Origin of the sequence: Streptomyces sp. WAC05374 (assembly GCF_004353505.1) — a bacterium.
In the GTDB taxonomy this organism is placed as follows: Bacteria; Actinomycetota; Actinomycetes; order Streptomycetales; family Streptomycetaceae; genus Streptomyces.
In genome coordinates, this window is the sequence record NZ_SMNQ01000007.1 from 282,643 (window position 1) to 325,860 (window position 43,218).

Sequence of the window (43,218 nt, forward strand, 5' to 3'; positions counted from 1 at the left end):
GCCGCCGCCCGCCGGGCGAGACGTGCAGGCGGGCCGGCAGCGGGGCGAGCGGGAGGCGCCGCCCCGGGTCGTAGGTGCGCAGCCGCAGCTCGACGGCGCCGTCCTCGCCGCGCCCCACCCGGGTGATCTCGTGCCGGAACCGGGCGGAGCCGAACGGGCACCCCGCCAGGTCCAGTTCCGTCAGGTCCAGGTCGTCGCGCCCCTGGGGGGTCCGCGGCAGGGTGCCGCCCCAGTAGGTGCGCCCGTCCCCGTCGGTGACCGTCCGGCGCGGGCCGGTACCGTGCCCCAGTCCCCGGGCGGCGAGCCGGGCCTCCTCGTACCGGCCCTCGCGCAGCAGCCCCACCACGACCCGCTCGTCCCGCCGCATCCGCCGGAAGGCGGTGGGCGACAGGCCCTCCAGGTAGGGCAGGACCTCCGCCGCGAACCGCTCGATCCACGCGACCTCCCGGTGGGGCAGGTCGCCGGCGTACAGGCGCAGGTCGTGGGAGAGGAACTTGTGGTCCTTCTCCTCGCGCACCGCGGCCGGCACTCCGTGCCCGGCCAGGAAGTCGTCGATCATCCGTGCGACGGTGATCCGGTCGCGGACGTTGGAGATCAGGTGCCGCCGGTTGGAGATGGTCGCCGCGCCGGAGGGGGCGTGGGGGGCGATGTACCAGCGGTAGACCGGTTCGGTGATGACGGTGAAGGCGCGGGCGAGGGTGTAGGCGCGGGCGGAGAAGAGCTGGTCCTCGTAGTGGACGTCCTCGGGGAAGCGGAGGGCGTGCCGGTCCAGGAACTCCTTGCGGTACATCTTGTTGGTCGACAGCGGCTCGAACAGCAGCCGCGGCTCGTCCTCGATGCCCCGGACCGTGCGGCGCCGGGCGAACAGGTGCGGCATCCACCCGGAGACGTCGCCGGTGTCGGTGCGCACCCGCTCGACGGCGCCCATCGTGAAGTCGGCGTCCGCCTCCGCGTGCGCGGCGAGCAGCAGTTCGACGGCGCGCGGCGGGAGTTCGTCGTCGCTGTCGAGGAACATCAGGTAGGGCGCGCGGGCGGTCTCCAGGGCGCGGTTGCGGGGTGCGCCGCAGCCGCCGCTGTTGCGCTCCAGCCGTACGACCCGGATGCGGTCGTCCCGCGCGGCCAGCTCCGCCGCGACCTTCGGGGTGGCGTCGGTGGAGTGGTCGTCGCTGATGACGATCTCGATGTCCCGGTGGGTCTGGGCGCGGACGGAGGCGACGGCGCGCGGCAGCCGCTCGGCGTCGTCGTGGACGATGACCGTGACGGTCACGTCGGGGAAGGCGGTCATCGGCGCGTGGCCTCCTCGGGCGTGGGGGCGGGGGTGCGCCGCTCCAGCGGCAGGACGGGCGGCAGGCTCTCCTCGCCCTCGCCGAGGAACACCCGGCGTACGACCCGCTCGGCGGCGCGCCCGTCGTCGTACTCGCAGAACCGCAGCCGGAAGTCGTGGCGCTGTTTCGCCGCCGCCTCGTCGCACCAGGTGCCGTCGCGCAGGATGCCGGTCAGCTCGTCCTGGCCTCGGGTGACGTGGCCGGGCGGTTCGGCGGTGATGTCGAAGTAGACGCCGCGCGTGGCGGTGTAGGTCTCCCAGTCGTCGGTGTGCAGGACGATGGGCCGGTCGAGGTTGGCGTAGTCGAACATGATCGACGAGTAGTCGGTGATGAGCGCGTCGGAGGCCAGGGCGAGTTCCTCGACCGGGTCATAACCGGTGACGTCCAGGACGCGTTCGTGGCGTACGGGCGCGGGCAGCCGGTCGTGGAAGTAGTGGCCGCGGACGAGCAGGACGGTGTCCTCGCCGAGGTCGTCGGCGAGCCTGGGCAGGTCGAGGCGGGGCGCCCAGCGGCTGCGGGCCTGGTAGTCGCGGTGGGTGGGGGCGTACAGCAGGGCGCGGTGGCCGGGCTCGATGCCGAGCCGGGCGCGGGCGGCGCGGACGTCGGCGGCGGTGGCGCGGTAGTGGATGTCGTTGCGGGGGTAGCCGTAGTCGAGCGACCGGTATCCGGCGGGGTAGGCGCGCTGCCAGGTCTCGGTGGAGTGGCTGTTGGCGGAGAGGCTGTAGTCCCAGCGGTCGACGCGTTCCAGCAGGGCTTCGAGGTTGAGGCCCTGGGCGGCGGCGGGGTGGTCGCGCTGGTCGACGCCCATGCGCTTGAGCGGGGTGCCGTGGTGCGTCTGGAGGTGGACGGTTCCGGGGCGCTTGACCACGCCGTTGGGGAAGTTGACGTTGTTGACCAGGTACTTGGCGCGGGCGAGGACGTCCCAGTAGCGGGGCGTGCCCGGCACCACGTGGTCGGTGCCGGGCGGCAGCAGCGGGACGCGGTCGGGTTCGGCGATCCAGACCTGGCGGATGTCGGGGGCGAGTTCGGCGAGTTCGGCGGCGATGGCGGCGGGGTTGCAGTGGACGCCGCGCCCCCAGTACGCGGAGAAGACGGCGAGGTCCTCGTCGATGCTCCGGCGCAGCCGTGCCCGGTAGCGGTGGCGGGCGCGGGCGGCGGACACCTTCTCGGCGCGGGCGGCGGCGCCGGCCCGGGCCGCGCGGCGCTTGTCGTTGGCGATGCGCAGCAGCCGGTAGGCGAGGTGGGCCCCGTGGCCGAGGAGGGCGTGGCGTACGCCGTCGAGGCCGCCGGGCCGCTGGTGGCCGTCGGGGCGGAAGCGGGCGGTGTGCCGGGCGGCGCGCCGGAAGTACTCGGTGAGCAGGGCGGGCGGGAGTTCGTCGCGGCGGGCGAGGGTGGCCAGGTAGTCGCCGACCATCCGGTCGTAGAGCCGGGAGCGCAGGGCGGTGGGCGCGGAGGCGGCGTGGGCGAGCTGGTGGAGGCGTTCGTACTGGCCGAAGGCGGCGAAGTGCTGCTCGGGTCCGGCGGTGCGCCGCTGGGTGGGGCGGTCCTTGTGGCGGATCAGGCCGGCGGTGGTGCAGGCGGTGATCCGCCGGGCGAGGAGGAGGACGGCGTACGAGAGGTACAGCTCGTCGTGTCCTTCGGTGCCGATCAGCTCGGGGTGTCCGGCCAGGAGCCGGGCGCTGATGAGGCGGTTGCCGAGGAGGGGCGCGGTGTCGAGCAGGGCGGGGCGGGCGGCGAGCGTGGTGGGGCCGTGGGCGGCCGCCTCGGCGAGGAGGTCGGTGGAGCCGCCGGGCACGGCGTCGTCCCACCAGAAGGCGTGGAGGTGGTCGCAGAGCAGGACGTCCGGGGCGGCCGGGAGGGTGGCGAGGCGGGTGGTGAGCCCGGCCGCCGCGCCGTCGGGGAGCCGGTCGGTGGCGGGGTGGAGGAACTGGAGGTACTCCCCGGTCGCGGCGTGGGCGGCGGCGGCCCGGGCGGTGGCGGCCGGGGCCCCGGGGGTGACGGGCACCACGGTGACGCGCGGGTCGCGCAGTTCGTGGCGGGTGGCGAGCGCCCGGGCGGGGCCGTCGGTGGCGGGGACGGTGACGACGATGTCGAGGTCGGGCGGGGTCTGGGCGGTGACGCTGTCCAGGCAGGTGCGCAGCCTGCCGTGCGGGGCGTGGCCGGAGACGATGACGCTGAGTGTGGGCATGGGCGTGCGGTCCTTGGGGGAGCGTGCGGGGCGGGTCAGTTCCGTTGGCCGAGGAAGACCGTCACCAGACCGATCACCACCAGCAGCGAGCCGGCCCAGGTCCACACCGAGGTCCGCTCGTGCAGCAGCGTGGAGCCGGCCAGCACGATCAGCAGATAGCCGAGGGCGTTGAAGGGGTACGCGATGGACAGCGGGACCCGGGCGAGGGTGGACATCCAGGCGACGGCGGAGATCGCGAAGACGGTGAGGCCCAGCACCACCCAGGGGGTGGTCGCGGCGCGGACGGCCAGGGAGCCGCCGGTCCTCTCGGCGGCGGTGGCGGCGGCCCGCATGCCGTGTTTCAGCATGATCTGGCCGGCCGCCGAGGAGAACACCGCGAACAGCAGCAGCGTCAGGCTGGGCAGGGTCAACGTCCGCCTCTTACACGCCGAGGCGGTGGGTGGGGGCGTCCACGGGGACGAACTGACGGTTGAGGATGTCCTGGACATCGATGTGCTCCCCCGCGATGATCGTGCGCGCCGCATGCGGGGTGAGCAGTGCGACGTACTGGTAGCCGAAGAGGGTGGGCCGCAGCCGGGTGAGCACCTTCGACACCCCGCCGAGCACCCGGGACACCGGTCCGCCGCCGAGCACGGACCAGAAGGGCGCGCCGGTGGCGCCGATGGACAGCACGTCGTACCCGGCGGCGCGCACGGTGCGGCGGAGGCTGGCGCGGCTGAAGAACCGCAGGTGCGTCTCGTCGAGGATGCCGCGCCGGTCGTAGTCGAAGATGCCGAGCGCGACGCGCAGCCGCGAGTACCAGTGGCCGAAGTTCGGCACGGACAGCAGGACGTGCCCGTCGGGGCGCAGGACGCGGCGCAGCTCGGCGAGGAGGCGTTCGGGGCGGGAGAGGTGCTCGATGACGTCGCCGGCGACGACGTAGTCGTATCCGTCGCCGATGCCCTCCGGCAGGCCCTCCTCCAGGTCGGCGAGGAAGAACCCGCCGGTGCACCTGGTGTGCACGCCCTCGACCTCGACGCGGTCGATCCCGGTGACGGTGTGGCCGAGGGCTTCGAGGCGTTCGGCGAACGCGCCGCCGGAGCAGCCGACGTCCAGGACGCGGCCGGGCGGCAGGTCGCGCATCCGGTCCAGGATGACGGCGTGCGAGGAGCCGTCGCCCTCCTTGAAGTCGTACTCGACGGGCTTGGGGATCCACCCGCAGGTGCCGAAGCCCTTCTTGGCCAGCCGGTATTCGAGGACGTCCTTGACCACGTCCTTGGCGTAGCGCATGCCGTTGACGTAGCAGATCTCGTCGCCGTAGTAGGTGGGGATGGGGATCTCGCGGATGCGCATCCCGGCGTCTGCCATCTGGACGATGATCTGGGTGTCGAAGTCGAAGGCGTCGGTGTTGCGCTCGATGGGCAGTCGGCGCAGGGCGTCCACCCTGTAGGCCCGGTAGCCGGAGTGGAACTCGGTCAGCCGGGAGCCGAGCAGCCTGTTCTCGAGCCGGGTCAGGATGCGGTTGCCGAGCCACTTGTAGAGGGGCATGCCGCCGCGGAGGGCGTCGCGGGGCCGCATCATCCGTGAGCCGAACACGGCGTCGCACTCGCCGCGTTCCAGGGGCTCGACCATCCGGGGCAGCAGCTCGGGGGCGTACTGGCCGTCGCCGTGCAGCAGGACGACGATGTCGAGCCCGCGTTCGGCGGCGAGCGCGTACCCGGCCTTCTGGTTGCCGCCGTAGCCGAGGTTCTTGGTGTGCCGCATGACGACGGTCGGCGGCATCCCGTCGAGCTGGGACCAGCGGCAGCCGGCGGTGAAGGTGGCGTCATGGCTGGCGTCGTCGAGGATGAGGATCTCGGCGATCCTCGGGCGGAAGTCGGCGGGGATGCGGTCGAGGGTCTTCTCCAGGGTCGTCTCGGCGTTGTACGCCACGACCAGGACGCCGATCCTGGGACCGGTCGTGCTGCTGCTTCGGCCTTCCGTCACGGGCTTCTCCACTTTCGCGGGTTCGGGGACAGGTCAGTCGCCGGCGGAGGCGGGCGCGGGGGCGGCGTCCCCGGCCGGCGCGGGCGCTCCGGGGGCGGGTACCGGCGCGCCGACCGCGGCGGGCGCCGGGGCGTGGGGCGCCGGCGGGGCGGGGCGGACCGGGGGGCGCGGCGTGGCCGGGGCGAGCGCCCGGTGGACGGCCGAGGCGATACAGAGGGCCAGCACCACCCAGCCCAGGGCGCCGAAGGCCATCTCCGTGTCCGTCCAGTGCACGGGCCGCTGGCCGGAGTAGACCGAGGCGGCGACGGCGCCGACGACCGTCCCGTACGCCAGGCCCTGCCACAGGCCGACGACGAACAGCCCGGCGGCCGGCCAGGCCAGGTACTGCACGCCCGAGGCCGTGCTGAGCAGCAGCAGCGACCCGAGCGTGACGGCGACCGCCCGCGGCGCGTCGGCCGGGCGCCGCCACACCAGCCACACGCCCACGGCCATGATCGCGGCGACGATCAGGAAGTGGCCGTCGCCGCGCAGCAGGGAGACGTACCGCTCCGGCACGTCCGCCCAGCGGGCGAAGCGGACGATGCCCCAGAAGCTGAAGTTGCCGCCCGCGTACTCGAGGACGTTCGCCTTCAGCCCGCCCGGTACGGTCGCGACGACCGGCCCCCACAGGGTGAGGAACAGCGCCGTGAACCCGGCGGTGAACCGCAGCAGTACGGGGCGGCCCCCGGCGCGCCAGGCGGTGGCGAAGAGCAGCGGCACGGCGACGACCGGGATGAGCTTGACGCTGAAGCAGAGCACCGCGGCGAGCCCCGCCGCCACCGGCCGCCCCCGGTCGACCAGCAGGTAGGCGGCGGCGAACGCGAACATGACGGCGACCGAGTCGGTGTTGCCGTGGTAGCCGGACGTGGCCACGAGCACCGGGCACAGCGCCGCGCCCACCGCGCACCACACCGCGGTGCCCAGCTTTGTGGCCCGGCGCCGCACGATCGCGAAGACCAGCAGCACGGTGACGAAGTCGGCGAGGCACGCCGGGAAGCGGATCAGGGGCCGCCAGGGCACGCCCTGCTGGGCCAGCCACTCCAGCCCCAGGAGCATCCAGCTCGCCAGCGGCGGGTGGTTGTAGACCGGCAGCCACGGCATCTGCTCGGCGTAGATCCGTACCGGGTCCGTCCGGGCGATGGCCCGGGCGAAGCCCCAGAAGAAGCGCACGTCGGCCGGCCCGCGGGTGTTCGCCGCGAGTGCCACCTTCGAGACGAACGCGACCGCCGCGACGGCGATGACGACGATCCGGGCTTTCCGCACATCCCATGACAGAGACGACATTCGGACGTTCATGGTTGTCGAACGTAGCAATACCGACCACACCACGCGAAGCACCTATTAACACACTTACTTCGCAATGCAGTTCATCACGTGGCTGCTCAGTGGGCGTTGTCGCGCCCGGACGGTTTCGCCGAATCACACGTATGGCCCACGGCGGCACGTAATTCGTGGCGCTCAACTCTCGTTCACAACCTGCACCTTGTCCCCGTCAGCCGAGGCAGACAGGCAGGCCAGTGAAGTGAAAGCACTCGTCCTCTCCGGGGGCGCCGGCACCCGGCTGCGCCCCATTACGCACACGTCCGCCAAACAGCTCGTCCCCGTGGCCAACAAACCGGTGCTCTTCTACGGGCTCGAATCCATCGCCGCCGCCGGAATCCGCGAGGTCGGCATCATCGTCGCCCCCGACACCGCCGAGGAGATCCGGGCGGCCGTCGGCGACGGCTCGCGCTTCGGCCTCGCGGTCACCTATCTCCCGCAGCACGCCCCGCTCGGCCTCGCCCACGCCGTGCTGATCGCCCGGGAATTCCTCGGTGACGACGACTTCGTCATGTACCTCGGGGACAATTTCATCGTCGGCGGGATCACCGACCTGGTGGAGGAATTCCGCGCCACCCGCCCCGCCGCGCAGATCCTGCTGACCAAGGTGCCCGACCCGCGCGCGTTCGGCGTCGCCGAGCTGGACGTCGACGGACGGGTGGCCCGGCTGGAGGAGAAGCCCGCGCACCCCCGCAGCGACCTGGCGCTCGTCGGGGTCTACCTCTTCAGCCGCGCCGTGCACGAGGCCGTGCGCTCCATCGAGCCGTCCGCACGCGGCGAGCTGGAGATCACCGACGCCATCCAGTGGCTCATCGACGAGCGGCGCACCGTCACGTCCACCGTGGTCTGCGGCTATTGGAAGGACACCGGCAACGTGGCGGACATGCTGGAGGTGAACCGGTCCGTCCTGGAGCTCCTCACCCCCCGCAACGAAGGCTCCGTCGACGACGCCACCGAGATCATCGGCCGCGTCCGCATCGGCGGCGGCGCGACCGTGCGCGGCTCCCGCATCGTGGGGCCGGTGATCATCGGGGCGGGCACGGTCGTCGAGAACTCCTACATCGGCCCGTCCACGTCCATCGCGGAGAACTGCCGGGTCACCGACAGCGAGATCGAGTACTCCATCGTGCTCAGCGGGTCGTCGCTGCACGGCGTGGGGCGCGTCGAGGCGTCCCTCATCGGCCGTAACGTCGAGATCACCCCCGCCCCGCCCATCCCGGCCGCCCACCGCCTGGTGCTCGGCGATCACAGCAAGGTGCAGATCTCGGCATGAACAGCGCCACCCGTGTCCTGGTGACCGGCGGAGCCGGCTTCATCGGCTCGCACTACGTCCGTACGCTGCTGGGGCCCTCCGGCCCCGGCGGCACGGCGGTCACCGTCCTCGACAAGCTCACCTACGCGGGCAACCCCGCGAACCTGGACCCGGTGCGCGACCACCCCGGCTTCGCCTCCGTGCGCGGCGACGTCTGCGACCCGGTCCTCGTCGACAAACTGGTCTCCGAGCACGACCAGATCGTCCACTTCGCCGCCGAGTCCCACGTCGACCGCTCGATCCTCGACGCCGACGCCTTCGTACGCACCAATGTGGCCGGCACCCGGACCCTGCTGGACGCGGCCCTGCGCCACCGTGTCTCCCCCTTCGTCCACATCTCCACGGACGAGGTGTACGGGTCGGTGGAGACGGGTGCGAGCACCGAGGACGACCCGCTGCGGCCCTCCTCCCCGTACGCCGCCTCCAAGGCGTCCGCCGACCTGATCGCGCTGTCCTACCACCGCACGCACGGCCTGGACGTGCGGGTGACGCGCTGCTCGAACAACTACGGGCACCACCACTTCCCGGAGAAGGTCGTCCCCCTGTTCATCACCCGGCTGCTGGACGGCGGCCGGGTGCCGCTGTACGGGGACGGCTCGCACGTCCGGGACTGGCTGCACATCGACGACCACGTGCGGGCGGTGGAACTCGTCCGGACACGGGGCCGGGCCGGCGAGGTCTACAACGTCGGCGGCGGTACGGAGCTGTCCAACCGCGAGCTGACGGACCTGCTCCTGCGGGCGTGCGGCGCGGACTGGTCGCGGGTGGACCACGTCGAGGACCGCAAGGGCCACGACCGGCGCTACGCCGTGGACTGGACGAAGATCCGCGAGGAGCTGGGCTACCGGCCGGGCAAGGACTTCGCGGCCGGCCTGGCCGAGACCGTCGCGTGGTACCGGCACAACCGCTCCTGGTGGGAGCCCCTGCTGGACCGGGCGGCGCTGTGAGCTGGGTGGTCACCGGCGCCGGCGGGATGCTGGGGCGGGACGTGCTGGCCCTCCTCGGGGACGGGGCGGTCGGCCTGACGCGGCGCGAGCTGGACGTGACGGACCGGGGGGCGGTCCTGGCCGCGCTGCGGGCGCTGCGCCCGTCCGCGGTCGTCAACTGCGCGGCCTGGACGGCGGTGGACGACGCCGAGTCCCGCGAGGCCGAGGCCCTGGCGGTGAACGGCACGGCGGTACGGCACCTCGCCGAGGCGTGCGCGCTGGTCGGCTCGGCCCTGGTGCACGTCTCCACCGACTACGTCTTCGACGGCCACGCGCGCGTGCCGTACGCCGAGGGGGCGGTGCCCGGCCCCCGCACGGCGTACGGGCGGACCAAGCTGGCGGGCGAGCGGGCCGTGCTGGAACTCCTGCCGGAACGCGGGTACGTGGTGCGGACGGCATGGCTGTACGGGGCCGGCGGCGGCAACTTCGTCCGGACGATGATCCGGCTGGCCGCGTCGCGGCCGTCCGTGGACGTCGTGGACGACCAGCGCGGCCAGCCCACCTGGAGCGCCGACGTGGCCCGCCTGCTGGTCGCGCTGGTGGGGGCGCCGCCGGGGGTGTACCACGCCACGAACGGCGGCGACGGCACCTGGTACGACCTCGCCCGCGAGACGTTCCGCCTGCTGGGCGCGGACCCCGGGCGCGTCCGGCCGGCCACGAGCGCCTCTTTCCCCCGCCCGGCGCCGCGCCCCGCGTACAGCGTGCTGGGTCACGCCCGCTGGCGGGAGGCGGGCCTGCCCCCGCCGCGCGACTGGCGGGAGGCCCTGGCGGAGGGCTTCCCCGCGGTGCGGCGCGCCGCCAGCGGCTGAACCGGCCGTTGCCTTCCCGGTCCGGGGGTACACGCGGGTGGCAGGTCCGGACGGAAGGAGAGACGATGGCCGACTCGTCGATGAGGGCCGTGGGCTGGGCGCGCTGCTTCCCCGTGTCGGGTGGTGTGCGGGCGGGGCGGCGCTGGGCGCGGGAGCACCTGGAGTCGCTCGGCTGGACGAAGGACGCTCCCGAGACGGTGGACGACGTCCTTCTCACGGTGTCGGAGCTGATCACCAACGCGCATGTCCACGCGCACAGTTCCGCGCAGCTCGTGCTGACCTGGGACAGCCGGTGTCTGCACGTCAGCGTCCATGACGACGGCGGCGGTGTGCCCGCCCCGCGCACGCCCGACACCACGTCACCGGGCGGGCGCGGTCTGGCCCTGGTGGACGCCCTGGCGGACCACTGGCACACCCACGCCCAGCAGCACGGCAAGACCATCACCGCCTGCTTCACCCCGGCGGGATTCGGCTGAAACACCGCTGCGGCCCGCCCCCGGAAAGGGGGCGGGCCGCAGCGGAATACGCCGGAGATCAGCGGCGGAAGGCGTCCTTGGTGTTTTCCTTCGCCTGCCGGAGATCGCCCTTGGACTGCTCGGCGCGTCCTTCGGCTTCCATCCGCTCGTTACCGGTGGCCCGCCCGATCGTCTCCTTGACCTTGCCCTTGACCTGCTCGGTCTTGGCCTGTGCCTTCTCGTCGGCCGCCATCGGAATCACACTCCCATGCTCTCGACTACGGGATTGTTGTGGCGTGTTGCCGTGAAGCGTCCGCGTAAACCCGGAAAGAAAATCCCGGTGTTCGTCGTGTGATCTTCTTTATGCCGGGCACAAGCGGCCTCGGAGGTTGATAACCATGGTCCCGCTTCTTCTCGTTCTTCTTCTCGCACTGCTTCTTTTCGGCGCGGGTTTCGCCCTGAAGGTGCTCTGGTGGGTGGCGGCCATCGTGCTGGTCGTCTGGCTGGTCGGCTTCCTGGTCCGCCCGGCCGGCCACGGTGGCGCACGCGGCCGCTGGTACCGCTGGTAGCCCGCGGGGCACGGACACCACTGGTGCCGCGCAAGGGCACTGACGCACAACGACACTGACACCCCGTCACACGGATGCCGGGTGCCGCCTCCCGATGAGGCGGCACCCGGCATCCGCGCGTTCCGGCCGGGCGGTCGCGGCCGTGTCGCCGGTCAGCGGCGGGTCGCGGGGACGCGCGGCTGGGCGCCGTCCTCCGCGGCGGCGGCGCGGAGGCCGGCGTACCAGCGCGTACAGGTCTCGTACGCGGGCAGCAGGCCGGCGCGTTCGGCCTCGGCGAGCGTGGGCGCCGCGGCGTCCTTCTCGGAGAGGACGGGGGTGAGGCCGGCCGGCCAGTCGATGGCGAGGTCCGGGTCGAGCGGGTGGACGCCGTGCTCGCGGGCGGGGGCGTAGCCGCGCGAGCAGAGGTAGACGACGGTGGCGTCGTCGGTGAGGGCCATGAACGCGTGGCCGAGCCCCTCGGCGAGGTACACCGCCCGCCGGTCCCGGTCGTCGAGCCGGACGGCCTCCCACGCGCGGTAGGTGGGCGAGCCGGTGCGGAGGTCGACGAACACGTCCAGGACGGCGCCGCGCACACAGGTGACGTACTTGGCCTGGCCCGGCGGCACGTCGGCGAAGTGCACGCCCCTGAGGGTGCCCCGCGAGGACACCGAGCAGTTCGCCTGGGCGAGCCCGAGCCCGTACCCCGCCGCCTCGTGGAGCTCCGGCGCCCTGAACCACTCGTGGAAGCTGCCGCGGTCGTCCCGGAAGACCCGCGGCTCCATGACCCAGGCGCCTTCGATGCTCGTCTCGCGCACGCGTGACCCACCGTCCTTTCGTGTCGGTGGGTTCAACCGCCCCGCGCCCGGGCCGTCACCGAGGCCGCGTCCGACCGGGTGACGGGGCCCGGATGCGCAGGGCCCCGGCCGGTCAGGCCCTGAGCGCGGCGACCGCCGATGCCGCCAGGTCGTCGAGGTAGCCCTCCGGGAGCGGTGTGCGGACCACGACCAGGCGCCAGTACAGCGGGCCGACGATCAGGTCCAGGGCGCGGTCCGGATCGGCGCCCGCGGGCAGTTCGCCGCGTGCGACGGCGTCGCGGACGACCAGGGCGGCCACGCCCTGCTGCCCGTCCAGCAGGGCCGCCTTGATGGCGTCGGCGATCTCGGGGTGGCGGGCGGCCTCGACCAGCAGGTCCGGGATGACCTGGGAGGCGACCGGGTGGCGCAACGCGTGCGCGGCGACCTCCAGCAGGGCGCGGACGTCCCCGTACAGCGAGCCGGTGGCGGGGGCCGGGAGGCCCTGGGCGGCGAAGGCCGTCAGCAGGTCGAGGACGAGCGACAGCTTGGACTTCCAGCGCCGGTAGACGGCGGTCTTGCCGACGCCCGCGCGCCGGGCGATGCCTTCGATGGACATGCGGGCGAACCCCACGGCCGCCAGCTCCTCGAAGACGGCGGCCCGGATCGCTTCGGTGACGTCCTCGCGGAGTACGGCGGCTCCGGCGGGCTGCCGGCGGGGCGGGGGTGTGCTCATGCCCGGGATCATAGCGCCGCCCCACGCGACGACGGGACGGTTGCGTTCCGACGTGCTGGCGTCCTAGTCTCCCCGTAGCGACGAAACGGTCCCGTTCCGTCGCCAGTACGCGTCCGTACGCGTCCATGCTCGTCCGTACGGGTCCATGCGGAGGGAGACCGTGTTGTGAGTACGCAGACGCTCGCGCCGCCGGCAGCGCAGGAGCGCCCGGAGGACCTGCGGGCGCTGGCCCTGCGGCACGGGCTCGGCGTGAGCGGCGCACGGCCCGCCCTGCCCGAGTACGTCCGGCAGCTCTGGGCGAGGCGGCACTTCATCACCGCCTTCGCGACCGCCAAGCTGACCGCCCAGTACAGCCAGGCCCGGCTCGGCCAGGTCTGGCAGGTGATGACCCCGCTGCTGAACGCGGCGGTCTACTACGTCATCTTCGGTGTCCTGATGAACACCCGGGCCGGCGTGCCGGACTTCGTGCCGTTCCTGGTCACCGGCGTGTTCGTCTGGACGTTCACCTCCAGTTCGATCATGGCGGGCACCCGGGCGATCAGCGGCAACCTCGGCCTCGTACGGGCGCTGCACTTCCCGCGCGCCGCCCTGCCCGTGGCACTGGCGCTCCAGCAGCTCCAGCAGCTCGCCTTCTCGCTCTGCGCCCTGGCGGGCATCCTGCTCTGCGCCGGCGTCACGCCCGGCCGGTCCTGGCTGCTGGCCGTCCCCGCCCTGTTCCTCCAGTCGCTGTTCAACACGGGCGTGTCGCTGGTCATGGCGCGGCTCGCGGCCCGTACGCCCGACGTCGCGCAACTGATGCCGTTCCTGCTGCGCACCTGGATGTACGTGTCCGGCGTGATGTGGAGCGTCCAGCACGTGCTGGCCCACAACCACCTGCCGCACGCCGTGCTGCTGGCCCTGGAGTGCAACCCGGCCGCCGTGTACATCGACCTGGTGCGCTTCGCGCTCATCGACAGCTTCACCTCCGCCCAGTTGCCGCCGCACGTCTGGGCCGTGGCCACCGGCTGGGCGCTGGTCGCCGCCGTGGGCGGATTCATCTGGTTCTGGAAGGCTGAGGAGACGTACGGCCGTGGCTGAGACGACCGAGAGCAAGCGGATACCGACCGTCGTCGCCGACGGCGTGCACGTCACGTACACCGTCCAGGGCGCCGGCAGGGCCGCGAGGGGCGGCGCGACCGCCGCGCTCGGCCGCGTCCTGTCCCGTACGCGCACGACGCCCGGCACCCGGACGGTCCACGCCGTCAAGGGCGTCAGCTTCGCCGCGTACAAGGGCGAGGCGATCGGGCTGATCGGCTCCAACGGGTCGGGCAAGTCGACCCTGCTGAAGGCGGTCGCGGGCCTGCTGCCGACCAGCCAGGGCCGCATCTACACCCACGGCCAGCCGTCCCTCCTGGGGGTGAACGCCGCCCTGATGGGCGACCTGACCGGCGAGCGCAACGTGATCCTGGGCGGGCTCGCGATGGGGATGTCGCGCGAGGAGATCCAGGAGCGGTACCAGGACATCGTCGACTTCTCGGGGATCAACGAGAAGGGCGACTTCATCTCCCTGCCGATGCGGACCTACTCCTCCGGCATGGGCGCCCGGCTGCGGTTCTCCATCGCCGCCGCCAAGTCCCACGACGTGCTGCTGATCGACGAGGCGCTGGCCACCGGCGACGCGACGTTCCAGCGGCGCAGCCAGGAGCGCATCGGCGAGCTGCGCCGGCAGGCCGGGACGGTCTTCCTGGTCAGCCACAGCAACTCGGCGATCCGGCAGACGTGCGACCGCGCCATCTGGCTGGAGGCCGGACGGATGCTGATGGACGGCCCGGCGGGGGATGTTGTTGACGCATATGAGGCACACACCAGGAAGAAATAGGGCATAGCGGGCTACAGTGCGCACCGATGACCATTTATCGGATCAGCGAACGCCGCACGCCCCTCTTCACGGACCGGTCCTCAGCGCTCCCGCTGGCCGCCGTGTGGGCCTTCACGCGCGCCGGGATGCTCGTGCTGCTGTGGCGCGACAGCCTCGGCATCGGCGGGATCGGCCGCGAGGTCTACCTGCTGTACCGCCACTGGTACCAGCAGCTCTCGCAGGGCACGTTCCCGCCCGACGACGTCACCTGGCAGTACCCGCCCGGCGCCGGGCTGGTCTTCCTGGCCCCGGGCCACGTGCCGGAGCTGACGTACTACCAGGCGTTCGTCGCCCTGACGCTGCTCGCCGACGCCGTCGTCACCTTCGCGCTCGCGCGGGCCGGGACGAGCGGGGCGTGGCTGTGGGTGGCCGGCCTGCCGCTGCTGCTGCACCTGCCCCTGGCGCGGTACGACGTCCAGGTCACCGCCCTGGCGGTGCTCGGCCTGCTGGCGCTGCGGGGCGGGCACGCCCGGCTGGGCGGCGCCCTGGCCGGGCTCGGGGCGATGGTCAAGGTGTGGCCGCTGCTCACCCTGCTCGGCACACCGCGCGGTCACCTGACGCGCCGGGCGTGGACGGCGGCGCTGCTGGCGGCGGGGGTGCTGTTCACGGTCCTGGCGCTCGGGTTCTCGCACACCCTGGACTTCGCGCGCCAGCAGGGCAGCCGGGGCGTGCAGATCGAGTCGGTCGGCGGCAGCGCCCTGTCGCTGGCGAAGCTGTTCGGATGGTGGCCGGGCGAGGTGCGCTACCGGTACGGGGCCTTCGAGCTGGCCGGGCCGTACGCCTCCAGCGTGGCCCACTTCGCACTGGTGCTCACCGCGCTCGCCTTCTGCTGGCTGCTGCTGTGGCGGGTGCGGTCGTGGGACTGGAGCGTGGCGACCCCGGTGGACGCCGCGCTCACCGCGGTGCTGCTGTTCACGGTGACCAGCCGGGTGATCAGCCCCCAGTACATGGTGTGGCTGCTGGGCCTCGGCGCGGTCTGTCTGACCTGCCGGGACACCAGCCAGCGGACGGTGGCGCTGCTGCTGCTGCCGGCGGCGGCGCTGAGCGCGCTCGCGTACCCGGTGCTGTACGACCAGGTCGTCGCCGTCACGCCGGCCGGCGTCGCGGTGGTGGCGCTGCGCAACGGGCTGCTGGTGGCCGCCGCCCTGCTGTCCTGCCGCCGGCTGTGGACGGCGACGGTGCCGGGACCGCCCTCGCTGAAGGGGCTGTGAAACGCCGAAGCGCTCGGGAAACGCGGGGGCGCCCCGCCGGTGACCCGGCGGGGCGCCCCCGTTCGTGAGCCGTCAGGCGTGCGTACGCAGCAGCGTCCGCATCGTCCGCATGGCGACCGACAGGTTCGCCAGGTCGAAGGCGTCCGAGCCCTGGATCTCCTCCAGCGTGGTGCGCGCCCGGCCGAGGATCGCGGCGTTCTTCCGCTCCCACGCCGTGAACCGCTCCTCCGGCGTCGCCGTGCCGTTCCCTGCCGACAGCACGTCGGCGGTGAGCGCGGCGTGCGCGGCGTACAGGTCCTCGCGGATGGAGGCGCGGGCCATCGACTGCCAGCGGTCGGCGCGCGGCAGCTCGATGATCCGGTCCATGAGCTGGGTGATGGAGAGCCGGTCGGCCAGGTCGTAGTACACCTCGGCGACCGCCATCGGGTCCTTGCCCGTCCGGTCCGCGATCGCGACGATGTCGAGCGTCGGGAAGGCGGAGGAGAAGCCGGCCACCCGCAGCGCCAGCTCGTCCGGGACGCCCTCCGCGGTGAGCTCGGCCACGATCGACTCGTACCACTCCAGGTCGGCGCCGCGCAGCATCTGCGGCAGCTTCGCCCACACCTGCTCCACGCGCTCCGCGAAGAACTCGACGGTCTCGGCGAGCTGCACCGGCTGCGGCCGGTTGCCCAGCAGCCAGCGCGTACCGCGCTCGACCAGGCGCCGCGAGTGCAGCCGGATGCGGGTCTGGACGTCGGCCGGGACCCTGTTGTCGAGCGCCTCGACGGCGTCCCAGACCTCGCCCAGCCCGAAGATCGCCCGCGCGGCGGTCTGGGCCCGGACGATCTCCTCGATCGACGCGCCCGTCTCCTCCCGCAGCCGGTGCAGGAAGGTCGAGCCACCGGTGTTGACCGTGTCGTTGACCAGCACCGTGGTGATGATCTCGCGGCGCAGCGCGTGGGCGTCGATCTGCTCGGCGAACTCGTCGCGCAGCTTCGAGGGGAAGTACGCGTGCAGCAACTGGCGCAGGTACGGGTCGTCCGGCAGGTCCGTGTGGATCAGCTCGTCCGCCACCGTGATCTTGGTGTAGGCGAGGAGGACGGCCAGCTCGGGCTGGCTGAGCCCCTTGCCCGCGTTGAGCAGCTCGCGGATCTGGCGGTCGTTGGGCAGGAACTCCAGCGCCCGGTCGAGCCGGCCCTCGCGGCCCAGGCGGCGCATGAAGCGCTGGTGGGCGTGGAGGAGCGAGGGGGACTGCTTGACGGCGTTGGCCAGGGCCACGTTCTGCGCGTAGTTGTTGCGCAGCACCAGCGCGCCGACCTCGTCGGTCATCTCGGCGAGGATCTTGTTGCGCTGCTTGACGGTCATGTCGCCGTCAGCGACGAGGCCGTTCAACAGGATCTTGATGTTCACCTCGTGGTCGGAGGTGTCCACGCCCGCGCTGTTGTCGATGGCGTCGGTGTTGACCTTGCCGCCCTCGCCCCCGGGGCCGCCCTTCCGGGCGAACTCGATCCGGCCGAGCTGGGTCAGGCCCAGGTTGCCGCCCTCGCCGACGACCTTGACGCGCAGGTCCTCGCCGTTGACGCGGATGGCGTCGTTGGCCTTGTCGCCGACGTCGCCGTGCGACTCGGTGGTGGCCTTGACGTACGTACCGATGCCGCCGTTCCACAGCAGGTCCACCGGCGCCTTGAGGATCGCCTGCATCAGCTCGGCGGGGGTCAGCTTGGTGACCGTCCCCTCGATGCCGAGCGCCGCGCGCATGTGCGCGTTGACCGGGATCGACTTGGCCGTACGGGGGTGGATGCCGCCGCCGGGGGACAGCAGCTCCTTGTCGTAGTCGGCCCAGGAGCTGCGCGGCAGCTCGAACAGACGGCGCCGCTCGGCGTACGAGACGGCCGCGTCGGGGGTCGGGTCGATGAAGATGTGCCGGTGGTCGAAGGCGGCGACCAGCCGGATGTGCTCGCTCAGCAGCATGCCGTTGCCGAACACGTCACCCGACATGTCACCGACGCCGACGACCGTGAAGTCCTCGGTCTGCGTGTCGTGGCCCAGCTCCCGGAAGTGCCGCTTGACCGACTCCCACGCGCCGCGGGCGGTGATGCCCATGCCCTTGTGGTCGTAGCCGGCCGAGCCGCCGGAGGCGAAGGCGTCACCCAGCCAGAAGCCGTACGCGACCGCGACCTCGTTGGCGATGTCGGAGAACGTCGCCGTGCCCTTGTCGGCGGCGACGACCAGGTAGGTGTCGTCCTCGTCGTGCCGGACGACGTCCGCCGGCGGCACGACCTCGCCCGCCACCATGTTGTCGGTGATGTCGAGCAGCGCCGAGATGAACGTCTTGTAGCTGGCGATGCCCTCGGCCATCCAGGCGTCACGGTCGACGGCCGGGTCCGGGAGCTGCTTGGCGACGAAGCCGCCCTTGGCGCCGACCGGCACGATGACGGTGTTCTTCACCATCTGCGCCTTGACCAGGCCGAGAATCTCCGTACGGAAGTCCTCGCGCCGGTCGGACCAGCGCAGGCCGCCTCGGGCGACCTTGCCGAAGCGCAGGTGGACGCCCTCGACGCGCGGGGAGTACACCCAGATCTCGAACGCCGGGCGCGGCGCCGGGAGGTCGGGGATGGCCTGCGGGTCGAACTTCATCGACACGTAGTCGTGCGGGGCGCCGTCGTCCTTCTTCTGGAAGAAGTTGGTGCGCAGCGTGGCCTTGATGACGGTGAGGAAGGAGCGCAGGATGCGGTCCTCGTCGAGGGAGGCGACCTGGTCCAGCGCGCCGTCCAGCTCCTCCAGCAGCCCGTCGATCAGCTCGGTGCCGGCCCGCTGCCGCTCCGGCGACATCCGCGCCTCGAACAGGGAGACCAGCAGCCGGGTGGTGTGGACGTTGTGGCGGAGGGTGTCCTCCATGTAGTCCTGGCTGAACGTCGAACCGGCCTGGCGCATGTACTTGGCGTACGCGCGCAGCACCATCGCCTGGCGCCAGCCGAGCCCGGCGCTCAGCACCAGCGCGTTGAACCCGTCGTTCTCGGCGCGGCCGGTCCAGGTCGCGGCGAACGCCTCCTGGAACCGCTCACGGGCGTCGTCGGCGAGGTAGTCACCGCCGCCCGATCCGTGCGGCATCCGCAGCCCGAAGTCGTAGATCCACGCCTGGGTGCGGTCCGCGCAGCGCAGCTCGTACGGGCGCTCGTCGACGACCTCGACGCCGAGCCGGTTGAGGACCGGCAGGACGGCGGAGAGGGAGATCTGGGCGCCGGTCTTGTAGATCTTGAAGCGGCGTTCGCCGGGGCCCGCGCCGACCGGCTCGTACAGGGAGAGGGCGAACTCCTTCTCGCCCCGGACGAGCTGCTCCAGGTGGGACAGGTCGGCGACGGCGGCACGCGGGGTGTGGTCGGCCTTGTACCCCTCGGGGAAGGAGGTGCCGTAGCGGCGCAGCAGCTCGGCGGCGCGCTCCTCGCCGATCTCGGCGTTGAGCGCCTCGGCGAAGCCGTCCTCCCAGGAGCGGGCGGCCTCGACGAGCCGGGCCTCGATGCGCTCGCTGTCGGCGTCGGTGAGCGGGGTCAGCTCGGTGCCCTGCGGGACGCGGACGACGAAGTGCAGCCGGGAGAGGATGGACTCGGTGTTCCAGGCGGTGAAGTCGACGCTGGTGCCGCCGAGCTCCTCCTTGAGGATGTCGATGATCCGCAGCCGGACGGTGGTGTTGAAGCGGTCGCGCGGCAGGTAGACCAGTGCGGAGTAGTAGCGGCCGTACTCGTCCTGGCGCAGGTAGAGCCGCAGCTTGCGGCGCTCCTGGAGGTACAGCACGCTCGTGGCGATCGACTTGAGCTGGTCGACCGGCGTCTGGAACAGCTCGTCGCGCGGGTAGGTCTCCAGGATCTGGAGCAGGTCGCGGCCGTCGTGGCTGTTGGGCGAGAAGCCGGCCTGGTCGAGGACCTCGGCGACCTTGCGGCGGATAACCGGCACGCGGCGCACGGACTCGGTGTACGCGGCCGACGAGAACAGGCCGAGGAAGCGCCGCTCACCGACGACGTTGCCGTCCTTGTCGAACTTCTTCACCCCGACGTAGTCGAGGTAGGACGGCCGGTGCACGGTGGCGCGGCTGTTGGCCTTGGTGAGGATGAGCAGCTTGTGCTCGCGGGCCTTGGCGCGGGCGTCGCGCGGCAGCCGGTTGAAGGAGGGCGAGACGGGGTGGGCCTCGTCGTCGCTGTGGTGCGGGTCGGAGCGGAGGATGCCCAGGCCGGTGCCGGGAACGGCGGACAGCGCGTCGTCGCTGGTCAGCTCGTACTCGCGGTAGCCGAGGAAGGTGAAATGGTCGTCGGCGAGCCAGCGCAGCAGCTCGCGGGCCTCCTCGACCTCGGACTCGCGCAGGTCGTCGGCGATCGGCTCGCGGGGCAGGCCCTCGGCGATGCGCAGCGCGGCGTCGCGCATCTTCTCCCAGTCCTCGACCGTCTCGCGGACGTCGGACAGGACGCGCAGCAGGTCGGCGGTGATCTGCTTGAGGTCGGCGCGGTCGGTCTCACGGTCGATCTCGACGTGGATCCACGACTCGGTGAGGGCGTCGTGCCGGTCCTTGCCGTCGCCGCCGGCGGGGAGCACCTCGATGAGCTTGCCGGTGACGTCACGGCGGACGACGACCTGCGGGTGGATCACGACGTGGATGCCGCGGCCCTGCCGGGACAGCTCGTTGGTGACGGAGTCGACCAGGAACGGCATGTCGTCGGTCACGACCTCGACGACGGAGTGGCTGCACGTCCAGCCGTTCTCCTCGACGGTGGGCGTGTGCACGCGGACGCTGGCCGTGCCCTGGGGGCGGTTCTCGGCCAGCCGGTAGTGCGAAAGGGCCGCGCCGAAGACATCCACCGGGTCACGGTCCGTGAGGTCCTCGGGAGCGGTGTGCAGGTAGTAGCGCTGGAGGTATTCGAGAACGATGTCCTGGTCCGGACGTTCCCCGGTCTCGGCCCCAGTCTGGAGTTGCCCCCCGACCGGGCTGTTCTCAGCTACCCGGGCGGCCCGTTCGAGCAGCTCGGCCTTGGCTTCGTCCAGCTTGGTCTGCATGTCCTCTGGCTCCTGTCGCGCGCCGTTGCGTGACGTAGGTGAAAGAAGTGACACAACGCCACGACGCGGGGTATCCGGTCTGAGGCGACGTTATGCCGCGATGAGAGATGTCCGGGCCGTTATTGGCCAATTTTGGCGACCGGGCCGGATGGGACGGGTCAGCGATCGCCCGGGCACGGTGGCACTCCGGGCGCCGGCCGGGGGCTCCGCTGCCCCCATGGCGTATCGCGCTGATCACGGGTCCAGGCTATCGCTCCTGACCCCCGGCCCGTCATGAGCCGTATGTGTACAAAACCCGGCCCCGAAGTTTGACACTCTGGACAGCGACACGTGTCCTGTTGGCAAACACCTCCCAGCAGAGGCAGGCAGTGATGACCGTGAAGATCCTGATCGTCACCGGCGACGCGGCGGAATCCCTGGAAGTCCTGTACCCGTACCAGCGACTGCGCGAGGAGGGGTACGAGGTCCACATCGCCGCCCCTGCCCGCAAGCAGCTCCGGTTCGTCGTCCACGACTTCGAGCCGGGCTACGACACGTACACCGAGAAGCCCGGCTACACCTGGCCGGCCGACCTGGCGTTCTCGGAGGTCGAGCCCAGCCAGTACGCCGCCGTGGTCATCCCGGGCGGGCGGGCCCCCGAGTACCTCCGCAACGACCCGGAACTCCGCAAGATCCTCAAGTCCTTCTTCGACGCCGACAAGCCGGTCGCGCAGATCTGCCACGGCCCGCTCCTGACGGCGGCGGTCGGCGCCCTGGACGGCCGCCACGTCACGGCCTACCCGGCGCTGGAGCTCGACATGCAGGCCGCCGGCGCCACCTTCCAGGACACGGAGGCCGTGGTCGACGGCACCCTGGTGTCGTCCCGTGCCTGGCCGGACCACCCGGTCTGGATGCGCGAGTTCCTCAAGATCCTGCGCACCACGTCCCCGGCGGCCTGACAAGTCCCTTCCGACCGCTCACACCACCCGCAACCCCTGCCGCCCGCAGCCGCCGACGGCGCGGAAGCCCCACAGGAGGACCCGCACCGACTCTCCCACCCGCACGGGCCGTGCGGGTGGGAACCCAGCCCGGCGCCGCCAGGCCGGGCGCACCCCACCGGGCCGCACCCGCGTGCGCACGTCGCCACCGCCGCCCCGTCAGCAGCACCGCACCGCCCGCCAAGGGCACCGCCCCGCCCGCCGAAGGCACCGCACCGCCCCGTCAGCAGCACCGCACCGCCCGCCGAAGGCACCGCACCGCCCCGCACCCGGGCCCGGCCCGACCGCCCGTCCAAGGGCTACGCCGCCAGCTCCTCCGCGACCGCCACCGCTTCCTCCAGCGTGTCCACCACCGGCACGCCCGCCGCCGCCAGGCTGGCCCGGCTGTGCGAGCCGCCCGTGTACAGCACCGCCCGCGCGCCCACGTGCGCCGCCGCCACCGCGTCGTCCACCGCGTCTCCGATCACGACGATCCGCTCGGGCGCCACGCCCTCCAGCGCCACCAGGTGCCGGACCATGTGCTCCGCCTTGCCGGAGGTGGACTCGCCTATGCGCCCGTCCACCCGGACGAACCGCTCCTCGATGCCGTGCCGCCGCACGATCGGCACCAGCAGCTCGTGCGGGGCCAGGGAGAGCAGGGACTGCGTGAGCCCCGCCGCCTGTCGCGCGGCCAGCAGCTCGGCCGCGCCGTCCGCGAGCCCGCACACCTCGGCCCGCACCCAGTAGTGCCGGTGGAAGGCCTCGTCCATCACGAGCCACTCCGCCTCCGTCGGCAGGCGCCCCATCAGCCGCTCGTAGAACAGCGGCACCGGCACGCAGTACAGCTCCCGGTACCGCGCGAGGGTGATCGGCTCCAGGCCTATCTCCTCGAACGCGGCGTTCGTCGCCCCGATGACCGCGTCGATGTCATTGAGCAGCGTGCCGTTCCAGTCCCACACCAGGTGGGTGTCGCGCTTCCCCATGCAAAGAAGGTACCGGCCCGGTCCGACAACGTGCCCTCACCGGCAACGGCCCACGGTTCAGCCGATCAACCCGGGAATCTCCTGCACCCCGAACCACAGCAGTTCGTGGTCCTCCGCCCCGTCGACCACGAACTGCGCGTCGTCGTCGCCGTGGTCCGCCGCGCCCAGCGCCCCGGCCGCCGCCGCCACGTCCGCCTCCGCGTCGTCCGCGTCCACGTGCACCGCCGCCGCCTTGGCCAGCGGCACGGCCCGCGCGATGCGCACCTCGCCCACCGAGGACGGGTCCAGCGCCCCGTCGGGGTCGGCGACCGCGGCCCCGTCGGGTACGTCGACGGCCACGACGACCCGGCGCCGCGCCGCCGACGGATCGGCGGCCAGCATCCGCAGCGACGCGGCCGCCGCCCGGCTCAGGGCGGCGTACTCCAGCTCCTCGATGTCGTCCGAGACGTACCACTCGCGCAGCCCGGGCGTCACCGCGTACGCGGTCAGGGGGCCGGGGCCCAGCTCACCCGTCGTGTGCGCCTGTGCGAGACCGGGGAGGGTCAGGGGGACATAGACGCGCATGGCAGGCCGCTTTCGTAGTCGACAGACGGCCCTCAGGATACGTGCGCCGGTCCCCCTTCGGGCCCGGTGGTCACCGGGCCGCCACGTCCACCCCGCGCCCCGCCGCCACCGGTCCCGCCGCACGCCGGCGCCCCCGCCGCCACCCGGATAGGTGATCCGCCCACGACTTCGGCACCCGCCGCGCCGCCGATTGCGACCGCCCGCTCCGGCCCCGTAGAAGATCACCACCGAAAAGTTACCGCCCGGTAGAAACCGGGCCTCACGGACGGGGGCGATCATGAGCAGCACCGCAACCAGGACGACGTCCGGCCCGGCCCGCCGCGGGGGCCGGCGCGGCCCCGGCACGACCCGGCCCGCCTCACCCCGCCCGGCCGCCGGCCCCACCACACCCCGCACACCCGCACCCCGCACACCCGCCCCCCGCGCCGCCGGCCCGCACGCCCCGGCGCCCGGCCCCGCCGCCCCGCGCACGCCGCACGTCCCCGCACCCCGCACGGCCGTGCGCGGCCCGCTCGCGCCCCAGCACCTCTTCGCCGAACGGCTGCTCGCCGTCCTCAGCGGTGAGCGCCCCGTCCACTGGATGCTCGGCCGGACCGTCGGCGAGGCGTACGACCAGCTCATCCGGCTCGCGCCCACCACGCCGCTGCGCGTCCACGGCGCACGGCCCGTCATCCGCCGCTGCGGCGGCTTCCCCCTGCGTCCGGGCGTGATCGAGGCGTACGCGAGCATCGCGGCGGGCGACCGGGTCAGGGCGATGGCGTTCCGCCTGGAGCAGGGTCCCGACCGCAGATGGCGCTGTGCCGCCGTCGAACTCGGCGGCGAACGGTCCTGACACGACAAGGGCCGGGTGCGTGACGACCACGTCACGCACCCGGCCCCGAACAGCTCCTGCGGCTACCGCGCCCCAGGGCTACTTCTTGCGGCGACGCCCGCCCTTCTGGGCCTTGCGCCGCTCGGCACGGGTCATCCCGTCCGTCGCGGACCGGGCCGCGCCGTCACCGTTGTCGAAGTCGCCCTCGATGATGTCGCCCTCGCCGTCGACCTTCGGCGCGGAGAAGTGCAGGCGGTCCGGGCGCTTGGGGGCCTCCAGGCCCTTGGCGCGGATCTCCGGGCGCCCCGCACCGGCCTGGGCCGGAACGGCGTCCTCCTTGGCCAGGGACGTCTTCGCGGCGGCGTCCTGCACCGGGACCTCCTCGACCTGCTGCTCGACCTGGACCTCCAGGTTGAACAGGTAGCCGACGGACTCCTCCTTGATGCCCTCCATCATCGCGGTGAACATGTCGAAGCCCTCGCGCTGGTACTCGACCAGCGGGTCCTTCTGCGCCATCGCGCGCAGGCCGATGCCCTCCTGGAGGTAGTCCATCTCGTAGAGGTGCTCGCGCCACTTGCGGTCCAGCACGGACAGCACGACCCGGCGCTCCAGCTCGCGCATGATGTCGGAGCCGAGCTGCTTCTCACGCGCGTCGTACTGCTCGTGGATGTCCTCCTTGACGGACTCCGCGATGAACTCGGCGGTGATGCCGGCCCGGTCGCCGGCCGCCTCCTCCAGCTCCTCGATGGTGACCTTGCACGGGTAGAGCTGCTTGAAGGCGCCCCACAGCCGCTCCAGGTCCCACTCCTCGGCGAAGCCCTCGACGGTCTCGGCCTCGATGTACGCGTCGATGGTGTCGTCCATGAAGTGGCGGATCTGCTCGTGCAGGTCCTCGCCCTCCAGGACGCGGCGGCGCTCGCCGTAGATGACCTCGCGCTGCCGGTTGAGGACCTCGTCGTACTTCAGAACGTTCTTGCGGGTCTCGAAGTTCTGCTGCTCGACCTGCGACTGCGCGGAGGCGATCGCGCGCGTGACCATCTTGTTCTCGATCGGGACGTCGTCGGGAACGTTGGCCATCGACATCACGCGCTCGACCATCTGCGCCTTGAACAGCCGCATCAGGTCGTCGCCGAGCGACAGGTAGAAGCGGGACTCGCCGGGGTCGCCCTGACGGCCGGAACGACCGCGGAGCTGGTTGTCGATACGCCGCGACTCGTGCCGCTCGGTGCCCAGCACGTACAGCCCGCCGAGCGCCTTGACCTCCTCGAACTCGGCCTTGACGGCGAGCTCGGCCTTCTCCAGCGCGGCGGGCAGGGCGGCGGCCCACTCCTCCACGTGCTCGACCGGGTCGAGCCCGCGCTGACGCAGCTCCGCCTCGGCCAGGTCGTCGGGGTTGCCGCCCAGCTTGATGTCGGTACCGCGGCCGGCCATGTTGGTGGCGACGGTGACGGCGCCCTTGCGGCCGGCCTGGGCGACGATCGACGCCTCACGGTCGTGCTGCTTGGCGTTGAGCACCTCGTGCGGGATGCCGCGCTTGGAGAGCTGCTGCGACAGGTACTCGGACTTCTCGACCGACGTCGTACCGACGAGGATCGGCTGGCCCTTCTTGTGCTTCTCCTCGATGTCGTCGACGACCGCGGCGAACTTGGCGACCTCGGTGCGGTAGATCAGGTCCGACTGGTCCTTGCGGATCATCGGCCTGTTCGTCGGGATCGGGACGACGCCCAGCTTGTAGATCTGGTGGAACTCGGCGGCCTCGGTCATGGCCGTACCGGTCATTCCGGACAGCTTGTCGTAGAGGCGGAAGAAGTTCTGGAGGGTGATCGTGGCGAGGGTCTGGTTCTCGTCCTTGATGTCCACCCCTTCCTTCGCCTCGATCGCCTGGTGCATGCCCTCGTTGTAGCGGCGGCCGGCGAGGATACGGCCGGTGTGCTCGTCGACGATCATGACTTCGCCGTCGATGACGACGTAGTCCTTGTCCTTCTTGAACAGTTCCTTGGCCTTGATGGCGTTGTTCAGGTAACCGACGAGCGGGGTGTTCACCGACTCGTAGAGGTTGTCGATGCCCAGCCAGTCCTCGACCTTGGCGACACCGGACTCGTGGATGCCGACGGTGCGCTTCTTCTCGTCGACCTCGTAGTCGCCGGTCTCCTCGATGCCCTTCAGCGGGTTGCCCGCCTCGCCCCGCTTGAGGCGGGTGACCAGCTTGGCGAAGTCGCCGTACCACTTGGTGGCCTGGTCGGCCGGGCCGGAGATGATCAGCGGCGTACGGGCCTCGTCGACCAGGATCGAGTCGACCTCGTCGACACAGGCGAAGTTGTGGCCGCGCTGGACGAGCTCCTCCTTGGACCACGCCATGTTGTCCCGGAGGTAGTCGAAGCCGAACTCATTGTTCGTGCCGTACGTGATGTCGCAGTTGTACATCTCGCGGCGCTGCGCCGGCGACATGTTCGCCAGGATGCAGCCGACCGTCAGGCCGAGGAACTTGTGGACCCGGCCCATCATCTCGGAGTCGCGCTCGGCCAGGTAGTCGTTGACCGTGATCAGGTGCACGCCCTTGCCGGACAGCGCGTTCAGGTACGCCGGGAGCGTGCCGACGAGGGTCTTGCCCTCACCGGTCTTCATCTCGGCCACGTAACCGAGGTGCAGCGCGGCGCCGCCCATGAGCTGGACGTCGTAGTGGCGCTGGCCGAGCACGCGCTTGGCGGCCTCGCGGACCGTCGCGAAGGCCTCGGGCATCAGGTCGTCGAGGCTCTCACCATCGGCGTACCGCTGCTTGTACTCCTCGGTGAGCGCCCGCAACTCGGCGTCGGAGAGGTTGACGAAGTCCTCTTCGATGGAGTTGACCTGGTCCGCGATGCGGTGCAGTTTGCGCAGGATCTTGCCTTCGCCTGCACGCATGAGCTTGTTGAAGACGGACACTGAGGTTGGTCTCCTTGCCGGTCGGGCCTGGCACTGGGTCTTGTCATGGACACTGGCACGGGCACGGCAGGTGGTCCCCACCGCAACGGCCATCGTAAGCGAGGACGCCACCGCGCCGGGAGGTCCGCGCCCACCTGGGCCGACCGCCGCGCCGACATGCCGCCCGCAAGGAGAACGCGCGGGGCACGCGGAAGGTGCCGCTGAACCCGAAAAGTGTTCGCCCGCCGCTCCCGGCCCCCGCAGAATCCCGTCATGGATCCCGTCACCCTCACCACCGGCCGCCTGCTGCTGCGCCCGTTCGCCCCCGAGGACGTCGACGCCGTGTACACGGCCTGCCAGGACCCCGGCATCCAGCGCTGGACGACCGTCCCCTCCCCGTACGCGAGGCATCACGCCGAGGAGTTCGTCGGGGCCGTGCCGGACGGCTGGCGCACCGGCTACGACCTGGACTTCGCGGTCCTGCTCCGCGACGGCGGCCCGCTCGTGGGCGCCGCCGGTGTGCGCGGGCACTCGGGGGTGTGGGAGATCGGCTTCTGGACGGCCGCGGAGCACCGGGGAAGCGGCTACGCCACGGAGGCCGTCGCGGCCCTGGCGCGGTGGACGTTCACGGCGACGGGGTGCGTGCGTCTGGTGTGGCGTGCCGAGGTCGGCAACACCGGCTCGCGCGCGGTCGCCGAGAAGGCCGGCTTCACGATCGAGGGCACCCAGCGCGCGGGCCTGCTCAACAAGGGCACCATGCGCGACGCCTGGGTCGGCTCCCTGCTCCCCTCGGACCTCGGCCTGCCCTCCCCGGTGCCCTACCTCCCAGCCCCCGCCCGGCCCCGGACCTGACTGTCAGTGGCGCCCTCTATCGTGCCGGGCATGACCACGATGCCGAGCCCGACCGCAGAACTCTCCGCCGACGAGGCCCGCCGTATCGCACTGCGCGCGCAGGGCTTCCTGGGCGCGCCGGACCGCCGCGCCGGGGTGCGCGGCGTCCTGCGCCGTCTCGGCGCCGTCCAGCTCGACACGATCTCGGTACTGGCCCGCTCCCACGAGCTGGTCCCGTACGCACGGCTCGGTGCCGTCGGCCGCGGGACCGTCGAGGCGGCGTACTGGTCCGCAGCGTCCATTGGCGCGTCTCCGACACGACCCCACGCCTTCGAGTACTGGTCGCACGCGGCGTGCATCCTCCCCATCGAGGAGTGGCCGCACTTCGCCTTCCGCCGCCGCGCCTACCGCACGCACCCGCAGTGGCACCACGACCTTCCGGACGGCGCCTACGACGCGGTGATCAAGCAGTTGCGCGCCGAGGGCCCGCTGACCGCCACGGAGCTGGGCGGCGCGAAGAACGGCGGCGAGTGGTGGGACTGGTCCGCCTCCAAGGTCGCCGTGGAGCGGGCGCTGATGTACGGGGAGGTGGTGTGCACCGAGCGGCGCGGCTGGAAGCGGGTGTACGACCTGGCCGAGCGCGCCGTCCCGGGTGACCTGCTGCACGACGAGCTGGACGACACGGAGTGCCTGCGCCGGCTGGTGCGGCTGGCCGGGCAGGCGCTGGGCGTGGGCACGCGCGCGGACATCGCCGACTACCACCGGCTCAAGGGCGAGCAGTTCGACGCCGTGGTCGCGGACTCCGGCCTGGTGCCGGTGCGGGTACAGGGCTGGGAGAAGCCCGCCTGGGCGGACCCGGAGGCCCTGGCGACCGTGCCGCGCGGCCGCCACCGTACGACGCTGCTGTCGCCGTTCGACTCCCTGATCTGGGAGCGGCCCCGGACGGAACGGATCTTCGGCTTCACCCACCGCCTGGAGGCGTACGTTCCCAAGCAGAAGCGGATACACGGCTACTTCGCGATGCCGCTGCTGGCGGGCGGGAAGCTCGTGGGCCGGGTCGATCCGGCGCGGGAGGGGACGACGCTGGTGGCCAGGCAGGTGTCGCTGGCCTCCGCCAAGGCGGTGGCGCCGATGGCCGAGGCCCTGCGGGAGGCCGCCGGGTGGGTGGGCTGCGACGCGGTGCGGGTCGAGCGCGTCGACCGCCCGGAGCTCGCGCCCGAGCTGGTCTCCGCGCTGGCGCGTCTCACCTGATCTCGAGGATCTTCTCCCGCATCGCGTAGACCACGGCTTCCATCCTGGAGTGGAGCTGGAGCTTCTCCAGGATGTTGCGGACGTGGTTCTTCACGGTGTTCTCCGAGATGAACAACTCCTTGGCGATGTCCCGGTTGTTCATGCCCGTGGCGACGAGCTTCAGCACCTCGAGCTCACGGTCGGTCAGCCGGGGCGCCGGAACCAGCCGGCGCTCGTCGGTGCGCTGGATCATCGACTTGAACTCGGTGAGCAGCTTGGACGCCATGGAGGGGCTGATCTGCGACTGGCCGTCCGCGACCGCCCGGATGGCGGTGGCGACCTCGTCGGTGGAGATCTCCTTGAGCAGGTACCCGGTGGCGCCCGCCTTGATCGCGTCGTAGAGGTCGGCCTCCTCGTCGCTGATCGTCAGCATGATGATCTTGGCGCTGGGGGCCACCTCCTTGATGGAGGTGCAGGCCTCGATACCGCCCCGCTTGGGCATCCTGACGTCCATCAGCACGATGTCCGGCAGCAGGTCGGCGGCCTTGTCGACGGCTTCCGCGCCGTCGCCCGCCTCCCCCACCACCTGGATGTCCTCCTCCTGCGCGAGGACGATCTCCAGCCCCCTGCGGAAGAGGGCGTGGTCGTCCACGACCAGGACCCTGATGGGCTCCTTGCGGGACGTGCCGCCGTCCGTGTCCGTGTCGGCACCGCTCCCGCACCCCGCTCCGCCCACCGGGGCGTCGGAGCCGCCCGGGTGGTGCACCGGGCCGAAGCTGTCCGCCATCGTTCCTCCCCCTGCAGGCCTGTCTGACGTTCATGTGCGGTACGCCAACCTCGGCCGCGGGGGCATCGGTTGGCGTGCCCCGCCATGATTTCATGCCCGGACGGCGGAGCGGTGATCCTGTGGGCGCACGGGGGCGCCCCTGGGGGCGCACACCGCGCTCCAGGGGCACCACCGGTGTGGTTCAGCCGCCGTCAGCCACCGAGTGCGCCACCCGCACCGCCTGCCTCGGAGCCGGCCAGCGGGTCGCTCTCCAAGTGGATGACGCCGTAGTCGTAGGCGTGCCGCCGGTAGACGACGCTGGGCTGCTTGGTCTCGGAGTCGACGAACAGGTAGAAGTCGTGCCCGACCAGCTCCATCTCGTAGAGAGCCTGGTCGAGCGACATCGGGGCGGCCGTGTGGGTCTTCTCGCGGACCACCAGGGGCCCCTCGCCCCGCACTTCGAGCGAGCCCATCCTCTTCGTGGGAACCGACTCGCGCTCCTCCACCGCCACGGCGCCGTTCCCGTTCAGACGGGCCACGCCCGGAACCGCGTCGGCGACCTCCGCGGCCGACAGACGGCCGTTGCCGCGGCGGGTGTGGCGCTTGTCGTGCTGCTTGCGCAGTCGCGCCTCGAGCTTGCCCGTCGCGAGGTCAAGGGCTGCATAGGGGTCGCCTGCCGCCGCCTCCGCCCGGATCACCGGCCCACGGGAGTGGAGGGTGATTTCCACACGGTCCGACCGGTCCGCCTGCCGCGGGTTGTGTTCCTTGGACACCTCGACGTCGAGGCTGATCACCTTGGCGTCGAGCTTCTGGATCTTCTCCAGCTTCAGCTTCTCGGCCACGTGCTTGCGGAACCGCTCGGGCACCTCGGTCTTGCGGCCTTTGACGACGATGTCCACGCAGAACTCCGTTCCCGGATCGCTCCTGCCGGCCCACCGGCCGGCGAGCATCTCCCTTTTGCACCAGACCCCGGTGAGTACCGGAGCCTCGGACTTGGCGACTCGACCTCCTCCTCCCCCGTCGGCAAGATCCCCACCCCACCACCTTGGATGTCCTGACCCTGCCCCGGAAACCGTCCGGAAACACGGCAGTGCATTCGGTGAAGCGCGGCTTTCGCCATTCCTCACACCCGAACATAGCTCGATCGGACGGATGTCGGCACCCGCTATCCGCACGAACCTCCGATCAGGTGTTTTCACTCTCTCTGAACGTGCAACGAAGCAAGTTCCCCGTCAGTTCCGGTTTATTTCGAACGACAGTGGCGGTGCGGCGACGACCGCCGCGCTCACCCGTACGCATGCCCCGAATGGCGGCTCGAAACTGGCACGCAGTGCCCTCGCCGCCTCGACGAGCGAGGCTCCCGTGGTCATGAGATCGTCGACCAGGACGGGCCTCCCGGCCGCCGCCCGCCGTCCCCCGCCGGGCATCACTTCCAGCGCCCCCGCCAGGTTCGCCAGCCTCTCCCGCGCGCCCAGCCCCGCCTGGTCCGCCACCGCCCTGTGCTGCCGCAGCAGCGGCAGCACCCGCGCCGCCTTCCCCGTACGCCGCAGCTCGGCCGCGGCCGCCAGCGCGACCCGCCGCGTCGCATCGTGGCCACGCGCCCGCACCACGCGCCGCGCGGACGGCACCGGTACAAGGAGCAGGGGCCTGCCTCCCGAGCCCCCAGAAGCCGCCACAGAGGCCCTTACGGCCCCCGCCAGTGCGACGCCGAGCGGCCGGGCCAGCCCCAGCGCGCCGCGCTCCTTGTGCCCGAGCAGCACCGCCCGTACCGCGTCCGCGTACGGCGCCGCGGCGCACACCACCGGCAGCCCGGCCGGCTCCGGCACGGGCCTCACCCGCCGCCCGCCGTGTCCGCACAGCGCCCGTACGCACACCTCGCACAGCGACGGCGTACCGCCCCGCCCGCACCCTTCGCAGGCACCGGGCAGCACCAACCCGATGACTTCCCGCCACCACCAGCGCATACGCCACGGTCCCAAGGGCCCGGGGCCGCGGCCACCCCTGTGGAAAACCACGTCCGCGCGCGCCCGAGCGATCGGCAGGAGGCGGGGCTCAGCCGGGGTAGACCGGGGACGTTCCCTTCTCCACCATCGGCTGCCAGTTCGCGCCCGCCTGGAGCCGCACGATGCCGTCGTCGGCGGACGCCGCCACCAGCGGCGCGCGCTCGTTGTTCGCCGCCGCGACGACCTTCACCTGGTTCAGCCCCGGAATCGCCGCCGACGACGTCGAACCGTCCGTCTGGATGTACCGGACCTGCTGGACACCGCCGGCCAGCTTGCCCAGCACGACCAGCCGGCTCTGCCCCGCCCACGACATCGAGGTCACCGACTCCATGCGGGGGGCGATGGCCTGGAGGTCCACGACCTGCACCTTGTGCTTCGCCCCGGCGCCGTGCCGCTCGATCCGCCCGATGTGCAGGGTCGTCCGGCCGTCCTTGGTCAGCAGCAGCGCCATGCGGACGCCGTCCTCGGACACCCGCAGCGACTCGATGCGCCATCCGTCGGTGAGCCAGGGAGCGGTCACCTGCACCGGCTCGGCGCTGCCGTCCGGCATGTACAGCAGCCGCGGGTTCGCCGGGTCGCGGTCGGCGACCCACAGGCCGCCGCGGCCGTCGAAGCTCGGCGCGGACAGGCGGTCCTCCGGCCGGGCACCGTTGCTGTGCACCACCGGCTGCGGCAGCTCCACGTCCGCGTCCGAGACCACGGAGGCCACCCGCAGGTCGCGGTCCTCGTCCGAGACCGCGGCCGCCCGCCGCTCACCGCGGGCGACGGCGACCTTGCCCACCTTGACCGCCCCGCTGCCGAACGGGCCGGGCACGAGCGACGGCCTGCCCACGTTCTCCGCGGTGGCCTCCAGCTTCGCCAGCCGGCCCGACGCGTCGAGGAAATAGGGGTTCACCTGGAGGCCGCTGGACGGATCGGCCCGGTAGTTCTCCTTCTGGCTCTCCTCCAGGACACACAGCCGGCGCCCGTCCTCGCTCTGCAACTCCACCTGCGCCACCCTGGTGGACGCCAAATCCCCGACGGTGAACAGCAATTGGGCGGCCATCCGCCGGCACGTGCCGTACCCGATATTGTCCGCCTTTTTATTGAGCGGCACCTTCAGCTTGTTCTGTTCGTCGGGCGTCAGGGACGTCACGCCGTCCTTCAGCGCCACACCCGTGGGGAAACTGGAATCCACCACCGGGTCCAGCCAGTTCGTCGGCCCCTCCAGCAGCGCCTTGACCGTCTGCGCCACCGGGTCCATCCGCGTCACGGGGTCCTGGCGCTGCCGGATGTAGACCGGGTCCGCCACCACCCAGTGCCGGCCGGAGGCGAAGTAGTACGTGTTCACCGAGCGGTAGTTGCGCTGGAAGTCCGACTCGCCGAGCAGCAGCCCCGACGGCAGGTTGTCGATGCGCCACTCCTTGCCCTTGCCGTCCGGGCCCGGGGCCTGCACGAGCTGGATGGCCCCGGCGTACTTCGCCCGGCCCACCGGCTGGTAGGCGTGGCGGCTGTCCACCGTCGCGATCTGCTCACCGTGCAGCGAGTACACGAGACGCTCCTGCGGCTCACGGATGCCGCTGCGCTCCCGCCTGCTGACCGGGGCGGCCATGAGCACCGTGGTGCTCTCCTCGGGCTTCCACTCCCGCGCCGCCTTCTTGGTCAGGTACGTCCGGGCCGTCGCGAAGCCGGGGTCGTCACCGGTCATCGCCTCCAGGAAGCCGTTGACGATCTCGTCCGGCTCCGCGTTCTCCCGGGGCGACACCGGATACACCCGGACCTGGGAGTCGCCGGGGTTGGACGCCCGCACCGGGGACACGTCCCCGGAGTCCGGCATCGCACCGCACCCGGCCAGCACCACACCGCATCCGAGCAGCGCGGCTGCGCGCACCGCAGGTCCACGGCCGCGACGACGCTCAGCGCCCACGAGTCGTACCCTCCCGCTTGACTTCCTGCGCCGTGGACGAGGCGTCCTCGCCCGTCTCCTCACCTGCCCCGCGCGCCACCACCCGGGCCCCGTTGCCCGGCAGGGCCGTCGGGTCGGCCGCCACCTGGGCGGCCCGCCGCGGGGGCAGCGCATTCCGGGGAACGGCGGCCAGACCCGTACGGGCCGACCCGGCGTTCTGCCCCGGCACCGTCGGCAGCCGGCCCGGGCCCTGCGAGGCGTCCTCCGCGGCCGCCCGCTCCCGGTTGCGCCGCGAGTCCTCGGGCTCCAGGGGTATCGGCGAGCCGCGCAACGGCTCGTCCGCCGTACGCGGCAGCGTCAGCCGGAACTGCGAACCGCCGCCCGGCTCCCCCCACGCCTGCAGCCAGCCACCGTGCAGCCGGGCGTCCTCCACGGCGATCGACAGCCCCAGCCCCGTACCACCGGTGGTACGCGCGCGTGCCGGGTCCGCCCGCCAGAAGCGGTTGAACACCCGCGTCGCCTCGCCCGGCTTGAGCCCCACGCCGTAGTCACGCACCGCGACGGCGACGGCGCCGCCCGCGGCGGCCATGCGCACCACCACGTCCCGGCCCTCGCCGTGCTCCACGGCGTTGACGACGAGGTTCCGCAGCACCCGCTCGACGCGGCGCGCGTCCGCTTCCGCGACCACCGGCTGCTCGTCGCCCACCACGATGATCCGGCCGCCCTTGCGCTCGGCCAGCGGCTCGGCGCCACCGATCACCCGGCGCACGACCTCGCGCAGGTCTATCGGCTCCGCCTCCAGCGCCGCGGCGCCCGCGTCGAAGCGGCTGATCTCCAGCAGGTCCGCCAGCAGCGACTCGAACCGGTCCAGTTGGTCGCCCAGCAGCTCGGCGGAGCGCGCCGTCACCGGGTCGAAGTCCTCCCGCGCCTCGTGGATGACGTCGGCCGCCATCCGCACGGTCGTCAGCGGCGTCCGCAGCTCGTGCGAGACGTCCGAGACGAACCGGCGCTGCATCCGCGACAGCTCCTCGAGCTGCTGGATCTTGAGCTGGAGGTTCTGCGCCATCTTGTTGAAGGCCTCGCCGAGCCGGGCGATGTCGTCCTCGCCCGTGACCTTCATCCGCTCCTGCAACCGGCCCGCCGACAGCCGCTCGGCGATCCCGGCCGCCATCCGCACAGGCGTCACCACCTGCCGCACCACCAGCCACGCGATGGCGCCCAGCAGCACCACCACGAACAGGCCGGCCGTCGCCAGCGTCGTCTTGACCAGCGCCAGCGAGTCCTCCTCCTGCGTCAGCGGGAAGAGGTAGTACAGCTCGTACGAATTGCCGTCGATGTCATTGAGACGCTTGCCGATCACCAGCCCCGCCTCGGACAGCTTGCCGTCCGAGTAGTGGATGCGGGTGTACGTCTGGAACGTCCCCGGCTCCTGCGCCACCGACTCGCGCAGCTTCACCGGAATGCTCCGCGCCGGCTCCACACCGCCCGAGGCCCGGGCGCCCCGGCTGGGCGCCGAGCCCGCCGTGTCGGAGCTGAGGGCGACCACGTTGAACGCGCCCTGGCCACCGCTCGCGAGCTGCACGACCAGGTCGGACCGCCAGTTCAGCGAGGCCCGCGCGGTCCCGCCGTCCGGCCCGCCGGATCCCGTCTGCTCGTCCGCCTTGGTCTGGGCCGCCGAGAACCCGCCCGACGCCTGACTCTGCGCCGCACGCTCCTTGGCGTCCAGCAGACCGTTGCGCATCTGACCGATGACGACGAACCCGAGCAGCAGCACCACCCCGAGCGACATCAGCAGCGTGCCGACGACCACCCGGAGCTGGATGTTGCGCCGCCACAGCCGTACCGCCGGGAGCAGCGGACGGCGCAGAAGGCGCACCAGGAGCCGGAGCACCGGCCCGCCCGGTGCCCCGTCCTGGAGCAGCCGGCCCGGCCGCCATGGCTGACGCCCCGGCCCGGCAGCCCGCCCCGCACGGACTCCCGGGTTCCCGGGCTTCGGAGCAGCACTGCCGCGGGACATGTCAGCTCGGCCCGGCCTTGTAACCGACACCACGGACGGTCACGACGATCTCCGGCCGCTCCGGGTCCTTCTCGACCTTGGAGCGCAGCCGCTGCACATGCACGTTCACCAGCCGCGTGTCCGCGGCGTGGCGGTAACCCCACACCTGCTCGAGCAGCACCTCACGGGTGAACACCTGCCACGGCTTGCGCGCCAGCGCGACCAGCAGGTCGAACTCCAGCGGAGTCAGCGCGATCGACTGCCCGTCCCGCTTCACCGAGTGGCCCGCCACGTCGATGACCAGGTCACCGATGGTGAGCTGCTCCGGCGCGGGCTCCTCCGACCTCCGCAGCCGCGCCCGGATGCGGGCGACCAGCTCCTTCGGCTTGAACGGCTTGACGATGTAGTCGTCGGCACCGGACTCCAGCCCGACCACCACGTCGACGGTGTCGCTCTTGGCGGTGAGCATGACGATCGGCACGCCGGACTCGGCCCGGATCAGCCGGCACACCTCGATGCCGTCCCGTCCGGGCAGCATGAGGTCCAGCAGCACCAGGTCCGGCTTGGCCTCCCGGAAAGCGGCAAGTGCCTTGTCGCCGTCCGCTACGAACGACGGCTCGAAACCCTCACCACGCAGCACAATCCCGAGCATCTCGGCCAGTGCGGTGTCGTCGTCGACGACAAGGACGCGTCCCTTCATAATCGACATCATCCCATTAGCTAATCGTTACCTGGCGTGACCTGGCACACAGCTCGGCAATTCCGGCCCCCGTGACCGGGGAGAGCACCCCCAGCTCGGTGACGATCGCCGTCACCAGTTCGGGCGGCGTGACATCGAACGCGGGGTTGTACGCCTGCGTCCCCAGCGGCGCCACCGGCAGCCCGCCGACCGCTCCCGCTCCCCCGGCTCCGGCCGCCACCTGCGGCGGCGCGGTCAGCTCCGTGACCTCCTGCCCGGCCCGCTGCTCGACCTCTATGGACGCCCCGTCCGGAGTGTGCGGGTCGATCGTCGTGACCGGCGCCACCACGATGAAGGGCACATGGTGGTACCGGGCCAGCACGGCGAGCGGATAGCTCCCCACCTTGTTCGCCACCGAACCGTCGGCGGCGATCCGGTCCGCCCCGATCAGCACCGCGTCCACCTCCCCCGCCGCGAACAGCGAGCCCGCCGCGTTGTCCGTGAGCAGCGTGTACGCCATGCCGCTGCGAGCCGCCTCGTACGCCGTCAGCCGCGCCCCCTGCAGCAGTGGCCGCGTCTCGTCCACCCACAGCCGCCGCAGCCGGCCCGCCCGGTGCGCCTCCAGCGCCACGGCGAACGCCGTCCCCTCCCCGCCCGAGACCAGCGCCCCGGTGTTGCAGTGCGTGAGGATCCGGTGGCCGCCGCCTGGCAGCAGCTCGTCCAGCAGCGCCAGTCCGTGCCCCGCCATCAGCATGCTCGCCTCGGCGTCCTCCCGGTGCAGTTCCCTGGCCTCCGCGAGCGCCGCCCGGGCGGCCTGCTCCCCGTCCCCGTCCTTCTCCAGCGCCGCCCGGTACGCACCCGCCGCCCGCCGCACCCCGTACCCGAGGTTCACGGCGGTGGGCCGCGCCCCTGCCAGCAGCCCGGCCGCCTCCTCCACGTCGTAGCCCCGCACCGCGGCCAGCGCGACGCCGTAGGCGCCGGCGATGCCCAGCAGCGGCGCGCCCCGCACGGCGAGGGTCTGGATCGCCCGGACCAGCGCCGGCACATCCGTGCAGACCAGCTCGACCTCCTCGGCGGGCAGCCTCGTCTGGTCGAGGAGCACCACCACGGGCCCTTCCGGAGGCTCCTCCCAGCGCAGGGAGGGAAGCGTGGGCGGTTCGGCGACGCCAGGGGTTCGTGCGTACTGATCAGCCATCCGCCCAGTCTGCCCGCTGAACCACCGACAATGAAGGTGCCAAGGACATCCGGCCCCAGGCCCGGCCACGAACGGCGCGTGGCACCATGGCAGCCGACCTGCCGCCCCACACGGCGGCCCAGCACCGTGACCGAGCCGGCTCGACGAGCCTGCACCGCGACCAACGCACGAGGTGGACGACCGTGAATGACACTCCGGGCTGGGCCTCGCCCGGATCCTCCCCCTCCGAGGGCCAGGGCTCCGACGTGCCCCGCCCGGCCGAGCCCTCCGACGCGCCCGGCGCGGCCTCCAAGTGGTCCAAGGAGCAGCCGCCCGCCGGCCAGTGGTCCCCGCCGACCGGCCCGGCCCGGCCCGGCCCGACTCCGCCCCATGCCCCGGCACCCAACTGGGGCGGCGGTCAGTACCAGGGCGGCTGGGGCCGCCCGCCCGCCGCCAAGCCCGGCGTCATCCCGCTGCGCCCGCTCGGCGTCGGCGAGATCCTCGACGGCGCGGTCTCCACCCTGCGCGCCCACTGGCGCACGGTCCTGGGCATCACGCTCACGGTCTCCGTCATCACGCAGATCGGCGACATCCTGGTCCAGCGCTACCTCGTGCCGGTGCCCCCGCGGCTCAGCGCGGACCCGACCCCGCAGGAAGCCCTGAAGCAGTCGGTCGAGTCGCTCAAGGCGAGCCTCATCTCGCTCGGCCCCACGACGCTCATCACGCTCATCGGCACCTTCGTCACCACCGCCCTGCTCACCATGGTGATCAGCCGTGCCGTGCTCGGACGCCCGGTGACCCTCGCCGACGCCTGGCGCGAGGCCCGCCCCAGGCTCCCCCAGCTCCTCGGCCTGACCCTGCTGCTGCCGCTGCTCAGTGCCGTCCTGATGACCGTCGGGCTGGTTCCGGGGCTCCTCCTCGGCGGCCCCGGGGGCGCGCTGCTGGCCGCCCTGGGCGGTGTCGCCGCCGCCGTGGTCATCCTCTGGCTCCTGGTCCGCTTCAGCCTCTCCTACGCGGCACTGATGCTGGAACGCCAGGGCGTGATGGCATCCCTCCGGCGCTCGGCCAAGCTGGTCCAGGGCGCCTGGTGGCGGATCTTCGGCGTCCTCACGCTGACCATGCTGCTGATGTTCCTCATCTCGATGATCATCGCGATTCCGTTCACCCTCATCGCGTTCGCGGTGGACGGCAACGGCCTCGGCGGACTGTTCACCGGCTCGGCCCCGGAGTTCGGCTGGCCCTTCCTGATCATCACCGGCATCGGCTCGGTGATCGCCGCATCGATCACCTACCCGATCTCCTCGGGCGTCTCCGTCCTCCTCTACATCGACCAGCGCATCCGTCGGGAGGCCCTCGACCTGGACCTGGCCCGAGCGGCCGGCGTACCCGGATACGGCTCCCCCTCGCCCGGCGACACCACCCCCAGGAGCTGATGCGGTGCCGATCACGGGGGGCGTGACGACGGCGTGGCCCCTGGTCCACGCGAACGACGACGTACCACTGGACACCCCCCGCGTCCCCGCCCGTGAGGCGGCGGAGCGGGAGCTGTCGAATCCCATGTACCACGAGAACGACCCGAACCTGCTCCAGCGCGCACTCGACAGATTCTGGAACTGGGTCGGCGAACTCTTCGGCTCCGCCTCGGGAGCCACCCCGGGAGGCGCACTCGGACTCGTGGCCGTCGCCCTCGTCGTCATGGCCCTCGTGGCCGCCCTGTGGTGGCGCCTCGGCACCCCCCGGCGCACCCCCACCACCTCCGACTCCCTCTTCGACGACCGCCTCCGCAGCGCGGCCGAACACCGCACCGCCGCCGAAGCGCACGCCGCCGCCGACCGCTGGAACCAGGCCGTCCAGGAACGGATGCGCGCCATCGTGCGCTCCCTGGAGGAACGCACCGTCCTCGACCCGCGCCCCGGCCGCACCGCCGACGAGGCCGCCGCCGAAGCCGGCCGCCCCCTCCCCGCCCATGCGGACGAGCTCCGCGCCGCCGCCCGCGCGTTCGACGACGTCACATACGGCGGCCGTTCCGCCGACCGGCCCACGTACCAACGCCTCACGGACCTGGACACCGCCCTGCAACGGGCCAAGCCCCAGCTCAGTGACGCCCCCCGAGGAGCGGCCGGATGACCACCACGTCCACGGCCGCCCCCACCTCGACCTCCCTCACCGCCCACCAGATCTGGAGACGGACCAGGGGGCTCCTGCTCGCCCTGGCCATCCTCATCGTCGCGGGCATCGTCATGGCGCTCGTGCGGTCGGACGCCCGGCACGGCCGCCTCGACCCCCGCTCCGCCGACCCCACCGGCAGCCGCGCCGTCGCCGAACTCCTCGACCAACGCGGTGTCACCACCCGCGTCGTCACCACGCTCGACGAGGCCACCACCGCGACCGGCGCCGACACCACGCTCCTCGTGGCCACCCCGGACCTGCTGACGGACCACCAGCAGAGCGTCCTCCATCGCGACATGCAGGCCTCCGGCGGCCGCACCGTGCTCGTCGCCGCCGGGGCACCCTCCGTCGGCACCCTGGCCCCCGGGGTCACCACGGGTTCCCCCGCCCCGGTCTCGGCACTGGCCCCCAGGTGCTCCCTGCCCGCCGCCACACGCGCCGGCGACGCCGACCTCGGCGGCGAGCGCTACACGACCCAGCTCCCCGGCAGCGACGCCTGCTACCCCGCCGACGGCCGGGCCACCCTGCTGCGGGTCAACGGCCCCGCCGGGAGCGACACCGTCCTGCTCGGCTCCCCCGACATCCTTCACAACGAACGCCTGGACAAGCAGGGCAACGCCTCGCTCGCCCTCCAACTCCTCGGCTCCCGGCCCCATCTCGTCTGGTACCTCCCCTCACTCAGTGACCCTTCCGCCGCCAACGGCGGCGGCAGCGGCAGCGGCGACGACCCGGAAGAACGCGCCGGTGAAAGCGGCTTTCTCGAACTGATCCCCTCGGGCTGGCTGTGGGGGACCCTCCAACTGGCCCTGGCCGCCGTCCTCGCCGCCATCTGGCGCGCCCGGCGCCTCGGTCCTCTCGTCACCGAACACCTCCCCGTCGCCATCCGCGCCTCCGAATCCACCGAAGGCCGCGCCCGCCTCTACCACCGGGCGAACGCCCGCGACCGCGCGGCCGCCGTCCTGCGCACCGCCACCCGCTCCCGGCTCGCACCCCTCCTCGGCGTCCCCGCGACGGCAGCCCATTCACCCGAGACCCTGCTCCCCGCCGTATCGGCCCGCCTCGCCCACGGGGACAGAGACCTCCCCACGCTCCTCTTCGGCCCGGCTCCCTCCGACGACGCCGCGCTCACTCTCCTCGCAGACCAACTCGACGCCCTCGAAAGAGAGGTACGCACCTCATGAGTGCCCCGACCCCCGAGACCGCTGAGAACTCGGACAGCGCCCGCTCCTCCCTGGAAGCGCTGCGCACCGAGATCGCGAAGGCCGTGGTCGGGCAGGACCCCGCTGTCACGGGACTCGTCGTCGCCCTGCTCTGCCGAGGCCACGTCCTCCTGGAGGGTGTGCCCGGCGTCGCCAAGACGCTGCTCGTCCGCGCGCTCGCCGCGTCCCTCGAACTGGACACCAAGCGCGTCCAGTTCACGCCCGACCTGATGCCGAGCGACGTCACCGGCTCCCTGGTCTACGACGCCCGCACCGCAGAGTTCTCCTTCCAGCCCGGCCCGGTCTTCACCAACCTCCTGCTCGCCGACGAGATCAACCGCACGCCGCCCAAGACCCAGTCGTCCCTGCTGGAAGCGATGGAAGAGCGCCAGGTCACGGTCGACGGCACTCCCCGTCCGCTCCCCGAGCCGTTCCTCGTCGCCGCAACCCAGAACCCGGTCGAATACGAGGGCACGTACCCCCTCCCCGAGGCACAACTCGACCGCTTCCTGCTGAAGCTGACGGTCCCTCTCCCTTCACGCCAGGACGAGATCGACGTCCTGACCCGGCATGCCGAGGGCTTCAACCCGCGAGACCTGCACGCCGCCGGCGTACGTCCCGTCGCCGGTCCCGCCGAACTCGAAGCCGCCCGGGCGGCCGTCGCCAAGACCTCGGTCTCCCCCGAGATCGCCGGTTACGTGGTCGACATTTGCCGTGCCACGCGTGAATCCCCCTCGCTCAGCCTGGGCGTCTCCCCGCGAGGCGCCACCGCACTGCTCTCCACCGCCCGCGCCTGGGCCTGGCTCACCGGCCGCGACTACGTCACCCCTGACGACGTGAAGGCCCTGGCTCTGCCGACCCTCCGTCACCGCATCCAGTTGCGGCCCGAGGCCGAGATGGAAGGAGTCACCGCCGACTCCGTCATCACGGCCATCCTCGCCCACGTCCCCGTTCCCCGATGAGGCAGTGAACCGTGGCTCTCACCGGACGCACCGCGCTCCTCGCCGCCATCGGCTCTCTCCCCGTCGGCATCCTCGCCCCCAGTTGGACGGGGATGCTCGCTGTCAACGCGCCCCTCTCACTCGCAATTCTGTGCGACTACGCGCTCGCCGCGCCAGTGCGAACGCTGCGGTTCACTCGAAGTGGTGACACAAGCGTTCGACTCGGTGACGCCGCCGACGTGCATCTCACCGTCGCCAACCCGTCCCGGCGCCGCCTCCGCGCCCAGCTCCGCGATGCCTGGCCTCCCAGCAGTTGGCTCCCCGGCACCGAACAGGCCGCGTCCCGCCACAAGCTGACGATCCCGGCCGGCGAACGCCGACGCGTCACCACGGTTCTCCGTCCCACCCGCCGTGGCGACCGCCACGCGGAACGCGTCACCGTCCGCTCCTACGGACCGCTCGGCCTCGCCGCCCGCCAGGGCAATCACGAGGTCCCGTGGACGGTCCGCGTGCTGCCTCCCTTCACCAGCCGCAAGCACCTGCCGTCCCGGCTGGCCCGCCTCCGCGAACTCGACGGCCGCACCAGCGTCCTCATCCGCGGCCAGGGCACCGAGTTCGACAGCCTCCGCGAGTACGTCCCCGGCGACGACACCCGCTCCATCGACTGGCGCGCAACGGCCCGGCAGACCACCGTGGCTGTACGCACCTGGCGTCCCGAGCGCGACCGGCACATCCTCATCGTCCTCGACACTGGCCGCACGTCGGCCGGCCGAGTGGGTGACGTGCCTCGTCTCGACGCCTCCATGGACGCCGCTCTCCTCCTCACCGCGCTCGCCTCACGAGCCGGCGACCGGGTCGACCTGCTGGCGTACGACCGTCGTGTCCGCGCCCGCGTCCAGGGCCGTTCCGCCAACGACCTCCTCCCGGCCGTCGTGAACGCCCTCGCGCCGCTCGAACCCGAGCTGGTCGAGACCGACGGGCGCGGCCTCAGCTCGGCCGCTCTCACCCACGCCCCGCGCGGCTCGCTGATCGTCCTCCTCACCAGCCTGGAAGCCGCGCCCATCGAGGAGGGTCTCATCCCGGTGCTTCCGCAGCTCACCCGCCGCCACACCGTTCTGGTGGCCTCTGTCTCGGACCCTCACACGGAGGCGATGACGAAGGCACGCGGGACCGTCGAAGCCGTGTACGAGGCGGCCGCCGGGACCCAGACCCAGACCCAGCGCCGCCGTACGGCGGAACAGCTCCAGCGCCATGGCGTCACCGTCGTGGACGCCACCCCCGACAAGCTCGCGCCGGCCCTTGCCGATGCCTATCTCGCCCTGAAAGCGGCGGGCCGCCTCTGAGCGGAACACAAAACCGACCGGGAGTCAGCCCCGGTCGGTACTGTTTCCTGGTCTATAACGCGAAAAAGCCCCGCACCAGAGGTGCGGGGCTTTCCCACAAAATTTGTTCGGCGGCGTCCTACTCTCCCACAGGGTCCCCCCTGCAGTACCATCGGCGCTGAAAGGCTTAGCTTCCGGGTTCGG

Annotated in this window: 36 protein-coding genes and 1 rRNA gene (1 of these 37 only partly in view); 17 read left to right on the forward strand and 20 right to left on the reverse strand. The window is 72.1% G+C overall.

Annotated features, from left to right (window positions below; all coding sequences use genetic code 11):
• The 5 genes in view from E2B92_RS17080 to E2B92_RS17100 are tightly spaced (at most 35 nt apart) and all read right to left on the reverse strand, a layout consistent with a single transcriptional unit that may run on beyond the window.
• A protein-coding gene (locus E2B92_RS17080) for a glycosyltransferase family 2 protein (RefSeq protein ID WP_126888463.1) crosses the window boundary here: on the reverse strand, nucleotides 1-1,285 show its 5' portion. 359 nt of this gene lie to the left of the window's left edge; only the first 1,285 of its 1,644 coding nucleotides appear in the window; the start codon lies at nucleotides 1,283-1,285; its stop codon lies off the left edge, out of view.
• Complete coding sequence (locus E2B92_RS17085; protein WP_133087586.1) at nucleotides 1,282-3,513, reverse strand: CDP-glycerol glycerophosphotransferase family protein; 2,232 nt, start codon at nucleotides 3,511-3,513, stop codon at nucleotides 1,282-1,284. Before E2B92_RS17085 ends, E2B92_RS17080 begins: the two co-directional genes overlap by 4 nt.
• A 35-nt stretch (nucleotides 3,514-3,548) precedes the next feature.
• Nucleotides 3,549-3,923, reverse strand: coding sequence for an EamA family transporter (locus E2B92_RS17090; protein WP_235023854.1), 375 nt, complete (start codon nucleotides 3,921-3,923; stop codon nucleotides 3,549-3,551).
• 10 nt (nucleotides 3,924-3,933) lie between these two features.
• The gene (locus tag E2B92_RS17095; protein WP_126889563.1) at nucleotides 3,934-5,478 is read right to left on the reverse strand and encodes a bifunctional glycosyltransferase/class I SAM-dependent methyltransferase; all 1,545 of its coding nucleotides are present in this window, start codon (nucleotides 5,476-5,478) and stop codon (nucleotides 3,934-3,936) included.
• Between the two features lie 33 nt (nucleotides 5,479-5,511).
• On the reverse strand, nucleotides 5,512-6,801 hold the full coding sequence (locus E2B92_RS17100) for a glycosyltransferase 87 family protein (protein ID WP_133087587.1): 1,290 nt from the start codon (nucleotides 6,799-6,801) through the stop codon (nucleotides 5,512-5,514).
• A 238-nt stretch (nucleotides 6,802-7,039) separates the two neighbouring features.
• Between E2B92_RS17100 and E2B92_RS17105 the strand changes: the two genes are divergently transcribed.
• From E2B92_RS17105 to E2B92_RS17120, 4 genes are all read left to right on the forward strand, one after another.
• A complete protein-coding gene (locus E2B92_RS17105; protein WP_133087588.1) occupies nucleotides 7,040-8,110 on the forward strand; it encodes a glucose-1-phosphate thymidylyltransferase in 1,071 nt (356 codons plus the stop codon).
• Complete coding sequence (gene rfbB / locus E2B92_RS17110; RefSeq protein WP_126887933.1) at nucleotides 8,107-9,096, forward strand: dTDP-glucose 4,6-dehydratase; 990 nt, start codon at nucleotides 8,107-8,109, stop codon at nucleotides 9,094-9,096. Before E2B92_RS17105 ends, rfbB begins: the two co-directional genes overlap by 4 nt.
• Before the next feature lie 26 nt (nucleotides 9,097-9,122).
• On the forward strand, nucleotides 9,123-9,944 hold the full coding sequence (rfbD, locus tag E2B92_RS17115; RefSeq protein ID WP_235023860.1) for a dTDP-4-dehydrorhamnose reductase: 822 nt from the start codon (nucleotides 9,123-9,125) through the stop codon (nucleotides 9,942-9,944).
• A gap of 65 nt (nucleotides 9,945-10,009) precedes the next feature.
• Complete coding sequence (locus E2B92_RS17120; protein ID WP_185923702.1) at nucleotides 10,010-10,420, forward strand: ATP-binding protein; 411 nt, start codon at nucleotides 10,010-10,012, stop codon at nucleotides 10,418-10,420.
• Nucleotides 10,421-10,478: 58 nt separating this feature from the next.
• Here E2B92_RS17120 and E2B92_RS17125 read toward each other — a convergent pair whose 3' ends face one another.
• Nucleotides 10,479-10,652, reverse strand: coding sequence for a CsbD family protein (locus E2B92_RS17125; RefSeq protein WP_126887935.1), 174 nt, complete (start codon nucleotides 10,650-10,652; stop codon nucleotides 10,479-10,481).
• Between the two features lie 145 nt (nucleotides 10,653-10,797).
• Here E2B92_RS17125 and E2B92_RS17130 point away from each other — a divergent pair, with 145 nt between their 5' ends.
• On the forward strand, nucleotides 10,798-10,968 hold the full coding sequence (locus tag E2B92_RS17130; protein WP_126887936.1) for a hydrophobic protein: 171 nt from the start codon (nucleotides 10,798-10,800) through the stop codon (nucleotides 10,966-10,968).
• 152 nt (nucleotides 10,969-11,120) lie between these two features.
• Here the strand turns inward: E2B92_RS17130 and rfbC are convergent, their stop codons facing one another.
• Together rfbC and E2B92_RS17140 are read right to left on the reverse strand one after the other, a co-directional pair.
• On the reverse strand, nucleotides 11,121-11,762 hold the full coding sequence (gene rfbC / locus E2B92_RS17135; RefSeq protein WP_126887937.1) for a dTDP-4-dehydrorhamnose 3,5-epimerase: 642 nt from the start codon (nucleotides 11,760-11,762) through the stop codon (nucleotides 11,121-11,123).
• Nucleotides 11,763-11,874: 112 nt separating this feature from the next.
• Entirely contained in the window at nucleotides 11,875-12,474 is a 600-nt protein-coding gene (locus E2B92_RS17140) for a TetR/AcrR family transcriptional regulator (protein ID WP_235023855.1), read from the reverse strand.
• A 165-nt stretch (nucleotides 12,475-12,639) separates the two neighbouring features.
• Here E2B92_RS17140 and E2B92_RS17145 point away from each other — a divergent pair, with 165 nt between their 5' ends.
• From E2B92_RS17145 to E2B92_RS17155, 3 genes are read left to right on the forward strand one after another with little or no spacing between them, the layout of a single operon-like run.
• Nucleotides 12,640-13,551, forward strand: a complete 912-nt coding sequence (locus E2B92_RS17145; RefSeq protein ID WP_126887939.1) for an ABC transporter permease — start codon at nucleotides 12,640-12,642, stop codon at nucleotides 13,549-13,551.
• Nucleotides 13,544-14,332, forward strand: coding sequence for an ABC transporter ATP-binding protein (locus tag E2B92_RS17150; protein WP_126887940.1), 789 nt, complete (start codon nucleotides 13,544-13,546; stop codon nucleotides 14,330-14,332). Before E2B92_RS17145 ends, E2B92_RS17150 begins: the two co-directional genes overlap by 8 nt.
• Nucleotides 14,333-14,358: 26 nt before the next feature.
• A complete protein-coding gene (locus E2B92_RS17155; RefSeq protein WP_235023856.1) occupies nucleotides 14,359-15,582 on the forward strand; it encodes a glycosyltransferase 87 family protein in 1,224 nt (407 codons plus the stop codon).
• Between the two features lie 72 nt (nucleotides 15,583-15,654).
• Here the strand turns inward: E2B92_RS17155 and E2B92_RS17160 are convergent, their stop codons facing one another.
• On the reverse strand, nucleotides 15,655-20,604 hold the full coding sequence (locus E2B92_RS17160; protein WP_126887941.1) for an NAD-glutamate dehydrogenase: 4,950 nt from the start codon (nucleotides 20,602-20,604) through the stop codon (nucleotides 15,655-15,657).
• Between the two features lie 371 nt (nucleotides 20,605-20,975).
• Between E2B92_RS17160 and E2B92_RS17165 the strand changes: the two genes are divergently transcribed.
• Nucleotides 20,976-21,542, forward strand: coding sequence for a DJ-1/PfpI family protein (locus E2B92_RS17165; RefSeq protein ID WP_126887942.1), 567 nt, complete (start codon nucleotides 20,976-20,978; stop codon nucleotides 21,540-21,542).
• Between the two features lie 338 nt (nucleotides 21,543-21,880).
• Here E2B92_RS17165 and E2B92_RS17170 read toward each other — a convergent pair whose 3' ends face one another.
• Nucleotides 21,881-22,543 (reverse strand): HAD family hydrolase, encoded by a 663-nt coding sequence (locus tag E2B92_RS17170; protein WP_126887943.1) that lies wholly within the window; start codon nucleotides 22,541-22,543, stop codon nucleotides 21,881-21,883.
• Nucleotides 22,544-22,600: 57 nt separating this feature from the next.
• Nucleotides 22,601-23,107 (reverse strand): DUF6912 family protein, encoded by a 507-nt coding sequence (locus E2B92_RS17175; protein WP_126887944.1) that lies wholly within the window; start codon nucleotides 23,105-23,107, stop codon nucleotides 22,601-22,603.
• Between the two features lie 277 nt (nucleotides 23,108-23,384).
• On the opposite strand from E2B92_RS17175, the gene E2B92_RS33440 reads away from it, so the two are divergent.
• Nucleotides 23,385-23,939, forward strand: a complete 555-nt coding sequence (locus E2B92_RS33440) for an Rv3235 family protein (protein WP_235023857.1) — start codon at nucleotides 23,385-23,387, stop codon at nucleotides 23,937-23,939.
• 78 nt (nucleotides 23,940-24,017) lie between these two features.
• On the opposite strand, the gene secA is transcribed toward E2B92_RS33440, so the two are convergent.
• On the reverse strand, nucleotides 24,018-26,840 hold the full coding sequence (gene secA / locus E2B92_RS17185) for a preprotein translocase subunit SecA (protein ID WP_126889446.1): 2,823 nt from the start codon (nucleotides 26,838-26,840) through the stop codon (nucleotides 24,018-24,020).
• 252 nt (nucleotides 26,841-27,092) lie between these two features.
• Between secA and E2B92_RS17190 the strand changes: the two genes are divergently transcribed.
• The gene (locus E2B92_RS17190) at nucleotides 27,093-27,671 is read left to right on the forward strand and encodes a GNAT family N-acetyltransferase (RefSeq protein WP_133087589.1); all 579 of its coding nucleotides are present in this window, start codon (nucleotides 27,093-27,095) and stop codon (nucleotides 27,669-27,671) included.
• 30 nt (nucleotides 27,672-27,701) lie between these two features.
• Nucleotides 27,702-28,901, forward strand: coding sequence for a winged helix-turn-helix domain-containing protein (locus E2B92_RS17195; RefSeq protein WP_126887859.1), 1,200 nt, complete (start codon nucleotides 27,702-27,704; stop codon nucleotides 28,899-28,901).
• Here E2B92_RS17195 and E2B92_RS17200 read toward each other — a convergent pair.
• The 7 genes from E2B92_RS17200 to mtnA form a co-directional block, all read right to left on the reverse strand.
• Nucleotides 28,894-29,667 carry a response regulator gene (locus E2B92_RS17200; protein ID WP_126887860.1) on the reverse strand — a complete coding sequence of 258 codons (774 nt, stop codon included), beginning with the start codon at nucleotides 29,665-29,667 and terminating at the stop codon, nucleotides 28,894-28,896. The genes E2B92_RS17195 and E2B92_RS17200 overlap by 8 nt on opposite strands.
• A 191-nt stretch (nucleotides 29,668-29,858) precedes the next feature.
• Entirely contained in the window at nucleotides 29,859-30,545 is a 687-nt protein-coding gene (gene hpf, locus E2B92_RS17205) for a ribosome hibernation-promoting factor, HPF/YfiA family (protein ID WP_126887861.1), read from the reverse strand.
• Nucleotides 30,546-30,878: 333 nt separating this feature from the next.
• On the reverse strand, nucleotides 30,879-31,610 hold the full coding sequence (locus tag E2B92_RS17210; protein WP_126887862.1) for a ComF family protein: 732 nt from the start codon (nucleotides 31,608-31,610) through the stop codon (nucleotides 30,879-30,881).
• 88 nt (nucleotides 31,611-31,698) lie between these two features.
• Nucleotides 31,699-33,555 (reverse strand): LpqB family beta-propeller domain-containing protein, encoded by a 1,857-nt coding sequence (locus E2B92_RS17215; RefSeq protein ID WP_126887863.1) that lies wholly within the window; start codon nucleotides 33,553-33,555, stop codon nucleotides 31,699-31,701.
• The gene (gene mtrB / locus E2B92_RS17220) at nucleotides 33,545-35,551 is read right to left on the reverse strand and encodes an MtrAB system histidine kinase MtrB (RefSeq protein ID WP_126887864.1); all 2,007 of its coding nucleotides are present in this window, start codon (nucleotides 35,549-35,551) and stop codon (nucleotides 33,545-33,547) included. The genes E2B92_RS17215 and mtrB overlap by 11 nt, the downstream gene beginning before the upstream one ends.
• Nucleotide 35,552: 1 nt before the next feature.
• Entirely contained in the window at nucleotides 35,553-36,242 is a 690-nt protein-coding gene (mtrA, locus tag E2B92_RS17225) for a two-component system response regulator MtrA (protein ID WP_187740742.1), read from the reverse strand.
• Nucleotides 36,243-36,246: 4 nt separating this feature from the next.
• Nucleotides 36,247-37,404 carry an S-methyl-5-thioribose-1-phosphate isomerase gene (gene mtnA / locus E2B92_RS17230; protein WP_126887865.1) on the reverse strand — a complete coding sequence of 386 codons (1,158 nt, stop codon included), beginning with the start codon at nucleotides 37,402-37,404 and terminating at the stop codon, nucleotides 36,247-36,249.
• Between the two features lie 182 nt (nucleotides 37,405-37,586).
• Between mtnA and E2B92_RS17235 the strand changes: the two genes are divergently transcribed.
• The 5 genes from E2B92_RS17235 to E2B92_RS17255 are packed head-to-tail and all read left to right on the forward strand — an operon-like array spanning nucleotide 37,587 to nucleotide 43,035.
• Nucleotides 37,587-38,816, forward strand: coding sequence for a hypothetical protein (locus E2B92_RS17235; protein ID WP_126887866.1), 1,230 nt, complete (start codon nucleotides 37,587-37,589; stop codon nucleotides 38,814-38,816).
• 4 nt (nucleotides 38,817-38,820) lie between these two features.
• Nucleotides 38,821-39,510, forward strand: a complete 690-nt coding sequence (locus E2B92_RS17240) for a DUF4129 domain-containing protein (protein ID WP_126887867.1) — start codon at nucleotides 38,821-38,823, stop codon at nucleotides 39,508-39,510.
• Nucleotides 39,507-40,733 carry a DUF4350 domain-containing protein gene (locus E2B92_RS17245; RefSeq protein ID WP_126887868.1) on the forward strand — a complete coding sequence of 409 codons (1,227 nt, stop codon included), beginning with the start codon at nucleotides 39,507-39,509 and terminating at the stop codon, nucleotides 40,731-40,733. Before E2B92_RS17240 ends, E2B92_RS17245 begins: the two co-directional genes overlap by 4 nt.
• Nucleotides 40,730-41,713, forward strand: coding sequence for an AAA family ATPase (locus E2B92_RS17250; RefSeq protein WP_126887869.1), 984 nt, complete (start codon nucleotides 40,730-40,732; stop codon nucleotides 41,711-41,713). The genes E2B92_RS17245 and E2B92_RS17250 overlap by 4 nt, the downstream gene beginning before the upstream one ends.
• Nucleotides 41,714-41,724: 11 nt before the next feature.
• Entirely contained in the window at nucleotides 41,725-43,035 is a 1,311-nt protein-coding gene (locus E2B92_RS17255; RefSeq protein ID WP_126887870.1) for a DUF58 domain-containing protein, read from the forward strand.
• 105 nt (nucleotides 43,036-43,140) lie between these two features.
• On the opposite strand, the gene rrf is transcribed toward E2B92_RS17255, so the two are convergent.
• Nucleotides 43,141-43,218: ribosomal RNA gene (gene rrf, locus E2B92_RS17260) — 5S ribosomal RNA — on the reverse strand; the annotation flags it as partial.

Bases quoted from the DNA above. Each gene is read 5' to 3' on its own strand.
- E2B92_RS33440 (WP_235023857.1), top strand. From the start codon at position 23,385: ATGAGCAGCACCGCAACCAGGACGACGTCCGGCCCGGCCCGCCGCGGG.
- E2B92_RS17155 (WP_235023856.1), top strand. From the start codon at position 14,359: ATGACCATTTATCGGATCAGCGAACGCCGCACGCCCCTCTTCACGGAC.
- E2B92_RS17100 (WP_133087587.1), bottom strand. From the start codon at position 6,801: ATGTCGTCTCTGTCATGGGATGTGCGGAAAGCCCGGATCGTCGTCATC.
- E2B92_RS17195 (WP_126887859.1), top strand. From the start codon at position 27,702: ATGACCACGATGCCGAGCCCGACCGCAGAACTCTCCGCCGACGAGGCC.
- E2B92_RS17190 (WP_133087589.1), top strand. From the start codon at position 27,093: ATGGATCCCGTCACCCTCACCACCGGCCGCCTGCTGCTGCGCCCGTTC.
- E2B92_RS17140 (WP_235023855.1), bottom strand. From the start codon at position 12,474: ATGAGCACACCCCCGCCCCGCCGGCAGCCCGCCGGAGCCGCCGTACTC.
- E2B92_RS17170 (WP_126887943.1), bottom strand. From the start codon at position 22,543: ATGGGGAAGCGCGACACCCACCTGGTGTGGGACTGGAACGGCACGCTG.
- mtrB (WP_126887864.1), bottom strand. From the start codon at position 35,551: ATGTCCCGCGGCAGTGCTGCTCCGAAGCCCGGGAACCCGGGAGTCCGT.
- E2B92_RS17245 (WP_126887868.1), top strand. From the start codon at position 39,507: ATGACCACCACGTCCACGGCCGCCCCCACCTCGACCTCCCTCACCGCC.
- E2B92_RS17120 (WP_185923702.1), top strand. From the start codon at position 10,010: ATGGCCGACTCGTCGATGAGGGCCGTGGGCTGGGCGCGCTGCTTCCCC.
- E2B92_RS17250 (WP_126887869.1), top strand. From the start codon at position 40,730: ATGAGTGCCCCGACCCCCGAGACCGCTGAGAACTCGGACAGCGCCCGC.
- E2B92_RS17160 (WP_126887941.1), bottom strand. From the start codon at position 20,604: ATGCAGACCAAGCTGGACGAAGCCAAGGCCGAGCTGCTCGAACGGGCC.
- E2B92_RS17175 (WP_126887944.1), bottom strand. From the start codon at position 23,107: ATGCGCGTCTATGTCCCCCTGACCCTCCCCGGTCTCGCACAGGCGCAC.
- mtnA (WP_126887865.1), bottom strand. From the start codon at position 37,404: ATGGCTGATCAGTACGCACGAACCCCTGGCGTCGCCGAACCGCCCACG.
- E2B92_RS17125 (WP_126887935.1), bottom strand. From the start codon at position 10,652: ATGGCGGCCGACGAGAAGGCACAGGCCAAGACCGAGCAGGTCAAGGGC.
- E2B92_RS17200 (WP_126887860.1), bottom strand. From the start codon at position 29,667: ATGGCGGACAGCTTCGGCCCGGTGCACCACCCGGGCGGCTCCGACGCC.
- rfbB (WP_126887933.1), top strand. From the start codon at position 8,107: ATGAACAGCGCCACCCGTGTCCTGGTGACCGGCGGAGCCGGCTTCATC.
- rfbD (WP_235023860.1), top strand. From the start codon at position 9,123: ATGCTGGGGCGGGACGTGCTGGCCCTCCTCGGGGACGGGGCGGTCGGC.
- E2B92_RS17085 (WP_133087586.1), bottom strand. From the start codon at position 3,513: ATGCCCACACTCAGCGTCATCGTCTCCGGCCACGCCCCGCACGGCAGG.
- E2B92_RS17130 (WP_126887936.1), top strand. From the start codon at position 10,798: ATGGTCCCGCTTCTTCTCGTTCTTCTTCTCGCACTGCTTCTTTTCGGC.
- E2B92_RS17165 (WP_126887942.1), top strand. From the start codon at position 20,976: ATGACCGTGAAGATCCTGATCGTCACCGGCGACGCGGCGGAATCCCTG.
- mtrA (WP_187740742.1), bottom strand. From the start codon at position 36,242: ATGATGTCGATTATGAAGGGACGCGTCCTTGTCGTCGACGACGACACC.
- E2B92_RS17210 (WP_126887862.1), bottom strand. From the start codon at position 31,610: ATGCGCTGGTGGTGGCGGGAAGTCATCGGGTTGGTGCTGCCCGGTGCC.